Origin of the sequence: Gordonia humi, assembly GCF_014197435.1 — a bacterium.
GTDB lineage: Bacteria > Actinomycetota > Actinomycetes > Mycobacteriales > Mycobacteriaceae > Gordonia > Gordonia humi.
On record NZ_JACIFP010000001.1, the window covers coordinates 230,686 to 288,356 of the forward strand.

Genomic DNA, 57,671 nt, shown 5'->3' on the forward strand with positions numbered 1-57,671 from the left:
GTCCTGCGCACCGTCGGCGGCGCCGTCGGCAGTGCGATCGTCGGCTCGGTGCTCGCCGCGAGTCCCGGCGAGCACGGCATCAGCGTCGCCCTCGGCGTCGCCGCGGTGACCGCGACCATCGTGTTCGCGGCCCTGTTGATCAACCAGGTCGCCGCCGGACGGACCGCCGAGAAGACGTGAGCGGTAGCAAGGCGGCGGACGACGCGTGGGCGCTCAGGCCGTGTCCGCTACCCGGTCGCCCGACGTCCGATCACCCGGCGGGCGTTCCTCGCCACCGCCTCGTCGACCAGTCGTCCGCCTGCGTCGACGACAGCCGCGCCCTCCGCGTCGTCGAAGAGCGCAAGAACACCTTCGGCCTCGGCGACCTCCGCATCGGACGGCGCCAATACGTCACGGACAGTCGTGAGCTGCGCTGGATGAATGCACGCGCGCCCCTCGAAACCGAGCCGGGCGATGCGTTCGGTGTCCCGCGCGAACGCGTCCACGTCACGGATCTCCGGTGACACCGGCCCGAGTGGCGGCGCGATCCCGGCGGCGACCGACGCCGCGACCACTCGGGATCGAGCCCACGACAGCTCGGACCCGTCGACGCTCGGACGGACACCGAGATCCGCGGCGAGATCGACCTCGCCCAACTGAACGAACGCCACCCGCGGCGCACCGCAGATCTCGCGCACGTTCCACAGACCGACGGCGGTCTCGATGAGCGGCGACACGCGAATCCGTCCGTCGTCGCCGAATCCGTTCAGGAGTTCGTCGAGGTGACAGACGTCCGCGGCACTCGCACACTTGGGCAGCCAGACACCGTTCGGCGCTCCCAGGACCACGGCGTCGAGATCCGCGATGAGATCCTCACCGGAGTTCACACGCACCCACACCGGGACGGCGGAGCGGTCACGACCCCTGAGCCACTGTGCCGCCGCGGTGCGTGCGCCCGACTTCTCCCGGAGCGGGACGGCGTCTTCGAGGTCGATGACGATCGCATCCGCCCCGGCGGTCGCGGCCTTGTCGAACCGTTCCGGCCGGTTGCCCGGCACGTACAGGACGGTGATCGGGCTCGACGTCGTCATCCGATGCTCAACGAACCGCCGACGAGAGCCTTCGCGATCACCGTCCGCATGATGTCGTTCGTGCCCTCGCCGATCGACATGAGCGGAGCGTCTCGGTAGTAGCGCTCGACGTCGAACTCGGTGGAGTATCCGTAGCCGCCGTGGACCCGCATCGACTCCAGCGACGCGGTGATGGCCGTCTCGGACGCGAAGTACTTGGCCATGCCCGCCTCGCCGTCGATGCGTTCTCCCGAATCCGCCTTGGCCGCCGCCCAGTACGTCATCAGCCGGGCGGCCTGGGTCTGCGTCGCGATGTCGGCGAGTTTGAGCTGGATCGCCTGGAAGTCGGCGATCGGGCGCCCGAACGCCTCACGCTCCTTCGCGTACTTCAAAGCGGCGTCGTACGACGCCTGCGCGATGCCGACACTGCGTCCGGCGATGTTCAACCGGCCGATCTCCAGCCCGGAGAGCGCCTGCTGCATGCCGCGGCCCTCGACCCCTCCGAGCAGCGCCGACCGCGGAACCCGCACGTCGTCGAAGAAGAGCTCGCACGATTCGGTGCCCTTGTAGCCGAGCTTGCCGAGGTCACGCGAGACCTCGAAACCGTCACTCGCGGTGTCGATCAGGAGCAGGCTCATCCCGTGGTGCGCCGGTGACGTCGTCGGGTCCGTCTTCACCAGGACCGGCAGGACGTCGGCGTGGCGGGCGTTGGTGATCCAGGTCTTGGTGCCCCGGACGATGTAGTCGTCGCCGTCCCTCGTGGCGGTGGTCCGGATGCCCTGCAGGTCGGTGCCCGCGCCCGGCTCGGTCAAGCCGATGCCGGTACGGCACTCACCGGTCGCCAGTCGCGGGAGCCACTGCTCCTTCTGTTCGTCGGTGCCGTGGTGGGCGATGATCCAGCACGACAGATTGTGACTGCCCAGGATCCCCGCGATGCCCATCCACCCGCGCGCGATCTCCTCGAAGACCAGGGTGAACGACACCTTGTCGAGGTCGAGGCCGCCGTACTCCTCCGGAGTCGTGATTCCGAACAGGCCCATCTCGCGCATCGCCGCGACGATCTCCGTCGGATAGCGACCCGAGTGCTCCCACTCGTTGGCGACCGGACGGATCTCGCGGTCGACGAGGGACCGCAGAGCGTCGCGGAAGGCGAGTTGTTCGTCGGAGAAGGTGAAGTCCATGAGTGCTCCCAGCAGTGTGTGTGATCGTGAAGGGCGGATCAGCCGTTGACGAGGTCGGCGGCGGCCGACAGGATCGCCGACACCGACTCGGCTGCCGCGAGATGCATGACGGCTTCCGCCAGCGCGGTGGTCTCGACGCTCGTCCCGCAGTTGCCCGCGAACTTGACGAGGACGTCGTCGGTCGACATCGGTCGTCCGCGCGAACCTCGGCTGGCGTCGACGACGCCGTCATGGGTCGAGCCGTCCGCCAGTGTCACCCGGACGGTCGCACCGACGTCGGCCGCGGGGCGATCGTCGTCGACGGTGAACACGTGAACCGACGCCGCCGTGGCGGCGACCTCCGGTCGCGCGATCGACTCGGGCGTATAGGTCGCCACCGTCACCCCGCCGTCGTGCAGGGCGGCAGCGACACTCCACGGCAGGTCGAACTTGGCGTCGTAAGTCGTACGCGGCGGGCGTCTCCCGGTCTCCGGTCCCGCGACGATCCCCAGACTGTCCGGGTGGATTCCGACGGACACATCGGTGATCTCGCCGCCGGCGCCGCCACCGACCAGGGCACGAACGGTCGCATCGAGCGCCGAATGCATGAGCTGGCAACTGGGATAGGGCTTGATGCCGATCGACTCGGTCTCCCACCGCGTGCCCAGATCGCCGACGACGGTCGGCAGATCGGGGTCGCGATCGGCGAACGCGCGGTAGACGCCGCGGGGGCCTTCCAGTGCGGACACCGGACCGTCGGCTCCCTCGACCGCCAGACGCGCGGCGATCACACCGTTCAACGACGCGCTGCCCGGATGGATGACCTTCGTGTCCGACCCCGTCTCCAGGAACTCCAGGATTCCCGCGGACGACGATGCGGCGATTCCGATCGCGTCGGCGATGGTGGACGAGTCCGCGCCGTACAGTTTCGCCGCGGTCACCGCGGCGGCCAGCGGGCCGATCACCCCCGTCGCATGCAGTCCTCGACCGTGGAATCCGTGCGGCGTGCCCGCACCGAGTCGACAGGCCGTCTCGAGTCCGGCGACGATCGCGACGAGCGTCGCCGCGCCGTCCGCCCCGGTCTCCTGCGCGACGGCGAACGCCGCGGGGATCACGACCGCCGTCGGGTGAACGAGTGCCAGCGCGTGTGTGTCGTCGAAGTCCAACGCGTGGACGAGAACACCGTTCGCGAACGCCGCCGCAGCGGCGCCGATCCGGTCCACGTCGCCGATCGGCTGCGCCTGCGGCGGCCCGCCCAGTCCTCGCGCCACGGTCAGACCCGGCGTGCCGTGCCCGAGCCTGCGCGCGGCGACGGCGTTTCCCACGCCGTCCAGCACATGGTCGAGCGCTGCGGTGCGGACCCGTTCGGGGATGTCGGCGAGCGCCAGATCCGCGGCCCAGGCGGCCAGATCGGACGCGATCACCGCACGCTCCCGGGCATCGGATCACCGAAGGCGCCGTCGTCGACGAGGTCCTGTATCCGCTGCGGGCTGTACCCCAGGCGTTCGACGACCTCGTCGAAGTTCTCGTTCCGGCGCGGCGCGCGCCGATACACCGGCTGCTCCTCGCCGAACCGGACCGGCGACACCACCTGCGACACCTGCCCCCAGTGCTCGTGCTCCGTGGTGGCGATGAGACCGCGCGCCAGCGTGTGCTCCTCGGTGAGCGCCTGCTCGACGCTGTTGATCGGTCCGGTCGGGACACCGGCCGCCCGCAGATCGTCCACCCATTCGACGGCGGTGCGCTGCGCGAACCGCTCCTCGAGCACGGGGAGGAGATCGTCGCGATGCTCACCGCGCGCGGTGAAGTCGGCGAACCGCGGATCGTCGAGCAGGTCGGCCAAGCCCATCGTCTCCACGAGGCGGACCCAGAACTTCTCTTTCGCGCATCCGACGATGAACCAGTCGTCCGACGCGCGGAAGGCCTGGAACGGTACGAGCGAGGGATGCGCCGAGTTCTTGGTCCGGCTCGGCTCGTATCCGGCGTTGAGGTGCCAGGCGGCCGGGTACGTCAGCATCCCGATCGCGGTGTCGTACAACGACACGTCGCAGTCGCCGCCGACACCGTCGCGGCGCGCGGCGTGCAGACCCGCCATCAAGCTCAGCGCCGCGACGTAGCCACCGGTGAAGTCGACCAACGACAGTCCCGACTTGGTGGGAGGACCGTCCGGATCGCCGGTCAGGCTCATCCAGCCGGCGAGCCCCTGCAGGATGTAGTCGTATCCCGGTTCCTTCGCCCGCGGTCCGGTCATCCCGAACCCGGTGAGGCTGCAGCAGACGATTCTCGGGTTCAGATGCTTCAGATCGTCGTAGGTGATCCCGATCTTCGCCGGGACGTCGCCGCGCAGGTTCGAGTAGACCGCGTCGGCATCGCGCACCAGGTCCTCGAACACCGCTCGTCCGCCGGCCGTCGACAGGTCCAGCGACAGGCTCGACTTGTTCCTGTTGAACGTCTCATAGAACAGCGAGTCCTCGCCGTCTCGGTACGGCGGCACATACCGTCCGACGTCGCCGCCGGACGAGGGCTCCTCGATCTTGAGGACGTCCGCGCCCAGATCGGCGAGGTGCACCGAGCCGAACGGCCCCGCCCCGTACTGCTCCAGGGAGATGATCCGCACATCTTCGAGAGGACGCATCAGGCGACTCCTCCCCCGACGGCCAGCTCCGCCAGCGGATCGCCCTTCACCTGCGGAAAGTAGTTCTGTCCGATCCCGCTGTCTCGTGTGGCGACCATGACCGAGCGCTTCCATTGCACGACGACGTCGCCGTGCTGGTTGACGCCCCGCGTGATCATCGAGACTATCCCGGCGTACGGCCGCGAGTTGGACTTCCGCAGCGCGGTGCAGACACTCTCGGCGTAGATGGTGTCTCCCACATACAGCGGATGCGTGAGCGCGACGTCGGTGAACTCGAGGTTGGCGACGGCGTTCTGGCTCATGTCGAGCACCGAGAGGCCGAGTACCATCGCGACGGTGAGTCCCGAGTTGACGAGAATCTTCCCCTCGGTGATCGGGTTCTGTTGCGCCAGGTGGGAATTGAAGTGATTCTGATTCGTGTTCAGAGTCAGATTCGTGATCCACGTGTTGTCGGTCTCGGTGATCGTGCGCCCGAGCGGATGCTGATAGACGTCGCCCACGGCGTAGTCCTCGAAGAATCGTCCCAGAGTTGCGGGATGAGTGGTCACGACGGGCTCCTTGGGTCGGGTACAGGCACGGTACAGGCGGCCCACGGCGGCCGCTGGAGATGCACATCACTGTAAACATATGATCTTTGGTTGGCAACATCTCCTCAGATTCCCATGAATCCAGGATTGTTTTCCATGGGGCTAGCGAAAACATCTGATGTATTGCATGATGTTGAGGACGCTCACATGACCCAGATCACGTCGATGGCGCGACGGGCAGACGAAGTAGGAAAGCGAGTTACTCTTCGATGAAAAGACTTGGCGTAGACGTCGGCGGAACCTTCACCGACCTCATCCTGTGGGACGACGACGGCTCGGTGACCGTTCACAAGACGCCGTCGACGAACCACGATCCGTCGATCGGGTCGATGGACGGCATCGCGGTCCTGGCCGACCGCGCGGGCGTCGCTCCCGCCGACATCGACATGTTCTTCCACGGCACGACCGTCGCCACGAACATCGTGCTCGAGCACAACGGCAGCGACGTCGGCATGATCACCACCCACGGATTCCGCGATCTACTCCACATCGCTCGCAAGAAGCGCCCGCTGAACTACTCGAACTACCAGGATCTGCCCTGGCAGAAGTGGCAGCTCGTGCCGCGTCGCAACCGCCGCACCGTCGCCGAACGGATCGACGCGGCCGGCGAGGTCCTGACGCCCCTGGACGAGGGCGACGTCCGCCGCGAGGTCCGCCTGCTCAAGGAGCGCGGAGTCGAGGCCATCGCCGTCGCCTTCCTGCACGCGTACCGCAACCCCACGCACGAACAGCGCGTCCGCGAGATCATCGAAGAAGAGTTCCCCGGCGTGTTCGTGTCCCTGTCGAGCGACGTCGCCCCGCAGTACCGCGAGTACGAACGATTCTCGACGACGGCGCTCAACGCCTTCGTCGGCCCGAAGACCTCCAACTACATCGATCGTCTCGCGGGCAAGGCCAAACAGGCCCAGATCGGCGAGGACGTTCACCTGATGACCTCGGCCGGCGGCCTGGTGACCTCCCGCAGCGCCAGCCACACGCCCGTGTCATTGCTGACCAGCGGCGTCATCGCCGGCCTGCTCGGCGGCTGCGCGATCGGCAAGGCCTCCGGCTACCCGAGCGTCATCACCCTCGACGTGGGCGGCACGTCCGCCGACATCGGCGTGGCGCCCGACGGCAGGCTCCGCATGAAGCATCTCCTCGACACCCGGATCGGCGACTACCACGCCATGGTCCCCATGGCCGAGGTCGACACCATCGGCGCGGGCGGCGGCTCGATCGCGACGATCGACAGCGGCGGCATGTTCCGCGTCGGACCACGCAGCGCCGGAGCCGTACCGGGACCCGCCTGCTACGACAACGGCGGCACCGAGCCGACGTCGACCGACGCGATGGTCGTCATGGGCTGGCTCGACGCCGACAGCTTCCTGTCCGGCAGCATGGAGGTCAAGCCGGAACTCGCGAACGAAGTGGTACAGCAGATCGCCGACCGACTCGGGTCGGACGTCGAGCACGCCGCGATGGGAATCTTCTCGATCCTCGCGCACTCGATGACCGAGGCGATCAGCCTGCACTCGGTCCGTAAAGGGTACGACCCACGCGAGTTCTCCCTGGTCGCCGAGGGTGGCGCCGGCCCCCTGTTCGCCTGGCAGATCGCCGAGCAACTCGGTGTTCCGCGCGTCATCATCCCCGCGCACCCCGGCATCACATCGGCGCTCGGCCTGCTGACGACGGACATCCGCTACGAGGTCCCGACCACTGTGTGGACCTCGTCCGCCGAGCCGAACCTCGAACTCGTCGCGGCCCAGATGGATCGGCTGTCGAGCGAGGCGACGTCGCAGCTGGAGGCCGACGGCATCGACGCCTCTCGGATCTCGCTCGAACGCAGCGTCGACTGCCGCTATGTCGGCCAGGGCTACGAGCTCCGCGTGCCCGCGCCCGACGGCGACATCACGCCGGAATGGATCGAACAGGTCGCGGCGGCCTTCCACGAGGCGCACGGTCGGACCTACTCGCAGCGATTCGACGACAAGCCGGTCCAGCTGGTCAACATCCGCGTGACGGGGGTCGGCGCCGTCGACTACATCCGCATCGCGCCGATCGAGTCCGGTGGCGCCGATGCTTCGGCGGCCCTGACCTCCACGACCAAGGCGCTGTTCTGGAAGGACGAGACCGCCGACCCGGAGTGGGTCGACACCCCCGTCTACGACCGCGCACTGCTCAAGGCGGGCAACGCCTTCGCCGGTCCGGCGATCGTCCGCCAGTTCGACTCCACCACCATCGTCGGCGTCGGACAGACCGCCACGGTCGACCACGTCGGCCACATCATCATCGAGAGGAACTCCTGATCATGGCGAAGACCCTGATGCCCCGCGAGGGTGTGTCTCTCGCGGCGCAGGCGCACAAGACCTGGAACGACGTCGAGGTCGACCCCATCACCCTCAAGGTGATCGGCGGATCGTTGAACTCGATGGCCAAGGAGATGGCGCAGGTCCTCTACCGCATGGCGTACTCGAGCCTCATCCGCGAATCCGAGGATCTCGGTGCGGGAATCTTCGACGTGAACGGCCGCGAGCTGTGCGAGTCGGACTCCACCCCGATGCACTGCGGTTCGATTCCGGCGTACATCCGCGGCATCAACCGCCGCCTGGCGGGCACCTACAAGCCGGGCGACGTGATCCTGCACAACCACCCGTACCACGGTGCCGCACACTCGCCGGACTACGGCGTCGTGATCCCGATCTTCTGGGAGGGCGAGCACATCGGGTTCGCCGGCTGCACCGGTCACGTCTCCGACATCGGCGGCAACTTCCCCGGACTGTGCATGGACGTCGTCGACGTCTGGGCCGAGGGCAAGCTCATGGACTCGATGAAGATCTACGACGGCGGCGTCCGCAACGACATGCTGATCCAACACATCCTCGACAACGTCCGAACCCCCGAGCAGAACCGCGGTGACCTCGAGGCCCTGATCGCGTGTTCACGCATCGGTGAGAAGCGGTTCACCGAACTGCTCGAGAAGTACGGTCTGGACACTGTGATGAGCGCGTCCGAGGCCTGGATGGACTACTCCGAACACATGCTGCGCGAGCGGATCCGGGCCCTGCCCAACGGCAGTTACGAGGCTCCGGTCGGCTATCTCGACGACGACGGCAAGAACCGCGGCGTCCCGGTGAAGGTCGCGGTCCGCGTGCAGGTCGAGGACGAGGACGTCCTCATCGATCTCACCGGGTCCAACGACCAGGTGCCGACCGCGTTCAACGTCCCCTTCGAGGGCTCGGTGCTTCCGGTCGCGGTCAGCGCGATCCGCACCATCCTGCTCGACGAGTACGTGACCGAGGAGTTCGTGCCGCAGAACGACGGCTGCTTCCGTCCGGTGCGGGCATACGCTCCGGAGGGAACGATCTTCAATCCCGACTTCCCGGCGTCGTGCTTCGCACGGTTCTCCCAGGTGAACCGCATCTTCGACTCGATCAACCTGGCGTTGGCCCCGGTTCTGCCGGATCACGCCGTCGCAGGCTCGTCGGCCGCGTTGTGCGCCATCGCCTACTCCGGCGTCGCCGAGGACGGCGAGTCGTACTGGGTGTACATCGAGATCAACGAGGGCTCGTACGGTGCCCGCAACGGCAAGGACGGCATGGACGCCGTCGACGCGCTGATGGCGAACACGCGTAACAACCCGATCGAGGAGCTCGAACTCAACCACGCGATGCGCGCCGAACGGTACGAGCTGCGCGACGAGTCTCCCGCGCCGGGCCAGTGGCGCGGCGGCATCGGCAGCGTGCGCACCTGGCTGATGCAGACCGACACGTTCCTGGGCTCGGAGGCGGACAACCGCAACGATCCGCCCGCCGGCGTCCTCGGCGGCGCGGACGGGGTCTCCGGAGCCTTTGTCCGCAACGCCGGCCGCGACGACGAGGAGATCCTGTTCTCGAAGGTCACCCAGGAGATGGTCCGCGAAGGCGAGACGCTCGAGATCCGCATGCCGTCGGGCGGCGGTTTCGGCGACCCGTTCGAACGCGAGCCGCAGGCCGTTCTGATGGACGTCTGGGACGAGTACCTCAGCGCAGAGGAGGCACGCCGCGACTACGGTGTGGTCGTGAACACGAGCGACTGGACCGTCGACGTCGAGGGCACGCGGGCACTGCGGTCCGCGCGAGCGGCGTCTTGAGCGACGCGTTCAACGCGATCGTCGCCCCGGTCCCCCTCGCCCGGCAGGGAGGACCGGGGCGCGGTGTGCTGTCCGGACTGCGCATCGGAGTCAAGGACAACATCGCCGTCGCCGGTGTCCGGTCGACCTGCGCGTCGGCCTTCTTCGTCGACGACCATCCCGCCGACCGCGACGCCGACGTCGTCGCCGCGCTCAAACGCGCGGGCGCCCGCATCACCGGCACGCTCAACATGGCCGAGTTCGCGGTGGGCGTCACCTCCCAGAACTCGGTGTTCGGCGGTCCGATCAACCCCTGGAACGCCGCGCGCGTGCCGGGCGGATCCAGCGGAGGCTCCGGAGTCGCCGTGGCGGCGGGTCTGGTCGACGCGGCGCTCGGCACCGACACCGGCGGTTCCATCCGGCTCCCCGCATCGTGTTGCGGCGTGGTGGGGCTTCGACCGACCGCGGGTTCGGTGAGCGGTGTCGGCGTGTTCCCGGTGAGCCCCGACTTCGACACCGTCGGACCGCTGGCGCGCACCGTCGACGACGTACGCCGAGTGTTCGAGGTGCTTGCCGGCGTCGACGCGACACCGGAGCGCGCCCGCCGCATCGCCGCGCCGTCACCGTTCGTCACCGCCGACGTCGACCCGGCGATCGCGGCCGCGCTGGGCGACGTGGTCCGCCTGCTCGGCGAGATCGGATACGAGATCGGCGACTCTCCCGTCCCCCTCGCCGACACCGCGCAGGACGTCGTCTACACGCTGATCTACTCCGACCTCGCACGGATCCACGCCGATCGGCTCGCCGAGGCCCCGGAGAGATTCCACGGTGCGACGTTCGAGCGCATCTCGCTGGGTCGGGCGATCACCGCCGATCAGCGCGCCGCGGCGATCGGCGACCGAGATCGGTTCCGGGCCGCGATGGACGACTACTTCGCCGCGGTCGACGTGGTCCTGACCCCGACGATGCCCGTCGACGTCCCCGTCGTCTCGGACGATCCGTCGGTACTGCCGATCTCGCGACGCATGGGGCAGCTGTCGTATCCGTGGTCGCTGCACGCCGGCCCGACGCTGTCGGTGCCGGTCGGCTTCCATCCGGAGTCGGGTATGCCGATCGGGGCCCAGCTGACCGCCGCGCCCGGCCGCGAAGCGTTGCTGTTCGACGTCGCCGGTGCGATCCAGTCGCGCACCGACTGGCACTTACGACGTCCGCCCGGCGTCGCGTGACGGCCTCGGTCAGCTCGGTCGACGCAACAGGTCCATCTGCTTGTAGATGTCTCCGAGCTGATCGAGGTGTCGGCGCATGAGGTTCATCGCGGTGATCGAGTCGCGCGCGGCGATCGCGTCGTAGATGCCGATGTGGTCGGCATCCACTCCCGGCCACACCCCGCGAGGAGCCATGTCCCTGCTGAATCTGCTGCTCAGCACCTTGAACACGGGCACCGTGACCAGGTCGAGCAGAGGGTTGCCCGCGGCGTGCAGAACGATCCGGTGGAACTCCTGGTGGGCGAGATGCATCTCCTCGCTCACCTCGGTCGTCGGCTCGTACATCGTCGCCCGGAGCTCGGCGAGCTGCTCGTCGGTACGTCGGAACGCGGCGGCCCCGGCCGCGGGAACCTCGGTCAGCTGCCGGACCTCCATGAGCTGATCGACGGTGACCGCCTCCGCGGACGCCAGCAGCGTGACCCCGGCCTCCACATGCGCAGTGATGTGCCCGAAGCTCGGTTCGGCCACGAACGTCCCCCCGGTCGCGCCGCGCACGGTGCGCACCAGATTCTCACTGGCGAGCGTGCGGATGGCTTCACGGACCGTGCTCTGACCGACCCCGAACTCGGCACGCAGGTCGGCGTCGACCGGCAACCGAGTGCCCGGCTTCAGATCACCGGCCAGGATCCGATCGCGCAGACCGTCCGCGACGACCGCGTACGCGGGCCGACGATCGGCCGAATCTGATTCCGCCACAGGCAAATACACCTCTTTTCCCTGGTCAGGTTAGCATGTTGACGGTTTCGGGCGGTTGCTCTGGCGTCAAATGCCGGAGCCGAATCCCCACCACGAAACTAGAACGTGTTCTACCCTGGCAGTCATGCGATTCACGTACGCCGAGGCGATGACCGATATCAGCTACTACGCTCCGCTCGCTCAGGCCGCCGAAGCCGCCGGGTTCGACGGCATGACGATTCCGGACTCCGTCGCCTATCCGGAAGAGTCCGACGCGACGTATCCGTACACCCCGGACGGAAACCGCGAGTTCCTCGAGGACAAGGACTTCATCGAGACCTTCATCCAGGCCGCGGCCCTCGGTGCGGTGACGACGACCCTGCGGTTCCTGCCGTTCGTGCTGAAACTGCCGATCCGTCCGCCTGTGCTCGTCGCCAAGCAGGCGTCGTCGGTCGCGGCGCTGACGAACAACCGGCTCTCGCTCGGCGTCGGGACCAGCCCGTGGCCCGAGGACTACGACATGATGGGCGTCGACTTCGCCCGCCGCGGCAAGCGGATGGACGAGTGCATGGACATCATCCGCGGCCTCACCTCCGGCGGGTACTTCGAGTTCCACGGCGAGTTCTACGACGTCCCGCGCATCAAGATGTCGCCGACACCGACCGAGCCGGTGCCTCTCCTCGTCGGCGGCCATGCCGATCGCGCGCTCCGTCGCGCGGTGATCCGCGGCGACGGCTGGATGCACGGCGGCGGGCCCGGCGAAGAGCTCGACGCCCTGCTCGACAAGATCGGCGCGATCCGCAAAGCCGAGGGCAAGGAGAACGATCCGTTCGAGATCCACGTGATCTCCATGGACGCGTACACGGTCGACGGCTGTAAACGGCTGGAAGACAAGGGGATCACCGACGTCATCGTCGGTTTCCGGCTGCCGTACATCATCGGGACCGACACCGAGCCGTTGGAGAAGAAGATCGAGCACCTCACCTGGTACGGCGAGAACGTGATCGCGAAGGTCAAGGAGTAGCGGTCCACTCAGCCGGCATATCGCGACAACACCGACGCCAATAGTGAGCCAGAACGCATCCACGTGGTATTTCGGTCTTTTACCGGCCGGTAGACTAGCGTCCCATGACGAGTAGTGGAACCGAGCGCACCCAGGCCATCGAAACAATGATCGGCAAGGTGTACACGACCCAGGACTACTACGAAGTCGGCCGTGAGAAGATCCGAGAGTTCGCTCACGCGTTGCACGACGACAATCCCGTTCACTGGGACGAGGCGAAGTCGGCGGAGGCCGGTCACGATCGCCTGCTGGCGCCGCTCACGATCGTCGTGCTCGACGGCACCAAGGCGCAGGCCCAGCTGTTCGAGATGATTCCCGGCAACCCGCTGAAGTCCGGTGTGCTGCAAGTGGAGCAGCGGTTCATCTTTCACAAGCCGGTGACCGCGGGCGACCGGCTCAAGTCCGATGTCTCGCTGGACTCCTACAAGTCGGCGGCCGGCGCCGATCTGTTCACCGGCAAGACCGTGATCCGCGACCTCGACAAGGGCGTGATGCAGGAGTCCTGGACGACGCTGGCCGGCCCCGGTGAGACCGGCGACGGCCTCACCGACGAGTTCGAGCGCATGGTCGACGACGTGATGTTCTCCCCGACCGCGTCTCACGTCCTGCCGCTGGTCCCCGCCGAGGCCGCCGAGATCCCCGACGACGAGCCACGCGCATTCGGTGCGATCCCGTTCGACTCGTTGAGCGAGGGCCAGGAGATCCCGTCCCGCACGCAGCGGTTCACCCGCGGCGACCTGGTCAACTACGTCGGCGTCGCAGGCGATCCGAACCCGATCCATCACAGCGACGAACTGGCCGCCGCCGCCAAGCTCGACACCGTCGTCGCCCAAGGCATGCTGACCCTGGGCACCGCCGCCGGTTACCTGTCGGACTTCGTCGGTGATCCGGCCGCGTTCCGCGAACTGTCGGCCCGCTTCTCCAGCGCCGTCTACGTGCCGCCGACCGAGGCAGCCGTGGTCGAGTACACCGCGAAGATCAAGACCCTGTACCCGGAGACCAAGCGCGGCCTGATCACCTTCGGCGCCACGGTCAACGGCAAGCGCGTGTTCGGAAAGTGCACCGCGCTGGTTCAGTTCTCCTGACCCGTCCGTCGCCTGAACGAACGGCCCACCGGAAACGCGCCGTCCGCCAGTAGATTCGACGCATGTTCGGACTGCTTCAGCCGTGTCGGCACGTGCTCGACGACGATCTGCACGATCAGTGGCGCGCCCACCTGTGCGGTCTGTGCCTGTCGTTGCGCGACGGGCACGGACAGGCCGCACGACTGACGACCAACACCGACGCGGTGATGGTGTCCGTCCTGACCGCGGCGCAACGCGGACCGACAGCGCGGACCCGAGAGGCCGGGCCGTGTCCGCTGCGCGGCATGCGGCGAGCCGACGTCGTCGTGGGATCCGACCCCGGGGTGCGGCTCGCCGCCGCGACGTCGCTGGCGTTGGCCGCGGCCAAGGCCCGCGACACCGTCACCGAACAGCGGTACGCGCTGGCGGCTCCCGCGCCGGTCCGATCCCGGATGTCGGCGGCCGCCGCCCGCGCGTTGACCCGCCGATCCACTCGAAGCGCCGGGCTGCTCGACGTCGATGCGATCCTGTCGACGCTCGACGCGCAGGCCGCGATCGAAGTGTCCGCACGCGATCTGGACGCACTGACCGAACCGACCGCCTCCGCATGCGCGACCGTGTTCGCCTCCAGCGCCGATCTCGCGGGCTCCCCGCGAAACCGCGACCCGCTCACCGACATCGGCACCGATTTCGGCCGTCTCGCGCACTTGCTCGACGCCGTCGACGACCGCGCGGCCGACGACGCCGACGGCTCCTTCAATCCGCTCACCGCGACACAGACCAGCGATGGGCGGGCGCTCGACCGCGCGGATCTGCTGGCCGACCGGATCGCCACCCGATACCGCGACCTCGCCCTCCACGACGATCGCCTGTTGAAGGCGCTGCTGGTCGACGGTGTCGCGCGGGCCGTGCGACGCCGTCGACGGGAGGGCGACCGGCGGACGATCACCGCGATCGGTGCGGGTCTGCGCACCTGGCCGGACCAACGGCCCGTCGACTGGCCGAGGAATGCACCGTATCCGCCGCCGTTCCCACCGAACCGTTCCTGGTATGAACGGATCCTGCCGTTCGCCGGCGTCTCACTGTGCGGTCCGGCGATGTTCACCGATCACTGGAATCACTGCTCGGACAGATACAAGTCGTCGGTGTGCTCCGAATGCGACGGATGCGAGAACTGCGACGACTGCTGCGATTGCGACTGCTGCGATTGCAGCTGCCCGTGAGCAGTCACAGCACCCCGCCCGCGAGCAGCCCGGTGACGACCGCCGCGACCAGGCCCCGCAGCTGTGCAGCGAACAGGGCCGGCTGAAAGGCGGCTCCGGTCATCACCGAGTCGATGGCGACGGGTGCGTCGAACGGCAGCGGCGGCCGCGTCGCACGGCGCAGGACCGCTACCGTGCAGCCGAGGAGCATCACGGCACCGCCAAGCGGTCCCGGTCCGGCCGCGACGACGGCGATCAACGCCGACGCCACCGTCGCACCGGCCGGAATCACACAGTGCCACAACGTGATCTGCCGATCATCGACGCCGAAGGCGCGACGCAGCGTCGGATCGGTCGCTGCCGCCAAGCCACCGCTCGCCGCCGTCCCGGCCAGCCATACGGCCAGGGCCGGAATCAGCATCGGCACCCGGTGGAAGTGCAGCAGCAGCGGGCAGACGACGGCGACCGCGGTCCAGCACGCCCACCGCATGATCATCTCCGGGTGGCGAGTCAGCCGTCGCGCGTCCATGCCGATGAACGCCGTGGCCGCGGTGGTTCGGACACGCCGTCGACAAGCCGACGATCTGCGTTGCCAGCGCGTGATGCGCGCATCGGCGATCCAACTCGCGTCCATCATGCTGACCGCGAGCCCGACCGCACCGGCGAACCCGTCCCGTGGCGCGAAACTCATGCGATGCAGTCGGCCAGGTGAGATTCCGGCCCGACCGTTTCCCCGGCCACGATCCCGGACGAGCTGTGCGGCATAGGCGACCGCGATCGCGACCGCCGCGGAACCGACCCCGGCCACCAGGACCGTCACCGCGGTGTCGGACACCAGCAGCGCGAGAGCACCGTGCAGGAGCATCGTCGCAGCGAGGACGCATCCGGCGGCGACGCCGAGCCTGCCGGCGAGCGGTCGCGTCCGCGACGCCGGTCCGGACATCGTCCAACGCACGGTCTCCCGGTCGACGCGCACCGGCCCCCATGTGGCCGCGAACCGCCCCGCGATCACCGTGACGGCACAGGCGAACAGCGCGATCACCACGCTCTGGTGCACCGCGAACCACGACGACGGTTCGACGACGACCGCCACATGTGTCGGGGACAGCAGCCATGACGCGAGCCCGCCGCCCACACCGATGATCAACACCAGGTCGACCACGGAGACGTTGTTGCGGCGCATCCAGTTCTGGCGCCGCCTCATCGGCTCAGGTCCACGACGAGGTCAGCGCACGCATCGACCAGCGACGGACTGTGTGTAGCCATCACGACGGCGGCGCCGTCGCCGGTCGACCGGCGGATCGACGCGGCGACCCACTCCTGCCCCTCGGTGTCGAGGCCACGTTCGGGCTCGTCGAGCACGATCAGCCCGGCGGGCCGACCGAATGCCGCGACCAGCGCGAACCGTTGCCGCTGCCCGGTCGACAGGGTGTGGGGAAAGCGATCGCGCAGGGCTCCGATACCCGCATCGTCGAGCATGGCGTCGATGTCCGGGTCGACGCCGTGCGAGGCCGCGATCAGCGCGAGGTGCTCGCCGACGGTGGCGTCGTAGAAGACGGCCTGGTCGCCGAGTTCGGCGGAGACGAGTCGGCGGAAGTCCGGAGATCGATCGTCGGGCGGAAGACCGTCGACGAGGACGGCGCCCTCGTCGAGGAGATCGTCGTCGACGATGACGCGGAGCAGTGAACTCTTGCCGACCCCGTTGGGGCCGACGATCGCGGCGCACTCACCGCGCGCGACGGTGAAGGTGAGATCGGTGAACAGGGTCTGGGCGTCGATGCGACGCGTGGCGTCCGTGACGGACAGCATGGTGGGTCCTTCGAGGTGGAGTGGGGGTCTCGACTCCGCTCGACGGCAGGAAGGGGCTCGACCGGCAGGAAGGGGCTCGACCAGCGGAACGGAGTCGCGGGCGTGAACTACGCCCGCACTCCGGGCGCCCGCGGACCCGCGAGCAGGACCGCCTCCACACGACGGCAGGGATCGGCCAGACCTGGCGGTCGCCGATCGGGTGGCCGCCGCCGTATCGGGACGGCGGAGAGCAGCACGACGAGCGCCGCACAGACCGCGCGCAGTAGCGCGAGGCCGCGGCTCATCGCGAGATGTCCGACGGCGACGGCCAGCACTGCGGCCGGAACGAACAGCGCGGAAGCACCGGGCACCGTGACCGCGACGTCGGCGATCACCGCCGCCACCGATGCGGCGATCGCCAGCAGGTAGTACGCGATCAGCGACCGAGGTACTCCTCGGTCGTCGCGTAACACCTGGTCGAGAATCATTTGATCCGGAAGATGACCACTCGTTGGACCACGAAGTTGATGACGGTCGCCACGCCCTGAGCGATCACGAAGGCGAGCAGTGTCCAGATGAAGCCGTCGCTCCACTCGTGCATCAGAAGGCTGTAGAGCCCGATGTTGACGAAGAAGGTGACCGCGTAGAGCAGCACGACGGCGATGAAACGTGCGGTGCTCGGCTCGGCTCGGAACGTCCAGCGGCGGTTGATCAGATAGGCGATCGTGGTGCCCAGGATGAAGCCGCACGCCTTGGCCAGCCAGTACGGAGCTCCGACGACGTCCTGCAGGAACAGGGTGAGCCCGAAGTCGAAGACCGCCGACAGCACACCGGTCGCGATGAACCGAACCATCTGGGTCTTGAGATCTACGCTGGTCGAGGCCTCTTCATCGTCGAGCGGCAGCTCGATCGGCATCGGCGCATGCCGAGTCGCGAAGTCCTCGTGCGCGGGGTGGACCGGGAACGGGGTGCTGGGGGCGTCGTCGGGTGTGGGGTCTGGCACGTGGACAGCCTATCGGTCCGCAACGCTTTCTCTCGGTACCTGAAGCAGTGCCGGACGGGGAAAAATCCGGGCCGGATACGAGCCGTCGAGGGCGATCTTCCCCTTGACCTGCGTCTCGCGCCCGAATTTCTGGATCGAACGGCTAGAGTCCACTGCTATGAGTCCTGCCACCCGACTGCCCCGCCGTCTCGCCGTTGCCGCCCTCGCCTGTGTGGCCGCGGTCGGGATGTCGATCGCGCCTCCCCTCGCCCACGCCGACGACACCACGGCCGCACCGGTCTGGTCCGGGCTCGACGCGCGGAACTACGACGGCCCGATCGGCAAGCCGGGCACGCTGATCGCGAAGGTGCCGCTGAATCCGGCGGTGTCGTTGCCCGCGGCCGGCAGCGCGTACCGCATCCTCTACGCGACCACCGACGTCCACGGAAAGCCCGCCGTGAGTACGGCCGCGGTCTTCCTGCCGAAACGGTCGGCACCGGCCGGCGGCTACAAGATGATCGCGTGGGCGCACGGCACCGTCGGACTCGGCGACGACTGCGCGCCGTCGGCACAGCCTCGCAGCGACCGCGACACCGAGTACCTCGACCACTGGCTGAACCAGGGCTATGCGATCGTCGCCACCGACTACGTCGGCCTCGGCACACCGGGCCTCATGAGTTATCTGAGCGGTAAGGTCTCGGCGACGTCGACGGTCGACTCGGTGATCGCGGCACGCCAGATGGGACTCCCGCTGAGCCGGACGTGGGCGATCGTCGGACAGTCGCAGGGCGCGGGTGCCGCGCTGAACGCCGCGCATCGTGCGACTGCCCTCGGCAAGAAGGCCGGCCTCGACTACCGCGGCGTGGTCGCGACGGGCACCCCCGCCAACATCGAACACATCGTGTGGCAGGCGGGCCCGCAGTTCCCGCCGGTCGTGCTGCCCGCGGGTCTGACGACGTACGCCGCGTACATCGTCGCGGGGTTCTCCGACGCTCGCCCCGATCTGCATCCGGACCGAGTCCTCACCGCCGAGGGGCGTCGCGTCGTGAAGCTCGCCGAGACACTCTGCTACCCCGAGCTGCACGCCGAACTCGACGGCGCGAAGATCAACAGCTGGTTCTCCCGACCCCTCACGTCGATACCCGGAGTGCAGGCCGCGCTCGTCGACTACATGGCGACGCCCTACTCCGGCTACGACCGCCCGATCTTCCTGGGCCAGGGCCTGCTCGACATGGATGTCCCCGCACCGTCGGCTCTCACCCTGTACGCGCAGATGCTGGCCGCCGGTCAGCCCGTCGACTTCCACGTCTACCCGAACCAGGACCACTCCGGAACGGTGCTGGCGTCCATGAAGGACTCGACGCCGTTCGTGAAACGGATCATGCGGTAGGAGTCCCGACTCCGCGCGACCGGCGGAGCGAGCACGACCAGTGGAAGGGCGGAGGGCTCGAGCAGAGCGTTCGGGCCCTACTCCTCCACCTTCGGCGCGCGCTCCGGCTTCACGACCAGCACCGGCTTCGAGCATTCGATGAGCAGGAACTGAGAGGTGCTGCCGAGCAGGAGTTTGCCGACCTGGGTACGACGCCGCATGCCGATGATCAGCAGCTCCGCGTCGGGGTGGTCCATGGCGCGCAGGAGTTCCTCGGACGGATCGGCGCCGATCTGCTGTTTGATCTCGAATCGCACGCCGGACCGCTGCAATCGGTCCTGGACTTGCGCGATCTCCTCGGCGTCCACCACGCGGTGGCCGCGGGAGGATCCGCTGCGGGCGTTGTCGGACACGGCGTTGATCACCAGGAGATCGGTGTCGCGGACGGCGGCTTCGGCGATGCCCTGTTCGAGACAGGACCGCCCGTGAGAACCGCCCGCATAGCCGACCACGATCATGGAATTCCTTCCCAAGACTCTCCTATGAATGTAGACGACGCCGATCACATCGCCGGTGCTCGCATGCGACCAGCGGGTAACCTTTGACGCGATGAGTAACGCAGAACTTCTCCCGATCGAGACCCGGACCCTGATGGGTTGGGGCCGGACCATGCCGACCCAGGGGCATGTGCTGAGCACACCGTATCCCGAGGTGATCGCCGACGCCGTCGCACGCGTCGCCGACCAGAACGCGGACAAGCCGTCGTACCTGCAGCGCGGTGTGATCGCGCGCGGGCTCGGTCGTTCGTACGGCGAGAACGCGCAGAACTCGGGCGGTCTGACGATCGACATGACGCAGCTCACGCGCATCTACGACATCGACGTCGAGACCGCGATCGTCGACGTCGACGCCGGTGTCGACCTCGACACCCTGATGCGTGTCGCCCTGCCGTACGGCCTGTGGGTCCCGGTGCTGCCGGGCACCCGCCAGGTGACCGTCGGCGGCGCCATCGGCTGCGACATCCACGGCAAGAACCACCACAGCGCGGGCAGCTTCGGCAATCACGTCGTCGAGATCACCCTGCTCGTCGCGTCGGGCGAGATCCTCACCCTGACCCCCGAGGGCGGCGCCGACGATCCGGACGCCTCCATCTTCTGGGCGACGGTCGGCGGCATCGGACTCACCGGGATCATCTTGCGCGCCAAGATCAAGATGACGCGCACCGAGACCGCGTACTTCATCGCCGACGGCACCGTCACGAAGAGCCTCGACGAGACGATCGCCCTGCACCAGGACGGCTCCGAGGAGAACTACACCTACTCGTCGGGCTGGTTCGACGCGATCAGCAAGCCGCCCCGCCTGGGCCGCGGCACGTTCTCCCGCGGCTCGCTGGCCACCCTCGACCAGCTGCCGGACAAGCTCGCTCAGGACCCGCTCAAGTTCGACGCACCGACTCTGGTCAACTTCCCCGACGTCTTCCCCAACGGGCTCGCCAACAAGTTGAACTTCTCGATGGTGGGCGAGGCGTACTACCGGATGGGCGGCGACTACCAGGGCAAGATCCAGAATCTGACGCAGTTCTACCACCCGCTCGACCTGTTCGGGAACTGGAACCGCGCCTACGGTTCGAAGGGCTTCCTGCAGTACCAGTTCATCGTGCCTCCCGAGGCCGTCGAGGAGTTCAAGGGCATCATCTACGACATCCAGGCGTCCGGGCACGTCAGTTTCCTCAACGTGTTCAAGCTGTTCGGCGAGGGCAACCAGGCCCCGCTGAGCTTCCCGATGCCCGGGTGGAACATCTGCGTCGACTTCCCGATTAAGCGCGGCCTGCACGAGTTCGTCTCCGAACTGGACCGTCGCGTCATGGAGATCGGCGGCCGTCTCTACACGGCGAAGGACTCGCGGACCACCGCCGAGACCTTCCACGCCATGTACCCGAAGGTCGACGACTGGATCGCGACGCGTCGCCGCGTGGATCCGAACCAGGTGTTCATGTCCGATATGGGCCGTCGTCTCGAACTGGTCTGACGCAGACCGACCACCGACTTCAACGAAAGCAGTCTCACATGTTCAACGCCGTCGGCGTTCCACAGTCCATCCTGATCCTGGGCGGTTCATCGGAGATCGGCCTGGCCATCGCGGCCGAATACCTCACCAAGGGCCCGATGCGCGTCGTCCTGGCCACCGTCCCCGGTGATCCCACCGCCGAGGCCGCCGTCGCCAAGATGAACGACGCGGGCGCCTCGTCGGTCGAGCAGATCGACTTCGACGCCCTCGCCACCGACACCCACCGCGACGTGATCGAGAAGGCGTTCTCGGGTGGCGACATCGACGTCGCCATCGTCGCCTTCGGCATCCAGGGCGACGACGAGCAGGCCTGGCAGGACCAGAAGCTCGCCGTCCTCGAGGCCAACATCAACTACACCGCGGCCGTCTCGGTCGGCGTCCTGCTCGGCGAGAAGATGCGCGAGCAGGGCCACGGTCAGATCATCGCGATGAGTTCGGTGGCCGGCGAGCGCGTCCGCCGCTCCAACTTCGTGTACGGCTCCACCAAGGCCGGCCTCGACGGCTTCTATCTGGGCCTGGGCGATGCCCTGCGGCCCGAGGGCATCGGCGTCCTGGTGATCCGCCCCGGCCAGGTCCGCACCCGCCTTTCGGCGCACGTCGCCGAGGCCCCACTGACCGTCAACAAGGAGGACGTCGCACGCCTGGCCGTCGCCGCGGTCGCCAAGGGCAAGGAGATCGTCTGGGTTCCGGGCCCGTTCCGGTACATCATGATGGCGCTGCGTCATGTGCCGCGTCCGGTCTTCCGCAAGCTGCCCATCTGATCGACGTGCAGTCCACCGCCGAGACCTCACCGGCAGCCCCGCGCCGGATCCTGCACAACGCGCGGCTGCGCGACGTCGTCGAACTGGGCGGCGCCGTCGTCCTGTCGGCGATCGTCGCTCTCGCAGCGTTGAAGGTGATCGGCGCGATCTCCTGGCCCGCCTACAACACGTCGAATGTGACTCGAGCGCTGACGACGCTCGGCCAGGTCGTGATCGTGGTGATCGGTGCGATCGCCGTCGTCGCCTACCGATCCGGGCGATCGCGCACATGGACGTCGTGGTTGTCGTCCCTGGCGTCGGCCGGACTGGTGACGGTGACGCTCGGCATGCCGCTGGGCGCCACCAAGCTGTACCTGTTCGGGCTGTCGGCCGACCAGCAGTTCCGCACCGAGTACCTGACGCGTCTGACCGACAGCCCGCACCTGGCGGACATGACCTACGACGGACTGGCCCCCTACTATCCGGCGGGCTGGTTCTGGTTCGGCGGACGGTTCGCGAGCCTCCTCGGCATGCCCGGGTGGGAGGCGTACAAGCTGTGGGCCATCGTCTCGATCGCCGTCGCCGCGGCACTGGGCACCGCCCTGTGGAATCGGATGGTCGGAGTCGGGATCGGTACCGCGATCGGTCTGGCTACCACCGCGGTCACCCTGGTCTACACGTCGCCGGAGCCCTACGCTGCCGTCCTGATCCTCCCCGGTGTGCCGATGCTCGTCGTCGTGGCCTCCGCGTTGCGCGGACGACGACGCCTGGCCGAAGGACCCACCACTCTCAGCGGCACCAACTGGCTCGCCGTGGCCGCCGGAGGCCTGTTCATCGGCGTGTCCGCGGCCACGTACACGCTGTACACGGGACTGTTCGCGGGTACGGCCGTCCTCATGGCACTGGGGTATCTGGTCCAGGCGTGGATGCAGAACCGCAACGCCGCCGTCGACCGAGCCCCCCTGCGACGCGCCACCTATCTCGCCGTGATCGTCCGCCTCGTGGTGATGGGCGTCGTCGCCGTTCTCGTCGCCCTGCTCGCGTGGACGCCGTACCTGGCGGCCCGGTCGTCGTCGATCGCGGCGCCGTCGGGCAGCGCCGAACACTATCTGCCGGAGAACGGTGCGATCGTCGGCCTGCCGATGTTCCAACTGAACCTCGTCGGACTCCTCACACTGATCGGACTGATCTGGGTGGTGGTGCGCGCGCGGCGACGGACCATCGCGGCGGCCTTCGCGTGGACGCTCGTCGGCGTCCTCGGCATCACCTGCCTGTCCCTGGCACTGACCGCCGTCGGCACCACGCTGCTCTCGTTCCGCCTCGAAGGCGTGACCGCGGTCGTGCTGGCCGCCGCGGGCGTGTTCGGCGTCGTCGAATGCTCGCGCGCGGTGGTGGCCCGGTTCGGCGACGTCCGCACGGTGATCGGCGTGCTGGCCGGTGTCGCCGCGATCGGACTCGCGCAGACCATTCCGAGCCATCTGTCGTCGGAGATCACCACCGCGTACACCGACACCGACGGCTACGGTCAGCGCGCCGACCAGCATCCGGCGGGCGCCGAGTCGTATTACCCGGAACTGCACCGCCTGATCGGTGAGCAGACCGGTGCGCCCGCCGACCAGAGCGTCGTGTTGACCGCCGACTACGGTTTCCTCTCGCTGTACCCGTACTGGGGTTTCCAGGGACTCACCTCGCACTACGCGAATCCGCTCGCCGAGTTCGATAAGCGGGCGCAGGCGATCGAGACGTGGTCGAAATCGGAGACGACCGAGGATCTCGTGGCTGCGATGGCGGCGACGCCGTGGCGCAGCCCGAACGTCTTCCTGTTCCGCTACAGCGCCGACGGCTATACGCTGCGGCTGGCCGAGGACGTGTTCCCCAACGATCCGAACGTCCGCCGCTACACCGTCACCTTCTCGCCCAGTGGGTTCGACGATCCGATGTTCACCGTGACCGAACTCGGACCCTTCGTCCTCGTCGTCAAGAAAGGCTGACCGGCATGGCTGAGCTGACTGTCACGACCATCTCTCACGGCGACGCGAAGACGCACTTCGTGTCGACGTCGACGGTCAACTGGGTGATTCTGCAGGACCGGTCCGGCGTCACGCTGGTCGACGGCGGCTATCCGGGGCACGCGGGCGCCGTCGTCGAGTCCCTGCGCCGGATCGGCAGCGCACCCGAGGAGGTCCGCGCGGCACTGCTCACCCACGCGCACGTCGACCATCTCGGCGGCCTGGCCCGACTGCGTCGCGAGCACACGTTCGACGTGTTCGCCGAACCCGAGGAGGTGGGACACGCACGGCGTGACTACCTGCAACAGGCGGACGCGTCGACGATCGGCCCCATCGCGTACCGCCCCGCCGTGATCCGCTGGCTCGGCACCGTGCTCCGACTCGGCGCACTCGACAAGACGGGTCTGCCCGACACGCAGGCCTTCGACGGTCTGTCGGAGCTGCCCGGCTCCCCCGTCGCGGTGCCGACGCACGGCCACACCCGCGGTCACAGCGCGTTCACCGTCGGCGACGGCGAAGTCCTGATCTCCGGAGACGCCCTGATCAGCGGGCATCCGATCGCCAAGCACGCCGGCCCGCAATGCCTCGGTCACGTCTTCACGCACGACGTCGCCGCCAACGAGGCCGCCGTCGCCTCCCTCGCCGACCTGGACGCGGTGATCGTCATGCCGGGCCACGGCCCTCTCCTCGCCGGTGCGGTCGGGACCTTCGTCGAACAGGCCCTGACGCGGTCCGGCGACTGAGCATCGGCGCGTCGGCCGCCGAGCGTCGCGGAGACCATGGGGACGCGTGTCTAGGGAATCCAGATCCATTCCCGTGACAGCGCCGTCTCGCCGGAGCATCGGATCAGCGTCCCGGCCCCGTCGACGGCGAACAGGCGATCGGCGGGCCTGGACGCGGGGCGGCACGGGTCGCTCGTCACCGTGACCGCGGGTGCGGTGCGGTCGGTGCCGCTCCCCGGGATCGGTGCGCCCACATAGGTGAGCGGCGTCGCCTGCCGCACGCCGCCGACGTCCTGCGGTTCGTCGTACGGGGCGACGACGGCCAGCGAGTCCCCGACGCGCGTCCAGTCGTCGCGTGTCGGATCCGAGCGAGCACCTGTGCGGACGACGACGGTCTTGGCCTGCGCCGGGGTGGCGTAGAGGACCGCGCCGTGCCCGTCGGTGTCGACCGCGGTGACGGTCCACTCGTCGCGGCCGCGCGCGATCAGCCCGGTCACGGTCCATCCGTCTGGAACGTCCGCGATCTGCCGCGCACCCTCCGAGGAGGCGAATCGCGTGGTGAGGACGCCGTTGCCGGACACCATGATCGCGGCGACGCCCCGATCCCCGGCGACGACGCGCACGCTCTCGTCCACCGACGCTCCGAGGTCGGCTCCGCCGTAGATCCTCCGCTCCCCCGTCCTGCTGTACACGGCGAACCTGTCCGGGCGGCCCGCGCAGACGAGCGGCACCGCGAACTCGTCGCCGATCACGTCGAAGCGGTCCGGACGGCGGCAGTCGTCGTCGACGTCGAGGTCGGCGATCCGATCCACCGTGCCGTCGGATCTGCGGACTCGCACGAGGGCGGACTCGTCGTCGGTCAGGGCGACGGCGCCGTCCGCGGACACCCGGACGGCCTCGGCACCGTCGAGCGCGTCGGTGCGCCACCGGATCGTCCCGTCCCGGCCGTCGACGCCGTAGGTGAGCAGCCCCACCGGAGCCGGATACTCGACCTGGACCAGCAGCCACGATTCGTCGCGGGTGGCGGAGGGAGCGCCCCACGCACCGACGACCCGCGCGTCGAAGTCGAGTCGCCAGTTCTGTCGGCCGTCGGCGTACGCGGTGACCGACGTCGCGCCCGGCAGGGCGAATCCGCCCGCGACGGGTGCCGGGATCGATGCCTCCCAGGCCTGCGCGTCCGGGGCCGGTTCGTCCCAGTCGATGCGGACCGGTGCATCGCCGCTCGCTTGTCTACCGTCAGGGCCGTCGAGCCGCGGCGACGGGCCCGCAGGCCAGGCCACGAACACCGCGACGGTCGCCAGGATCGCCGACGAGCACACCGCGGCGGTCGCGAATCTGCGTGCGGCACGGCGACGTCCGCGCTGCGGGACGCGTACCACGCGGGACAGGAGATCGCCGACACCGATCGCGATTCCCAGAATCGCCACGTAGACGACGATGCTCGGACGGTCGATCACGCCCGGTGCCGCCTGGAGGCCCGCCGCGTCGTCGCGCGCACCCGCGGACACCGCCAGGAGCACGACGATCGCGGCGACGCCGAGTACCGAGACTCCGATGTCGGCCCGATCCCAGCGACGGCTCCGCCGGGGCCTCGCCACGAAGTGGACGAGAGCCGGGACCACCGCGGCGCACGCGACGACAGGAGTGATCCACCGCAGATCCGATCCGGGCAGCGGGTCAGAGCCCCGGTGCCATGCGGGCACCGCCCTGATCTCCGCGAACACCGTCAAGCCGATCACGACGAGGATCGCGCCGACGACCACGCCGGTCCAGATCGCGTGCGGTCTGCGGACCTGTGACGACGGCGGGGAGTCCCCTTCTCGGCTCATGTCGACGAGGAAACCAGCCGTGATCGGCGATGGTTTCAAATGAGAGCAACCCGTTACCGGACCGAGCCAAGCTCATCCGTTCGGACGATACGACCGCACGTGCGGCGGCCTCTCGCGCGAGAGCCGAAAGCTGCGCGGCCCGTTGACGATCCATCGGTCTCGACGACCGCTCGCGGAAACCGAACCCGCCCGGTTCGGCCCCTCCGCAGTCGTCCATCGCGACTCCGTGGATGTCGTCTCGCCTATGAACTCGTCACCGCGGCGGTCGATTACACGACGTCCCGGACTCTGATCTCCACGGTCCCCGCCGCACCGCGACGCAGACGAGACCCGAGAACCGTCAACCGCCCGAGCACTCCGTACTTCTTGACTATCAGGTCGGCTGCGCGGGCCCCGTCGTCGTTCACGATGCCGATGCCGGCGGCCTGATCCCCGAGGGTCTTCGATCCACGCGCGTCGCACTTCTGGACGAGGACCCGGTTGTCGCGACGTAGCCGCTTGACCTTCCACGAGTCGGCGACCGTCCACATGACGAGGTCGGCCCCGTCACGCACCGCCCACAGCGGAGAGGCCACGGCCTCGCCGGTCTTGCGATAGGTCGTCAGCATGACGTACTTGGCTTCGGCGATCTCCCCGACGGTGGTCATGGCGCCAGCCTACCGTCGACGGCGGTCGACGCACGTCAACGCATGAATCGATAACCCATACCGGCCTCGGTGATCAAGTGCGCGGGCCGGGACGGATCGTCTTCGAGCTTGCGTCGCAGACTCGCGAGGTACACCCGCAGATAGTTGGTCTGCGTCACGTAGGCCGGACCCCACACGGCTCCGAGGATCTCGCGTTGGCTCACCAGGTTCCCGTCGGCGCGGACCAGCAGTTCCAGGATCCCCCACTCGGTGGGCGTCAATCGGACCGGGCCGCCGTCGCGCAGCACCCGGGTCGCCGCGAGATCCACCTCGATCGATCCGGCGCGGACGACCGGACTCGGGGTCGGTCCGGCGACGACCGCCCCGCGGCGGATCGCGGCGCGCAGCCGCGCGAGCAGCTCCTCCATGCCGAACGGTTTGGTCACGTAGTCGTCGGCACCCGCGTCGAGGGCGGTCACCTTGTCGGCGGCGTCCGTGCGCGCCGACAAGACGATCACCGGGACGGTGCTCCACCCGCGCAGACCGTGCAGCACGGTGACGCCGTCCATATCGGGCAGTCCGAGGTCGAGGACCACCACGTCCGGAGAGTGCCTCGCCGCAGCGGCGAGGGCGCTCGCACCGTCGGCGGCGGTGATCACCTCGAATCCGCGCGCCCGCAGATTGATCCGGAGTGCTCGCAACAGCTGCGGTTCGTCGTCGACGACCAGGACACGGCCTCGATCGGATGCCATCACACACCTCCCTCACCGACCGGCAGGTCGATCACCATGGTGGTCCCGCCCCCGGGGGTCGGCGCCGCGACGAGCGTGCCGCCGACGGCCGAGACGAAACCGTTCGCGACCGACAGCCCGAGCCCGACGCCTGAGGTGACACGGTTCTGATCTCCGTACTGGTGGAACGGCACGAACAGGCGCGGCAGTTCGTCGTCGCCGATGCCTTCGCCGTGGTCGACGACGCTGATCCGGCAGCGCGGTCCGTCGTCGTCGACGAGTTCCGTGCGGACCTGCACATCGCGGGAACCGTGCCGCAGCGCATTGTCGACGAGGTTGGCCATGGCCCGCTCGAGGAGCCCTCCGTCGGTGACGGCCCACGGTTCGTCGATCGTCACGACGATGTCGGCCGCCGCGGGATCGCGGAGGGCGACGGCCGCTGTGGCGCGGTGGATCACTTCGGCGAGGAAGGTGGGTCGCAGCTGCGGTCGGACGACGCCCGCGGCCAGGCGCGACGAATCCAGGAGGTTCCCCACCAGCGACGACAGTTGGTCGACCGACTCCTCCACCGTGGCGAGCAGTTCGGCGGTGTCCTCCGCGCTGAACGTGACGTCATCACTGCGCAGACTCGATGCGGCGGCTTTGGCCGCCGCGAGCGGAGTGCGCAGGTCATGGCTCACCGCCGCGAGCAACGCACGGCGCAGTTCGTCGGTCCGGGCCACCTCGTCGGCGACCGCGGCCTCGGCGGCGAGCCGGTCGCGTTCGGCCGCCGAGGCGACCTGATTGGCGACGGCGGTCAGCACGCGTCGGTCGCCGGCCGCGATCGGCGGCCCCACCGTCTCCAATCGATAGGCGCCGTCGTAGGCCGGGCAGACGGTGTCCGGCTCCCCGTCCCACACTCCCGCCGCGGTCGCGGTGTCGCCCGCCGCGTCGATGACCCTCACCCCGGTCTGCTGGTAGGTGGTCCGCACCCGTTCCAAGAGGTCGGCGGCGCCCGCCCCGTCGAGCACCGCGCCGGAGAACAGGGCGAGCAGTTCGGCTTCTCGCACCGCGCGCTGCGCCTGCACGCGGCGGACTGTCGCCGAGTCGACGAGCGCCGCGACGGCGATCGCGATCAGGAGCATCACCGCGAGCGTCACCGCGTTGTCGGGTTCGGCGATGGTGAGGGTGAAGCGCGGGTCGGCGAAGAAGTAGTTGAGCGCCAGTCCGGACGCCACCGCCGACACCGCGGCCGGGGCGACGCCGCCGAGCATCGCGACGGCAAGGACGCCGACGAAGTACATCGACGATTCACTCGCGAAACCCAGCCAGCGGTCCAAGCCCGCGATGAGACCGGAGACGATCGCCGGGACGACGATCGCGAACACCCAGCTGAGCGGACGGTGGAATCGCGTCTGCCGGAGGTCGAGCGGGTTGGGCCGACGTGCCTGCTCGTGCGTCACCATGTGCACGTCGATGCGCCCGCTGTCGCGGACCACTCGCGCGCCGACGCCCTCGTCGACCATCCGCTGCCACCGCGAGCGCCGGGACGTGCCGACCACCAGCTGGGTGGCGTTCATTCCGCGGGCGAAGTCGAGAAGCGCGGTGGGGACGTCGTCGCCGACCACCGTGTACACGCCGGCGCCGAGGTCGTCGGCGAGCGACCGCACCGCGGTGAGATCGGCCGATCCGACATCGGCCAGCCCGTCCCCGCGCACCACGTGCAGCACACTCAGTTCGGCGCTCGACCGCGACGCGATCCGGCTCGCGCGCCGGATCAGCGTCGCCGTCTCCGGTCCGCCGGTCACCGCGACGACGACCCGCTCACGCGCCTCCCAGGTGTCGGTGATCGCATTCGCCGACCGGTAGTCGGCGAGCTTGTCGTCGACGCGGTCGGCCAGCCACAGGAGCGCGAGTTCGCGCAGCGCGGTGAGATTGCCCTGTCGAAAGAAGTTCGCGAGCGCCTCGTCGATCCGAGACGGCTCGTACACTCGTCCCGCCGACAACCGTTGTCGCAACGCCGCGGGCTCGATGTCGACGAGTTCTATCTGGTCGGCGCCGCGGACCGCCGCGTCGGGCACCGTCTCTCGCTGGGTCGCTCCGGTGATCTGCGCGACGACGTCGTTGAGGCTCTCCAGGTGCTGGATGTTGACGGTCGAGAGCACGTCGATCCCCGCGTCGCGCAGCACGTCGACGTCCTGCCACCGCTTGGCGTTCGCCGATCCGGGAGCGTTCGTGTGGGCCAGTTCGTCGACGAGGACCACGCGGGGTCGGCGCGCGAGGACGGCGTCGAGGTCCATGTCGTCGAGCACGGCTCCCCGGTGGTCGACGCGCCGCCGCGGGACCGTCTCGAGTCCGTCGATCATCGCCGCCGTCGCCGCCCGACCGTGCGTCTCGACGACGCCGACCACGACGTCGACGCCGTCGTCGCGCAGCATGTGCGCCTGCGCCAGCATCTCGTACGTCTTGCCGACTCCGGGCGCACAACCGAGGAACACCTCCAGCTGTCCCCGCCGCGTCCGGCCGTCTGCCGTCATAGCGGAATTCTATCGGCAGCCGGGACCGACGAGCCCCAGCGCGACGTTGACGCCGATCACGTTCACGGTCGGTTCGCCCAGGAAGCCGAGCTGTCGGCCCGTCGTGTTCTCGGCGATGATCGCGCGAACCCTCGCCTGAGAGAGTCCGGTGACCCGTGCGATCCGCGGGACCTGCAGACCCGCGTAGGTCGGTGAGATGTCCGGGTCGATTCCGGATCCCGATCCGGTGACCGCGTCGGCGGGGACTCGCGACGGCGGGACGTTCTCGCGCGCGGCGACGACGGCACGTCGCTCCTGCACGATCCGACGCAGGTCGTCGCTGCTGCGGCCGAGATTGCTCGCTCCGGACCGGGACGGGTCACCGGGCGCCATCGGATCGCCGACACCGCCGGCGACCCTGGCGTGCAGGTACGGGTCCGGATGCCCGGCCGGAGCCCGCTGGTCGACGCCGACGAGTCGGGATCCGACTGTGCAGCCGGTGCGGTCGGTGACCGGCGATCCCTCCGCGCTCGTGGCGTCGATGCGGGAGAACGCCCACACGGCGACCGGATACGCGCCGCCGACCACGACGGTGAGCGCGACGACGGCGGCGAGACCGACGACGAATTGACGGACGAAGCCGATGACTGTGGTCTTCACAGCGGTCACCCCATTCCGGGCAGGAGACGGACGACGAGGTCGATGAGCCAGATCCCGACGAACGGGGTCACCACTCCACCGACGCCGAAGACGAGCAGGTTGCGTCGCAGCAGCCGCGACACGCTCATCGCGCGGTAGGGCACGCCGCGCAGCGACAGCGGGATCAGTGCGACGATGGTCAGCGCGTTGAACACGACGGCCGAGACGATCGCCGACTGCGCGGAGTGCAGATGCATGATGTTGAGCGCGCCGAGCTGAGGGAAGACGGTGGAGAACAACGCGGGCAGGATGGCGAAGTACTTCGCGAGGTCGTTCGCCAGGGAGAACGTCGTGAGCGCGCCGCGCGTGATAAGCAGCTGTTTGCCGATGCCGACCACTTCGATGAGCTTGGTGGGATCCGAGTCGAGGTCGACCATGTTGCCTGCCTCCTTCGCGGCCGACGTCCCCGTGTTCATCGCGAGCCCGACGTCGGCCTGGGCGAGCGCCGGGGCGTCGTTGGTTCCGTCGCCGGTCATCGCGACGAGCCGACCGGATGCCTGCTCGCGCCGGATCAGCGCGAGTTTGTCCTCCGGAGTGGCCTCCGCGACGAAGTCGTCGACGCCTGCCCGCGCGGCGATCGCCGCGGCGGTGAGCGGGTTGTCGCCGGTCACCATCACGGTGCGGATGCCCATGGCCCGCAGTTGAACGAAACGTTCGGCCATACCCGGTTTGACCACATCTGACAGTTCGACGACGCCGAGCACCCGCGCGGACGGGATCGGGCCAGAGGTCCGTTCGGCGACGACGAGCGGGGTGCCCCCACGTCGCCCGATCGCGTCGACGGCATCGTCGACGTCGACCGGGAGCTCGCCGATCCAGGCCCGGACCGAGTCGGCTGCGCCCTTGCGCCACGACACGTCGTCGGCGTCGACGCCGCTCATACGCGTCTGCGCCGTGAACGGCACCACCGTCCCGACCGGCCCGTCGTCGACGGTGTACGCGCTGTGCACCAGGTCGACGATGCTGCGTCCCTCCGGTGTCTCGTCGGCGAGGCTGCACCGGTAGGAGACCTCGGCGAGCTCGGCGTCCGGTACGCCGCGGGCGGCGATCAGTGCGGTGGCTCGCCGGTTGCCGAAGGTGATGGTGCCGGTCTTGTCCATGAGGAGGGTGTCGACGTCGCCCGCGGCTTCGACGGCCCGACCCGACATGGCGAGCACGTTGCGCTGCACCAGTCGATCCATGCCCGCGATGCCGATGGAGGAGACCAGGGCGCCGATCGTCGTCGGTATCAGGCACACCAGCAACGCGATCAGCTTGACCGGATCCGCGGCCTGCCCGGCGAACTGCTGCAGCGGCCCGACGGCGACCACCGCGAGGAGGAAGACGATCGTGAGCGAGGAGAGGAGGATGTCGAGGGCGATCTCGTTGGGCGTCTTCTGCCGCGCGGCACCCTCGACGAGGGCGATCATCCGGTCGACGAAGGTGTGTCCGGGTTCGGTGGTGATACGGACGACGATGCGGTCCGACAGGACCACCGTGCCGCCGGTCACCGCACTCCGGTCCCCGCCGGACTCACGGACGACGGGTGCGGACTCGCCGGTGATCGCCGACTCGTCGACAGTCGCGATGCCCTCGATCACGTCGCCGTCGCCCGCGATCACCTCCCCCGCCTCGACGACGATGATGTCGCCGACGTGCAGATCCGCGCCGGAGACGCGGGTGGTCTCGCCGTCGTCGTCGAGACGGCGCGCCTGCGTGTCGCTCTTCACCGCGCGCAGGCTGTCGGCCTGCGCGCGGCCGCGGCCTTCGGCGACGGCCTCGGCCAGGCCCGCGAAGAGGACGGTGAACCACAGCCAGGCGACGACGGTCCAGGCGAAAACGGACGGATGCCAGATCGACAGGAGGGTCGTGACCACGGCGCCGACGAAGACCACGAACATCACCGGGTGACGAGCCTGCTCGCGCGGGTCGAGTTTGCCCGCGGCCCGGGGAAGCGTCGAGATCAGCTGCCGTGGATCGAATGCACCGCTGCGCACCATGTCGGGGGCCTGGTGAACGGTCATGCGAGCGCCTCCGCGATCGGTCCCAGCGCCATCGCCGGGAAGAAGGTCAGTCCGGCGACGAGCAGTGTCGTCCCGAGGAGCAGTGCGCCGTAGACGACGCCGTGGGTCGGCAGTGCGGAGCCGCGTGTCTCGGCAGACGAGTCGCGCGGGGTCTGCGTGGCGAGTCGCCCGGCGAGGGCCAGCACGAGGACGATCGGCAACAGTCGACCCAGGAGCATCGCGAGTCCGAGGGACATCTGGAACCAGTCGTCGGTCACCGTGAGTCCGCCGAACGCGCTGCCGTTGTTGTTGGCCGCGGACGCGTACGCGTACAGGATCTCGCTGAATCCGTGGATCGCGTTCGGGCTGCCGGGTGCGCCGTCGTTGCCGAGTGAGTCACGCGTCGAGCCGAGCAGGGCCGAGATCGAGACTCCGGTCAGGACGAGAGCGGGCATCACCAGCACGTACAGTGCGGCGAGGGTGATCTCGTGGCGGCCGATCCGTTTGCCGAGGAACTCCGGGGACCGGCCCACCAGGAGCCCGCCGACGAACACGGTGACCATCGCGAGGACCAGCAGTCCGTACAGGCCGGAACCGACACCGCCCGGTGCGACCTCACCGAGCAGCATGTTCCAGATCAGTCCGCCGCCGCCCGCCGCGGAGAAGCTGTCGTGCGCGGAGTTCACCGCTCCCGTCGACGTGCCGGTGGTGGCGACCGCGAACAGACTCGATCCGGGTACGCCGAACCGGGTCTCCTTGCCCTCCATGGTGGCGCCCGCCACCCCGGACGCGTGTGCCTCGAACGCCCAGACGGCCACGGTCACCGCGAGCCAGACGGTCGCCATGACGCCGAGGAGCGTGTAGCCCTGCCTGCGGTCGCCGACCATGGTGCCGTAGGTCCTGGTCAGCGATACGGGAATCAACAGCACGGCGATGATCTCGACGAGGTTCGCCAGCGGCGTCGGCACCGAGAACGGGTGCGCCGAGTTCGCGGCGTAGGTGCCGCCGCCGTTGGTGCCGAGGACCTTGATCGCCTCCTGCGAGGCGAACGGCCCCACTGGTACGTGTGCACGGCTCCCGTCGAGCATCGTCACATCGACTCCCGTGCGCCACGACTGGACGGCGCCCGCGGTCACCAGGATCGCGGCGATCACGAAGGCGAGCGGCAACAGGATCCGCAGGGTGCCGCGGACCAGGTCGACCCAGAAATTGCCGAGGTCGCCGCCCCGTCGTGCGGCGATTCCGCGGATGAGCGCGACGGCCACCGCCATGCCGACGGCGGCGGACAGGAAGTTCTGCACGGCCAGGCCCAGCATCTGGGTGAGGTTGCTGACCGTCGCCTCCGGCGAGTACGACTGCCAGTCGGTGTTGGTGACGAACGAGACGGCCGTGTTGAACGCCATCGTCGGCGGGACGGCGGGCTTGCCGTCGGACCACGGCGCGACGCTCTGCAACCGCTGCAGCAGGTACAGGACCACCAGCGACGCTGCGGAGAATCCGAGGACGCTCATCGCGTAGGCGCGCCAGGTCTGACCCGCGCGGGGGTCGACGCGCGCGAGGCGGTAGATCAGCCGTTCCACGCGCAGATCGCGGGTGCTGCGGTACGTCTTCGCCAGGTAGTCGCCGAGCGGTGCGTGGGCGACGGCCAGCACCGTGACCACGGCCGCGACGGTCAGAACGCCCGACCAGGTGTCGTCCACGCGTCAGAACCTCTCGGGGAACAAGAGGGCGACGAAGAGGTAGCCGAGCACCGCGAGCGCCACCACCGCGAGGATCACGTTCACCGTGCCGCCGCTCATCGGGAGCTCCGACGGTCCAGCGCATGCACCACCAGGACGAGCGCCGTGATCGCGCCGCCTCCGACGAGAACCATCACCGCATCGGCCATGACCGCTCCTTCTCGTGTCCACAACTCACGAGATCCACGGTCGACCCAGATCCGGCGCACCGCCAGAGGCTTTAGCGCGATCCATACGCCGTCCCAGCGAATCTTGACGAGATCTGAGCGCCGCGACGGAATGCACCGCACGCGGAGGGAGCGTCACCGCATGTTGACCGGAAGCATCACCACGCGTCGACCGGGAGCGTCACCGCATGCAGATCGAGCGGAGTCGAGATCTCGACTCCGCTCGATCAATGGGGGGGCAGGTCCGCTACGCCTCGATCTCGGTGCGGTCACCGCTCCACAGGGTGTGGAACGAGCCGTCCTTATCGATGCGACGGTAGGTGTGGGCGCCGAAGAAGTCGCGCTGTCCCTGGATCAGAGCGGCCGGGAGACGCTCGGCGCGCAGACCGTCGTAGTACGAGAGCGACGACGCGAACGCCGGAACCGGGATGCCCATCAGGGTCGCGGTCGAGACCACGCGACGCCAGCTGTCGACCGCGTTCTCGACGGCTTCCCGGAAGTACGGGGCCAGCAGGAGGCTCGGCAGTTCCGGGTTCTCGGCGTAGGCCTCGCGGATGCGGTTGAGGAACTTGGCGCGGATGATGCAGCCGCCACGCCAGATGGTGGCGAGATCACCCGGCTTGACGTCCCATCCGTATTCGATGCTGCCGGCCTTGATCTGGTCGAAACCCTGCGCGTAGGCGACGACCTTCGACGCGTACAGGGCGTTCTTGATGTCCTCGACGAACGCCTGCTTGTCGGTCGGTGCACCGGCGAGCTCGCCGGAGGCCAGTCCCTGCGCCTGCTTGCGCTGGTCGGCGGCGCTGGAGAGAGCACGTGCGAAGACGGCTTCGCCGATCCCGGTGACCGGGATGCCCAGGTCCAGTGCGCTCTTGACGGTCCAGCGGCCGGTGCCCTTCTGACCCGCCTGGTCGACGATCACGTCGACCAGCGGCTTACCGGTCGCGGCGTCGACCTGTCCGAGGACCTCGGCGGTGATCTCGATCAGGTACGAGTCCAGGTCGCCGGTGTTCCACTGGCGGTAGACGTCGGCGATCTCGGAGACCGGCAGGTCCAGGGCCTTGCGCATGAGGTCGTACGCCTCACCGATGAGCTGCATGTCGGCGTACTCGATGCCGTTGTGCACCATCTTGACGAAGTGGCCGGAGCCGTCCGCACCGATGTGGGTGCAGCACGGCTCGCCGTCGACCTGCGCTGCGATCGACTCGAGCATCGGGCCGAGCGACTCGTACGATTCCGCCGGTCCGCCCGGCATGATCGACGGGCCGTTGAGCGCGCCCTCCTCGCCGCCCGAGATACCCGCGCCGACGAAGTTCAGACCGCGCTCACTCATCGCCTTCTCGCGGCGGATGGTGTCGGTGTAGAGGGAGTTGCCGCCGTCGATGATGATGTCGCCCGGCTCCATCAGATCCGCCAGGTTCTCGATCACCGAGTCGGTCGCCGCACCGGCCTGCACCATGATCAACACGCGACGCGGGCGCTCCAGGGAGGCGACGAACTCCTCCATGCTCTCGGTGCGGATGAAGTCGCCGTCGCCGCCGTGCTCGGCGATCACGGCGTCTGTTTTGGCGATGCTGCGGTTGTGCAGCGCGACGGTGTAACCGTGACGCGCGAAGTTACGGGCGATGTTCGAGCCCATGACGGCCAGTCCAGTGACTCCGATCTGGGCGCGTGCGGTCGCTTGGTCAGCCATGTGTGTCTCCATCGATAGACGTCTCGCGGTTACCTTCTATATTGCAATGCCGGTCGGGGACGTGGTGGGCGAGCCGACGACGCGACCGGTGTGCCGTGCGACACAAGGGTCGGTGGATCGGCCGATTGAGCGAGCCCTGGGCCCGCTGCCGGTCGAGGCCTTCGACTCCGCTCAGGAGAACCGCAGTCCCTCGCCGGTCGAGCGCAGTCGAGCCACCTGACCTGCGACATGTAAAGAAACCTTCGATTTCTTTACATGTCTTCGAGTCGATGTAAAGTTTCTTTCACTCGACGGCTCCGTTGCAGGTCAGGACACCTTGTTCTCGCTCACAGCTCCCACAGCGACGCGATCGGCAGTCCGACGAGGTTCGCACCGAATTGCACCCCGTGATCGGCGGTGCCGAGGACCACGCCGCCGGCGAACCGGTCTCCCAGCCGCTCGCTGAGACGTTGGAGTCCACGGAAGTGCTCGGGCCGATACGTCTGACTCGCCTTCACCTCCACACCGATCACCCTGTCGTCGTCGAGTTCGATGATGACATCGACCTCGATGCCGGATGTCTCCCGATAGTGGAAGAGGGAGAACCCCGTCTCACTCCACGTTCGCTGTTTGCCGAGTTCAGACACCACCAGCCCTTCGAGAAGCGGCCCGAGCAGTTCACCGCCGGTGACGAGATCGGTCGCGCACCCGGAGGTCACCCCGGCCAGATGCATAGCCGACGCAGAGTCTGCGACGACCGCCTTGGCCTTGCCCGCTTGTCGAGTGCGAAGACTGTTCGCCAACGGAGGGATCGTCTCGACGAGATAGAGCGTCTCGACCAGGTCGAGATACGCCGTCATCGTGGTATCCGGAATATCCGCGTCTCGCGCCAGCTTGGCTCGAACCACTTCGCCCGATTGATTCGATGCGAGTAGCTTCAGCACGGTGGCAAGCCGCCGAGGATCGACCACCCGGCGAACGTCACGCGCGTCCCGTTGAACGATTCGGTCGACATAACCGTCGAACCATGCCGAGCGGAGGCGAGACCCCCCGCCGGAAGGCATCGGGATAGCCGCCTGCAGCGAGCAGGTCCGCGTAGTCTCTTCGCGCACAGGAGCTCCGGAACTCGACCGGATCGACGCCCCCCGACGAGGCGGGTCACGAAATCATCGACCCGGCCGTTGATCTCTCCCTGACTCAGGTCCTTGATGTTCAAAGTGGCAATACATCAGTTCTACCGTCGAGGGTAGAAGTTTGTGCTGAACTCGCGGCCCCGCGCAACCCGAACCTCTGCGCGTCGCCGACGGCTATACGAGGTCGGCGCCGCGTATTCGGTCCAATTCCGCGACAGACGGAAAGGTCCCGCTTCCCCGATCGGGGAAGCGGGACCTCTGATCTGGGCCGGATCAGCCGACGCTCAACGACTCTCCGTCGCCTGCCACGTCCACCGCCACGACGTCGCCGTCGCGGACGTCACCGGCCAGCAGCGCCTTGGCGAGCCGGTCGCCGATGGCCTGCTGCACCAGACGGCGCAGCGGGCGCGCACCGTACAGCGGATCGAATCCGCGCTCGGCCAACCACTCCTTGGCCTTCGGTGTCACCTGCAGATCCAGGCGACGCTGGGCCAGCCGCTTGCCGAGCTGCGCGAGCTGAATGTCGACGATCGACACCAGTTCCTCCGGGCTCAGCGCGTCGAAGATCACGACGTCGTCGAGACGGTTGATGAACTCCGGCTTGAACGCCGCGCGGACGGCCGCCATCACCTGGTCCTTGTCACCCCCGGCGCCCAGATTGGACGTCAGGATGAGGATGGTGTTGCGGAAGTCCACCGTGCGCCCCTGACCGTCGGTCAGACGGCCTTCGTCGAGGACCTGCAACAGCACGTCGAACACGTCCGGGTGCGCCTTCTCGACCTCGTCGAACAGGACCACCGAGTACGGCCGACGGCGCACGGCTTCGGTCAGCTGACCACCCGCCTCGTAGCCGACGTACCCGGGAGGGGCACCGACCAGGCGAGCGACGCTGTGCTTCTCGCCGTACTCGCTCATGTCGATCCGAATGATCGCGCGCTCGTCGTCGAACAGGAACTCGCCGAGTGCCTTCGCCAGCTCCGTCTTGCCGACACCGGTCGGTCCGAGGAACAGGAACGAACCGAGCGGCCGGTTCGGATCGGCGACGCCGGCCCGAGCACGACGCACGGCGTCCGACACCGCGGCCACGGGAGCCCTCTGACCGATGACGCGCTTGCCGAGCTCGTCCTCCATGCGCAGCAGCTTCGCGGTCTCACCCTCGAGCATCTTGCCCGCGGGCACACCGGTCCACGCCGACACGACCTCGGCGACGTCGTCGGGTCCGACCTCCTCCTGCAGCATCACGTCCTGGTCGGGGTCGCCGCCGGTCTTCTCGATGGCGGCTTCCAGTTCCTTCTCCAGACCCGGGATGCGGCCGTAGCGCAGCTCGGCGGCCTGCCCCAGATCTCCGTCGCGCTCGGCACGATCGGCTTCGCCGCGGAGCCGCTCCAGCTCTTCCTTGACGTCGCGGATCGCGTCGATCGCGGTCTTCTCGCCCTGCCAGCGCGCGAGCAGCTCGTTGAGCTTCTCGCGGTGGTCGGCCAATTCGACGCGCAGCTTCTCCAGACGGTCCTTCGACGCGGCGTCGGTCTCCTTCTCCAGGGCGACCTCCTCCACCTCGAGGCGTCGGACGATTCGCTCGACCTCGTCGATCTCGACGGGACGCGAGTCGATCTCCATGCGCAGTCGCGACGCGGCCTCGTCGACCAGGTCGATTGCCTTGTCCGGCAGGAAACGCGAGGTGATGTAGCGGTCCGAGAGCGTCGCGGCCGACACCAGCGCGGAGTCGGTGATGCGCACGCCGTGGTGCACCTCGTACCGGTCCTTGAGTCCGCGCAGGATGCCGATGGTGTCCTCCACCGACGGCTCCCCGACGTAGACCTGCTGGAAGCGGCGTTCGAGGGCGGCGTCCTTCTCGATGTACTGGCGGTACTCCTCGAGAGTCGTCGCACCGACCAGCCTCAGCTCACCGCGGGCGAGCATCGGCTTGATCATGTTGCCCGCGTCCATCGCCGACTCGCCGGTGGCACCGGCGCCGACGATGGTGTGCAGCTCGTCGATGAACGTGATGATCTGTCCGTCCGAGCCCTTGATCTCGTCGAGGACGGCCTTCAAGCGCTCTTCGAACTCGCCACGGTACTTGGCACCGGCGACCATCGATCCGAGGTCGAGCGAGATGACGGTCTTCCCGCGCAGCGACTCCGGCACATCGCCCGCGACCACGCGCTGGGCGAGTCCTTCGACGATGGCCGTCTTGCCGACGCCCGGCTCGCCGATGAGCACCGGATTGTTCTTGGTACGACGGGACAGGACCTGCACCACGCGACGGATCTCGCTGTCGCGGCCGATCACCGGGTCGAGGTCGCCTTCGCGGGCTCGTTTGGTGAGGTCGGTCGAGTACTTCTCGAGTGCCTGATACGTCGACTCGGGATCTTCGCTCGTCACACGTCCGGTGCCGCGGACCGACACGAACGCCTCGCGCAGCGCCTCGGGCGACGCTCCCGCGTTGGTGAGCAGTTTCGCGACGTCGGAGTCGCCGGTGGCGAGGCCGACCATCAGGTGTTCGGTGGAGACGTAATCGTCGCCCATCTCGGTCGCAAGGTTCTGCGCGGCGGTGACCACGGCGATCGCCTCACGAGAGAGCGTCGGCTGCCCGCTGTTGCTGGCCACTGTCGGAGCACGTCCGACAAGAGCGTTCGCCTCGGCACGCATATGCGCAGGGTCGACGCCGACCGCCTTGAGCAGCGGCGACGCGATGCCATCGGTCTGTTCGAGCAGCGCGGCGAGAATGTGTGCGGGGCGCACGTCGGGGTTGTTCGACGCCGCGGCGTCCTGGACAGCAGCCTGCAGCGCAGCCTGCGTCTTGGTCGTGGGAGTGAAGCTGTCCACTGGGTTGCCTTTCCGTAGATCGGAGTCCGGAACCTTCTTCCAGACTTAAGTCTATACGGCTCATGTTTGCCGTTCGATCAGTTCAACTCAGTCAGGGTTGAGTCTGTTCCGCTTAAGTTTGGCCATGTCGGTGATATGCATCACCCACCATGTTGCCGCAGACGCTCGGAGTCTGTGCTGACGGACCACAGTCTGGTTTCTGGACTCTCACGCCACATCTGCCCATTCGTTGGAAAATCCGGAATGAGGAAGTGCCATGATCGATGCCCGAACCGCTTCGGATGCATTCCCGAGCCGCTCGGGCCTGCCGACTTCAAGAAGCGTATCGGTGCTGAGCGCGATGCGCTGACGGTCCAGAGACTTCGCTGTTTGCCCTGTCACCTGTTACAGATCGTCAGGCATCATCGCAGTTCACGGTCGTCTGCGCGCCGAGTCCAGACCCTCACTCAAGGTTCCGGTCGAGACTTTCGCAGTCGACGCAGGTCCCGTGTCCAGGCTGAGGCACCAGAGTTGCCGCGCCGCCAATGCCGAGCGTGTGACCACGAGCGGGGGACGACCTTCGGCGCAGCGCGTCGACCGGCCGTATGCCCTTACTCAGTTGCGTTCGCGCGCCAAGTACCGAGTTCCCGCGTCGAGCACGAATCCTAGTACGCCGATCACGACGATGACCGCCATCACCTGGTCGTACGCCAGCTGGTCACGCGCGTTGAGGATCTGGTAGCCGAGCCCGGATCGCACGCCAAGCATCTCCGCTGGAACCAGCACGACCCATGCGATACCCAATGCCACCCGCACTCCGGTCTGCACGTGCCCTCTGATGGCCGGCACCACCACATGAATCACCAGCTCCGATCGGCTGGCGTCGAAGCTGCGTGCGACCGCCAAGAACCCCGGGTCGATCGCGGCGACTCCTGCCGCGGTGTTGATGACGATCGGCCAGACGGCGGCGATGGCGATCAGGAAGATCACCGGTTGATTACCGATGCCGAAGACCATGACCGCGATGGGCGCCCACGACAGCGGTGAGATCATTCGCAGGAACGATACGAGCGGGCTGACTGCCCGCTCGAGCGTGGTGCTGAGTCCGACAAGAAGGCCGATGGGGATTCCTACGACGATGGCGATCAGCAACCCGACCACCAATCGCCACAGGCTCAGTCCGATATCGGGCAGCAGCACACCACGGGAGAACATGTCGACCAGCGCCGGACCCACGTTCTGGGGCGCGAACTGACGGGTGAGTGAGTCGGCGGCCGGCACCACAGAAGTCCCGATCCACCACAGAACGATCGCCACCGCGACGGTGAGCGCGGGCGACCACAGCCGTGAACCGATCGCGCTTCGCGTCGACTCCGCAGGCTCCGACGAAACAACGTTCGACGTGGTCATGGTTGCACCTGTTCGATTCTGGTGAGGGATGCAGGCAGTCCGAGTGCGACCGGACCGCCCGACCTGTCGATGGCGGATCGGACGAAGCGATCATCGACGAGATCGGCATGGACCGACGCCGCATCGAGGCGGTCGAGGAATCTCCGGTCACCGTCGACGACGGTGTTCTGCATCTCGGTGACGAGACGTTCGCTGAAGCCGGCGTACGGGAACGCCTCGAACCCCAGCTGCTGCGGTTGCCAGTCGGGGTGTCGCACCTGATATTCGGACTGCCGATAGGTCAGCGCCTTCGCGATCGCGGGTTCCGCCTGCGGCAAGTACTTTCCGGTCGACAGATCAACCGCTGCCCGCGCACGGCCGTGCCCGATCAGGCGTTGCGCGTCGACGACTGCATTCATCAGACTCTGCACCGCCTGGGGTCGTTCGTCGATCGCCCGCTGATGCACGAGCAGCGCACAACACGCATGCCGGCGCCACACACCCCGAGGAAGGTGTGGATGCGACCGATTCCCAGGCTCTCGGCGACCGCGTTGAACGGATCAGCCACCACGTAGCCTGCGATCGATCCGTTCGCGAGTGCGGGAACCATGTCGGCCGGGCTCATCACAATCAGTTCGACAGTCCGTGCGGACTTGGACGCCGACTGCCGAACGACAGGACGTAGTCCCCGATCCCGAAACATCCGCTGCAGAATGATGTTGTGGATCGACCACCAGAACGGGATCGCGACCTGCCTGCCCGCCAACTGCTCCAGGTCGACGATGTCGGGCGATACGGTCAACGCCGAGCCGTTTGTGTGATTCCACCCCACGACGCGGACGGAACTGCCGAGCGAGTAGCGGATCTGAACAGCCATCGGCATGAGGAGATGGACGACGTCGACCTGACGAGTCACGAAGGCTTCTGCGAGCGACGCCCAACTCCGGAACAGAGTCGGCCTCGCCTCACTCACCGAGGTTCCCGCGTACAGCCCGGCCGCATGGGCGATGAGCAGCGGCGCGGCATCGGTTATCGGCAGATACCCCACCCGCAACTGTCGTGAGCCGTCCGCCGGACCGGCCAGCGCCGTGCGCCCGAGATCGGCGACGCCCGCGATGCCGCCCGCGACTGCGAGTCCGCCGATCCCGGACAGCAGAGTCCTGCGTGACACGCCGGTCATGACCGCTCGCCGACGGGGTCGCGGTAGCTGTCGAATATCGCCGAACGCAGCACCGGGTCGACGCGGTCGGCGGACTCCAGGCACCACTGCCCTCGGATCGTGCCATTGTCCCCGAGCAAGACGATCCGATCGGCGAGTTCGAGCGCTTCTTCGACATCGTGCGTCACGAGGACCACCGTCATGCCCAGCTCGTCCGCGAGCTCGGCCAACCAGCCGCGCAGGTCTCCACGAACGGCCGGATCGAGCGCGCTGAACGGTTCGTCGAGCAGTAGCAGGCGGGGCGCGACCGCGGCCGCACGAATGATCGCCACTCGCTGCGCCTGCCCACCCGACAATTGAGCGGGTCGACGCTGAGCAAGAGCGTCCAGGCCGAACCGACTCAACAGATCACGGGCGCGGTTGCCATCGATTCGATCCCGTTGGGATGCGAAGCGCTGCCCGAACTCGACGTTCTCCAGCACGGTGAGCCACGGCATCAACAGCGGCTGCTGGAAGACGACGCCGGTGTGTGAGCGCGTGGCGGACTCACTGCCGGACCATTCGACGATCCCGGAGTCGAGCGTGTCGAGCCCGGCGAGCACTCGCAGCAGCGTCGACTTGCCGCTGCCACTCTTGCCCAGGACTGCGACGAACTCGCGATCGCCAATCGTCAGATCGACGCCTGAGAGCGCCACGTGGCCACGGAACTCCTTGCCGCCATTGACTATTCGAACTGCGCTAGTTCCCACCGCAATTGCCCTTCCGACGGTGACTGAATTGGCAGGAACGCGATCTCGCGAAAGCGCCTGTTCACCGCGGTTCCGCTCGCGTATCCGGCGCCGCCGCACAGTGTCGCCTCCAGTCGCGCGCCGGTCACCGCGAGCCGCCCGGCGTCGAGCCGCAGTCGGAGAAGGTCGGCGGGCGTCACCGAGTCGGGAGCCTGCGCGAACCGGTACAACCGATTCCGCACCGAGTCACGGTCTGACTCGAGGGCCGACGCCTCGTCAGCGAACACGTGGTTGATCCCAGTCAGCTTCCTTCGACAACCGTCGATCGTGGCCGACGCCGCCCCGCTGCAGAACGCGAACTGCAGCAGGAGGAAGGTGGGGCGAATCGCCCCGACGAAGCCGGCCAGGTCGTCGGTCACCACATCCGCCGCGGCGACAGCGACTCCATTCAGTTCCAGCGAGGTCGACGCCGTCGAACCGAGTGCCATGAGTGCGGGCTCCGGATTGATCCGAACGCCGGGAGCATCAGACCGGACGACGACGACAGACGAGCCCCCGTGCTCGTCCCGAACCGGGAGGACGATCAGCGAATCGGCGAACACGTTGGACGCCCAGTGGATCGGACCGTCCACGAGGACTCCGCCGTCGACGTGCCGAGATGTGGTGGCCACCTGTCCCAATCCGACGACCTGTTTGAGGCCCGCGGCCATCGCGGTCACTCCGATGCGAGTCCCGGAGAGCAGCGAGTCCAGATGCGTGTCACGCAGACCCTGTGGCGCGCGCGACGTACTCCGCCGTCATCCGCTGGGCCCACAGCGAGAACCCCACCGACAGGCTGGCGATCGACGTACTCTCGATGATCTCGACCATCGTGGACAGATCACCGCCGTCGATGCCGTGGTGAAGAAGTCCCGCCGCCCCCGCCGATGCGATGTCGGCGCGAGTATCGGCCACACCCATGTCCAGGTCGGCGGCTCGCTCGGCCACGGAATCACCGAAAGCGACGAGCCCCTCCCGGCACAGCGGGGTGGAGAATGCGGACACGGCGGTCATCCCTGAAGTCGGTGGAGGCGATCCACAGGCGTGGAGACCGCATCACGGGCCCGGAGTACGGCTGCCTCGTCGGGGGCGTCGTAGAAGCACAGGCATTTGTCCGTGTCCTCCCGGACGTACGTACGCAGGAAGCTCACCTCCGGGACGTCGGCGTACTTCGGCGCGTTCGCCTTCTTCCGCGCGAAGTAGGTGTCCATGTCGATCTCGGCGGGGATGTCCCACTCCACCAAGTAGCCCGCCGTGGGGCGCGCCGCTTTCACCTGATCGAGCTCGGCGCCGACGAGCCGCACCTCATCGGGCCCGACGACGGCTGTCGCCTCGAGCGTCGCGAGATCGGCAGTGTTCGCGGCCTGAGAGTCGCTGAATTCGGTGATCACGAACAGCTTCGCGGCGCCCTCGGTCACTTGCGTCTCGATCAGGCTGCCGCCTGCGTCACGTACTACGGTGTCGACACTCTTGATCAGAGCTTCGACCTCTCCCGGCTCGCGTACGGCAGGAGTGATCTCGTGGAGGTAGAGGGCCATGGTGGACGCCTTTCGTCGAAGTTGTTGGAACGGACCCCGCTCACACGCGGAACGTGGCGGCGAGGGCGGTGAGTCTTGTGGCGGCTCAGGCGAACTCCGAGCCGCCGACTCACATGGCGACAATACCCAGACAGACAGGTCTGTCTAGATGCTGTGGAGGCGTATACCCTCGGAGTCATGAGCACCACATCCCACCCCGAGGGCGCCACCGAGGCCGCCATCGAAGCAACCGCACCAGCCGATCGACTCTTGGCTGCTGCTTCGAAATTGTTTGCCGCACAGGGGATTAGAGCATCTGGCATCGATACGATCTTGCGTGATGCCGGGGTGGCGAAGGCGAGTCTCTACAGCACTTTCGGCTCCAAAGACGCGCTCATTCTGGCCTACCTCCAGTATCTAGATCAGACTGATCGCAATCGCTGGCAGAGCGCGACCGACGCCCTCACCGAGCCTCATGCCAAGGTGCTGGCGTTCTTCGACCTGGCAATCGCCGGCGCCCCGGACCGCAATTTCCGCGGCTGCCAGTACGCGAATGCGGCAACCGAGTTCCCCGACACCGAGCTGCCGCCCATCACCGAGCACCGTCGATGGTTCGTCGACACGGTTGCCGCCCTCCTGGCCGACATCGGTGTCGCCGACCCCGACAGCACCACACAGCGGATCCAGGTGATCTACGACGGCGCACTGTCCGGCTCCAAATTGGCCCGCTCTGTCGAACCGATCCGCATCGCCAGGGAGATGGCGAGGGACCTCATGGGCACATCGACCCGACGTCGACAGGCGCAGTGACGACTGCGAGTTCACAGCACGTCTCCGATCGCGAGGACATGAGTCGGCGATCGATCACGGACAGCGAGTCTCGGGTCCGTCCTCGGGCAGATCACTCACCGTCGAGCCGACCGCGCTCGTTCACACCGCCGGCCGACGGTCGACACGGCACGAAGAGCGACTCGAGGGATACGCTACAATAATTTAAAGTAGATTATATTTATTGGCTGTCGCTCACCGAGCGAACGTCTTGACGGGAGAAGCACTGATGACCCGTACCGACCCGATAGCGGCCGAACAGGTGGCCGACGGACTGTTCCGGATTCCGCTTCCTCTGCCCATGCCGGATCTGACCGAGATCAACTCGTATGCGCTCGTCGATGACGACTCGCTGGTCCTGGTCGATCCCGGCTGGCGTGACGAGGAGAGCGAGCAGATCCTCCGTACCGCATTGGCGCAGATCGACCGGACGCCTACCGACGTCAGCAGGATGCTGATCACGCACAGTCACTGGGATCACTACACTCGTGCCCTCGACTGGCAACAGCGCTATTCGATACCGGTCCACCTCGGTCGCGAGGAACGCCACACGATCGAGAACTTCGACCTGCGCGACGGGTCGCATCCCGAGCAGGTGCGACTGCTGCGGGTGTCGGGAGCCGGCGAACTCGCCGACTCGATCGACAGTCTCCCGCTCGAGGCGTACGAACGCGATCACCTGTTCGGTCCACCCGATCACTGGGTCCATGACGGTCAGGTGCTCGACGGCGGAGCCCAGAGCATCGTCGCCCACGCCACCCCGGGCCATACCCGGGGTCACGTCGTCTACGAACTGCCCGGAGCCGGCGTGATGTTCACCGGCGACCACCTCCTCCCCCGCATCACTCCGTCCATCGGTTTCGAGCGCGCACCGGAGACGTCGCCGCTGACCTCCTACTTGCAGTCGCTGCGGGTCTCGGCCGAGGCCCCCGCTCGTCGGATGCTGCCCGCGCACGGCGCCCTCACCGCGATGACCGACGCGCGCGCCCGCGAGCTGATCGCCCATCACGAGGCCCGCCTCACCGAGATCCGGTCGGCCATAGCGGCGGGCGCGACCACCGCCACCGATATCGCCGAGGGCATGCGGTGGACCAGGAGGAATCGCGCACTGCACGAACTCTCACCCGTCCACGCGATGACCGCGATCCTCGAGGTTCGAGCGCACCTGCTGCATCTCGTGCGGCAGGGACGGCTCCGGGTCACCACGGGTGCGGTCGAAGCCTTTCGGATCTGAAGCACCGCCCCGGACACGGTCCAGAAGAGTTCGGATCCGCGACTCCAGGCGAGGGAGTCGCGGATCCGAATCAGGTCGTACAGTCGGCGAGCCGCCGCATCATCGATGAGGGGTCGGCCCTCACGAGGCGGCCGACGGCGGGGTGCTGAGCACCGCCTGCCACAGCTTCTCTTCGCGCGGCGCGCCGTCGTCGAACGATATCGCCTTCTCCTGCGTGTACTCGTCCAATGCGTTCGGCCCCATCTCCCGACCGAAACCGCTCTGCTTGAATCCGCCGAACGGAAGCTGCCCGGACAGCACATGCCAGTCGTTGATCCATACCGTGCCCGCGTCGAGACGACGCGCGATGTCGAGCGCCCGGTCGTTGTCGGTGCTCCAGACTCCGGCGGACAACCCGTACTCGGTGTCGTTGGCGATCGAGATCGCCTCCTCGACCGTCGAATACTTTAGGACCGACACCACGGGGCCGAAGATCTCCTCGGCGGCCACTTTCATGTCGTTGGTGACGTCGGTCAGCACCGTGGGATGGATCCAGTACCCTGTCTCGTACTGGGGGCCGCTCAGCGTGCCGCCATAGGCGACGGTCGCCCCCTCCTTCTCCGCGATCTCCAGGTAGTGGCTGATCCGATCACGTTGGCGCGCATTGACCACCGGCCCCAGGTCGGTCGCAGGATCGGACGAGTCGCCGATCGTGAGAGTCTTCATCCTCGCGATCATCCGGTCGACGAACTCGTCGTGGATCGACTCCGGAAGGAGCAATCGGGTGCCGGACTCACAGGCCTGTCCCGCGTTGACCAGGAACGCCCAGAGCGAGCCGTCGACGGCCCTGTCCAGATCGGCGTCCTCGAGAACGATGTTCGCGCCCTTGCCGCCGAGTTCGAGAGTCAACGCCTTGACGTTCTCCGCGGCGTGGCGCATCACGGTGCGGCCGGTCGGAGTCGACCCGGTGTACGAGACCTTTCGGATCCCCGGATGCGCCGAGATGTGGTTGCCCACTTCCTCCGCGTCGCCGGTGACGATGTTCAACACACCGGGAGGCAGCCCCTCGGCGGTGAGTGCCTCGGCGAGTGCGAGTTCGGTGATCGGCGTCTTCTCATCCACCTTGAGGATCACCGAGTTGCCGGTGGCGATCGCCGGAATGACCTTCCATGTCCCGACCACGAGAGGCACGTTCCACGGGACGATGCCCGCCACCACGCCGAACGGCTCCTTGCGGACCAGTCCGGCTTCGCCGACCGGGGCCTCCCATTCGAAGCTCCGCGCCATCTCCGCGAAGTGCTGTGCGTGCATGATCGGCATCCCGATCAGCAGTCCGGCGGCCAGCCGCACCGGCACGCCGTTCTCCTGTGCCGCCAGCGCCGACAACTCGTCGAGACGGTCGGCGAGCCGGGCCGCTGCACGATCGATGAGATCGGCTCGGTCAGCCATCGGCGTGTCCCGCCATCCGCTGGACTCGAAGGCACGCTGCGCCGCCTCGACAGCCGCGTCGACGTGCTCGGTGGTGCCCTTCGCGACGGTCGCCCAGACCTCGCCGGTGGACGGGTTCACCATGTCGAAGGATTCGTCTGTGTCGACGTGTTCTCCGTCGATGAACATGCGGTAGTGCGGCATCGTGTTCTCCTTGTGTTCGCGGCGCGGGAGACTTCGATCCAGAACGGCCCGATTCTCACTGTGACGCCGGTCATATCAACCTCGTGCAAGTCCATTATCGAGAGCACGAGTGCGGTCGGCTTGTACGGGACGGCCAGGTCCTGGCCCGTCCCGGCCAGGTCGGCGCCGAGCCGAGTCGCAGCGCTGCTCGACGCCCGATCCTGTCGATATCGGCCGATGTCGACGAGGAGATCATTGTGCTCAAGACCGTTCACCGCACGTCCCAGGTCCTGTCCCTGTTCACTCCGGACGCTCCCGAGTGGGGCGTCTCCGAAGTCGCGCGCCGCCTCTCAGTACCGAAGTCCAACACCCACGACGTCATGTCGAGTCTGACGGAGGTCGGGTTCCTACAGCGGACGTCGGCGGGACGGTACCGGCTGGGCTGGCGGTTGCTGTCCATGAGTCGGAGTCTGCTGGACAGTTCCGAGTTCGAGGTGCGCGCCGCACAGATCCTCCGGAAGCTGGCGACGGGCACCGGCCTTCCCGTGACCGTCGGGGTGTGGGATGGGCGCCGCGTGGTCAGCGTCGCCGGCGCCGGGCCGTCGCCCGGAACGGTGCTGCCCGCATTCTCGTCCGCACTGGGCAAGGCACTGCTGGCCCATCAGCCGTGGGACGACGTGCGTGCCGCGCTCGCGTCCACGACCGGGTCGGCACCTGTCTCGGCGGCCGACCTCTCCCGGCAGTTGGCCGAGGTGCGGCGGACCGCGGTCTCGCTCGACGACGAGGAGACCGTGGCCGGACACTCCTGCGTCGGGACGGTGATCCGCAACGCAGGCGGCGAGGTGACGGCCGCGCTGTCGGTGTGCATGCCCGCCGAACGCATGAGGGCGCGGCGGCAGGACTACTCGTCACTGCTCCGTGGCGCGGCCGACGCGCTCTCGGTCACCCTGCGCCGCTCCGCCGTCCCGGCAGCGGTGCGGCCCACCGGCTGAACGGTGAGCCGCACCGGGCATGTCAGAACCGGATCATTCCGCGGATGTTCTTGGCGGCCAGCATGTCGTCGTAGCCCGTGTTCACGTCTTTCAGCGCGTACTCGCGAGTCACCATCTCGTCGAGCTTGAGCTGGCCCTCCTGGTAGAGCCGCAGCAGACGCGGGATGTCGGCGCGCGGGTTGCACTCGCCGAACAGCGAGCCCACCAACTTCTTCTGGAACATGGTCAGGACGAACAGCGACAGCTTCACATCGATGTCGCCGGCAGGCGAGATCGCGGTGGCCACGCCGGTACCGCCCTTGCGGACGAGATCCATCGCGGGGGCGATCATCTCGCCTCTCAGCACGCCGGGTGTGAGGATCGCCGAATCGGCTCCGACACCTCGGGTGAGGTCACCGACGAGGGCCTGCGCCTCCTCGATGCCGGTGACGAAATGGGTGGCGCCCATGACCTTCATCGCGTCGTTCTTGGACTCCGCCGGATCGACCGCCACGATGTGCTCGGCTCCGGCGAGCCGGGCGCCTTGAATGGCCCCGGTTCCGATGCCGCCGCAGCCGATCACCACGACCGTGTCGCCGGGACCGACCTTCGCCGAATTCACCGCGGAGCCCCACCCCGTCGTCACACCGCAGCCGACCAGCGCGGCCATGTCGAGCGGGATGTCGTCGTCGATCTTCACCAGGGACGCCTCGAGGACCGTCGCGTACTCGGAGAAGGTACCCAGCAGCGCCAGCGCGCCGACGTCCCTGCCACGGGCGCGGCGACGGTACGTGCCGTCGGGCATCGAACCCGCCATGATGAACGCGCCGAGATCGCAGAGATTCGACTGTCCGTTGGCGCACCAGCGACACCGTCCGCACGCCGGGATGAAGGCCGCGACCACGTGGTCGCCGGGCTTGAGAGTCGTCACGCCGGGACCCACCTCTTCGACGACACCCGCTCCCTCGTGTCCGCCGACGGTGGGTGCGGTGGCCGGGATGTCTCCCGTCCGGCAGTGATCGTCGGAGTGGCACAGTCCGCTGGCCGCATAGCGGACCAGGACCTCCCCTTCACGCGGCGGAGCCAGCTCGATCTCCTCCACCGACCACTTCTCTCCGACACCCCACAGGATCGCGGCATCAGTCTTCATCAGTTTCTCCTCAGCGGCTCATGAACTCGTAGACTCGGTTCTGCGACGGCCCATCCATGCGACCGACCGCATACGATCACCATCACCGCCGCGGTATTCGAAGTCACGCCTCGTTCGGATATCCCGAACACGGCCGTCGCCGGGTGATCCGCAGCGCCTCCATCGGGCACGAAGACATCGCACCGACTGCGATCCACGTCGCTCCTCACGGCGCAACTCGACATCCCGTCGGCGTGCCGGGTTCGCCGGACCCGTGCGAGGATCGTCCCGGCGGGCACTCGTTGTCGGCGAGCCCGGAGCGGGAATCGAGTCGGCGGGAAGGACTGTCGAGCGGATAGGTGTCGTGGAGGCGACGGCGACTCACGCCGCGGAGATGCCCCCGTTGACGCTGATGGCTTGGCCGGTGAGTTTCGCGGCGGCCGGACCGGCCAGGAACACCACCAGCGCCGCGATGTCCGCCGGTTCCACCACGCCCAGGTGCGCTTGTCTGGCCGCACCGGCGAAGAGCTTGGCGCTGAATCCCTCTCGCGTGATCCGCTCGGTGGTCGGGGTGCCTTGGATCAACGACGGCGTGATCGCGTTGACCCGCACACCGCTCCGCTTGGCCTCCAACGCCAGCGCCCGGGTGAACATGACGATCCCCGCCATGCCCGCACCGAGCACCGTCTCCCCCGGAGTGGCCACCTTCGCCGCATCCGAAGCGATGTTGATGATCGACCCGGACTCCCGCGCATACATCCCCGGCAACACCAGGCGACTCGTGATCAGCGGTGCCAGCAGTTGCCCGCGCAGAGTCTGCGCGAACGACGCCGGATCCAGCTCGTGGAGCAGGTCCGGTACCCCGCTGCCCGCCACCGAGTTCACCAAGACGTCGATACCGTGCATCTCGGACTCCGCCTCGGCGATGGCCGCGGTGATCTGTGGCAGATCGGCCGCGTCCGCGGAGACGGTGTGCACCGTCACCCGACCGGCGCTGTCGCGGACCTGGTCGGCGACGGCCGCCAATCGGTCGGGCGACCGGGCGATCAATGTCATCCGCGGCACACCGGCTTCGGCCAGTTGGATGGCAGTCTGCACCCCGACTCCGGTCGATCCGCCGACGATCACGGCGCTGGACTCGTCGCACCGCTTCGCTGTCATCGGACCGCCCCGTTCGCCGCGCCCGCACTCGACATCTCGCCGAGGTCCCGATCGAGGCTCTCGTGGCGATGGATCGGTGCGGGTCCGTTCCTACCGACGATCCGCTCGGGATGCGTCGCCTGACGTCGTGCATCGTCTGCGCTGGTAGTGGCCTCGGCGTCGCGTAGCGCGAACAACCGTGTGAGTGATGCCACCCGATCTGAATGATCCATGACCGCCTCCATTTTTAATCTATATTTCAAATATCGATCGTATTACTCTCTGCCGGCGATGACCGCCGGGCCGGCAGACCGCCGCGACCGACTCGCCCCGCCACCCCGGCGTCGAGAGCGACGCCGTCCCTGGCGACGGCCCGCACCTCGCTGGGCGACTGCCCGTACTCCTCGGTGAAGCGCCGGGTGAAGTGGCTGGCGTCGGCGAAACGCCATCGGTGGGCGATCGTCGAGATCGGATCGTCGGACGCGAGCAGTTGGCTGCGCGCACGGTCGAGCCGCAGGCGCCGGACATGGCGGGCGAACGAGTCGCCGTCGGCTCGATACAAGCGACTGAGGGTGCGCACCGATACGGCGTGGAACTTCGCCGCCACGGCAGGAGCGAGGTCGGCCTCGAGATTCCTCCGCACCCACTGGTCGATCTGGGCACGCAGTTCCCGAGACGGCGTCGGCCCACTTCCTGCACTGGTGCGCAGCACCGAGGTGAGCAACTCGAGCACGGCGTTTCGCGCCGCGGACACTTCCTGCGGGGCCATCGCAGGCAGCTCGTCCCACAACTGGGTCAGCAGGCCGCCGAGCAGCCACAGGGACGGAGTGCGCGGCAACGCCCTCGCCTCCATCTCGAAGGTGCGAACACCGATCGTCGCCAACAGCTCGCGTGGGATCAACAGGTTGCGCTTGCGCATGGGCCCGTGCACCGTGAAGGCGCTGCCCGACCGGGGCTCCCACAGTGCCGCCTGGCCACCGGACAGACGGATCGTGTGGTCGCCGGAGGTGAATGACTCCTCACCCCGACCGACGAGGACGAGTGCCACGCAGTCGTCACCGGAGTCCCCCTGCCGGTGACGGCGACGAACGGTGCAGGAGGTGGTCGACAGGTCGATCAGACTCACATCGTCGAGTTCCCGCCGCGCAAGAAAGTTGGACTGGGTGAGGACCGGTTGGTCGGCGGGGCGCACGTCGACGTCCACGTAGCTCTGGGCCATCGCAGTTCGCCACCGATCGGCGCGCTCGGCCGTGTCCGGCACCGACATGTCATGAAAGTCCGTCTTAAGCACCAAGCCTCCGTACAACGTTGCCGGGTCGTTCCGACTCGACACAGTCCTCATGCGATGCACATCACCATGCCCCATGGGGACAGGCCCTGACCTCGCTTGTCCGGCACTGCCGGACAAGCAGGGTGGCAACCGGTCGCCGGTGCCACTATCTGCTCATGAACTTCAGCCAAATGTTGCAGAAATCGGCGCGCCAGTACACCGATCACCCCGCCGTCTGGTGCGACGGCCGCGAGCAGACCCACGGCGAGCTCTATCAGCGCGCCAGCAGAATCGCGAACGCGTTGTACGACTTGGGACTCGAGAAGGGAGATCGGGTCGCGCTGCTGTCGAACAATGCGTTCGAGACCGTCGAGCTGATCGCGGGCTGCGCGGTCGGCGGCTTCGTGCGAGCCGGCCTGTACGCCCACGAGAGCGGAGAGGTCAACGCATACCTCACCGAACTCGTCGACGCGCGAGCGATGTTCGTCAACGCCGCACTCTTCCCGGTGATCGTCGAATACCTCCCGGGTCTGGAGAAGTTGGAGCATGTCATCGTCTTCGACGGCGACGCCCCGGACGGGACGTTGGCGTACGAATCCGTGCTCGCCGCCGCGTCTCCCGAGGCCCCGACCGTGGAGCACCACCCCGATGATCTCCACGTGATCCGATTCTCGGCCGGTACCACCGGGCGTCCGAAGGGCATCGTGCACACCATCGCCCAGTGGATGAACAACAACGACGAGTACCGCTGGGTCACCCCTCAACTCGACTCACGAGACGCCTACCTGGCGGCCGGACAGTTGACCCACGCCGCGTCGTTGTGGCTCTGGCCCCTGCTGCAGGTCGGTGGCCGGATCGTCGTCATGACCTCCTTCGACGCCGGACACGCCCTGGAGCTCATCGAGACGCAGCGGGCCACCTGCACCCTGGTCGTCCCGACGATGATCACCGCGCTCCTCGCCCACCCGGACATCGACACCCGGGACCTGTCGAGCATGCGCTGCCTCAACTACGCCGCCTCACCGATCGCCGAGCGCACGCTTCAACGCGCACTCGACAAGTTCGGACCGGTGCTCTACCAGCTCTACGCGCAGAGCGAATGCATCACGATCACGATGATGCAGCCCCATGAGCACTCCGGGAAGTATCTCCGGTCGGTCGGTCGCCCGACGCCCAACGCCCTCATCACGATCGTGGGCCCCGACGGGGAGGAGCTGCCCGTCGGAGAGGTCGGCGAGATCGCCGTCTCCGCGCCGGGACAGATGAACGGACTGTGGAAGAATCCGCAGTCCAACGCCGAGCGGCACCTTCCCGACGGCCGTCTCCTGACCCGCGACATGGGCTACCTCGATGCCGACGGATACCTGTTCCTCTCCGACCGCAAGGAGGACATGATCATCTCCGGCGGCTACAACATCTGGCCCGCCGAGTTGGAGAACGCCATCGCCTCGCACGAAGCGGTCCGCGAAGTGTGCGTGGTCGGTGTGCCGCACGAGAAGTGGGGAGAGACGCCGATGGCGTTCGTCGTGCTCGAACCCGACGTCGAGGTGACCGAGAGCGAGATCATCGAGGTCACCCGATCCGCGGTCGGCTCGGTGAAGAAGGTGACGTCGGTGAGTTTCGTCGACGCGCTGCCGAAATCCGGTGTCGGCAAGATCCTGCGTCGCGAGGTCAAGCGGCCGTACTGGGAGGACCGCGACCGATCGATCAACTGATCGCTCGACCGACAGCCGGGGCCGCCGAACCCGATCAGTTCGTCGGCGGCCCCGTGTCGGCGGGTCGCGACGCCCCGAGCGACTCGCTCAGCAACCGCGCGATTCCGCGGGCGGCCGCGCCGAACTCCTCGCGACGGACCGCGAATCGTTCCTCCGGCGCGGCGACGGAGACGGCGGCGACCAGATCGGATCGGTGATACACACCGGTCGCGACGCAGTCGTACCCGGGCACGTACTCGGAGTGCTCATAGGCCATCCCGGTGCCCCGGATCGCCTCCAGCTGCCGCTCGAAGAACGGGACGTCGTCCACCGTCTCCGCGGTGAGCTTCGGCATGCCGAAGCGTGCGACGATGTCCTCCGTCGCGTCATCGGGCAGGCCCGCCATGAGCAGTTTGCCCAGAGCGGTGGCGTGGCCGGGCAGGATGCTTCCCGCCCGACAGTCGAGGGCTCCGCCGTGGGGGCCGGCGCACGCCACACAGACCACGTGCAGCCCGTCCCATGCGCCGACCGTGATGATCTCGCCGACGTGCGCGGAGAACCGGTGAACCAGGTGCTCGGCCTTCGCTTCCAGTCCCGAACCGCTGAGCAGATCGGAGCTCATGGTCAGCAGTCGCCAACCGAGTCGATACCGCCCGGCCGCGGTCCGGCGCAGCAGCCCGATCCGGGCCATGCTGGCCATGAGTTCGTGGGTGTTCGACTTCGGGAGACCGAGAATCTCGGCGGCTTCCCGCACACCCCACTCGGGACGATCCGAAGTGAACAGGTTCAGCACCCGCCCAGTGCGAGCGACGGTGGAAAGCACCGTGACCGCCTCTCCGCGGCCTGGGGAACATCCACGTGATCGGGCCGCGAAACGATTCGGGTGGGATGCGAGTCTAGCTCTTCTTCGCCGATCGGCTCGCAGAATCGACCGGATCGGCGTTCGGCGCCCCGTCCTGCGGCTGCGTCAGTGCGCTCGCCACGAATGCCTGCGCGGTCCGCACCACGTCGTCCACGCTGCCCCGCCGCGGACTCCACCACTCGGCTGCCCAGTTGAGTGTGCCCATGATCAGCATCTGAAGCATGTACAGGTCCAGGTCGCGGCGGATTGTGCCGTCGTCATAGGCCCGCTTGATCAGTTCCCGCCAGATCCGCCCGTAGTCGCCCTCTTCGGCGAGTTGGCGGGTGCGGATGTGCTCGGGCACCTGCCCCGAGTTACGGATCGACGCCGTCGTATACGAGGAGATCTGCAGTTCGTGCCGGAGATGCGCGTCGACCGCAGCCATTATCCGTGCCAACGACTCGGTGTCCGCGGGCAGAGCCTCCAACACATCGCTGAGGTGTGCTCGCATATCGGCGATCCCGACCCACATGACCTCCTCGATCAAGGCCTCGCGGGAGTCGAAGTAGTAGTAGATCGCCGGCGCCTGCAACTCGGCGACCTTCGCGACGTCCGTCAAGCGCATTCCCGCGTATCCCTTGGAGCTCAGCACTTCGGCGGCGGCGTCCAGGATCCGCGAACGGGTGCGCGCCGACTTGGTGCCGGAGCCCTCCTCGGCGCGGGCGGCCGTGCGCGGCGTGCTCTGTTGGGTCATGCGCGAGATTCTAATCGCCACTTGACAACGGCCGGGCATCGCCCGGGGGTAGCGGACCTGTGATTATGCACGAGCCGCCGCCTTCTCGGCCATCCTGGCCTTCCTCGCCTCCGCGAAGGCCAGAGCCTCGTCCCACGAGGTCCCCTTCGTGATCATCACTCGGTATTTCATGATCACCGCCTGCCCGTTGAGAGTCAGCGCACCGATGAGTCGGTCACCGCGGCGATACAACGCGACCCATTTGTCGCCCGTCTCCGGATCACCGTCGACCACGCGCACCTCATCGGCATCGGGCGAGCCGACGAACTGGATCCGGACGTCGTACCAGTCCGACCAGAAGTACGGCACCGTCCCGTACGGTCTGGCGTTCGCCGGGTCGATGGCGTTTCGGGCGGCCGCGGCCCCCTGCTCTGCCGCCGCCGTCCAGTTCTCCATGCGTTGGCGCTCGCCGAGGACCGGATTGAACCAGTTGGCGACGTCACCGGCCGCGTACACCCCGGGAACCCCGGTCCAGAGGTTCTCATCGCACAGGATGCCGTTGTCCACCTGCACCCCGCTGCCGGCGAGCCAGTCGGTCGCCGGCACCACGCCGATGCCAACCACCACCAGATCCGCGTCGAGCACCGAACCGTCCGCGAGCACCACCCGCTCCACCCGGTCGTCGCCTTCTATCGCCGAAACCCCGACACCGCAACGCAATCGCGTGCCGTTCCGCTCGTGGAGCGAGGCGATGGCATGCCCCATCGCCTCGCCGGTCGCTCGCACCAAGGGGGTCGGCAAGGCTTCGACCACCGTCACCGGAACCCCGCGCTTGTTGGCGCCGGAAGCGACCTCGGAGCCGATGAACCCGGCCCCGATCACAACGGTGCGGGCGCCTTCGGTCAGCGCCTGCCGAACCGCGACGGCGTCGTCGAGGGTGCGCAGCGTGTGCACGCCGGACAGGCGTTCGGTGCCGGGCAGCAGCCGCGGCGTCGAGCCGGTCGCGATCACGAGCGCGTCGTAATCGACCCGTCGCTCGCCGACCAGCACCTGGCGGTTCTCGGTGT

Annotated in this window: 49 protein-coding genes and 2 pseudogenes (2 of these 51 only partly in view); 16 read left to right on the top strand and 35 right to left on the bottom strand. The window is 67.8% G+C overall.

Going from position 1 to position 57,671, the window contains the following annotated elements; genetic code table 11:
- Window positions 1–180: the end of an MFS transporter gene (locus BKA16_RS01025; protein WP_183372815.1), read on the top strand. The gene continues 1,164 nt to the left of window position 1, outside the view; only the last 180 of its 1,344 coding nucleotides appear in the window; its start codon lies off the left edge, out of view; it ends in the stop codon at window positions 178–180.
- Window positions 181–227: 47 nt separating this feature from the next.
- On the opposite strand, the gene BKA16_RS01030 is transcribed toward BKA16_RS01025, so the two are convergent.
- The 5 genes from BKA16_RS01030 to BKA16_RS01050 are packed head-to-tail and all read right to left on the bottom strand — an operon-like array spanning window position 228 to window position 5,392.
- Window positions 228–1,070 carry an HpcH/HpaI aldolase/citrate lyase family protein gene (locus BKA16_RS01030; protein WP_183368820.1) on the bottom strand — a complete coding sequence of 281 codons (843 nt, stop codon included), beginning with the start codon at window positions 1,068–1,070 and terminating at the stop codon, window positions 228–230.
- Window positions 1,067–2,230, bottom strand: coding sequence for an acyl-CoA dehydrogenase family protein (locus tag BKA16_RS01035; protein ID WP_183368821.1), 1,164 nt, complete (start codon window positions 2,228–2,230; stop codon window positions 1,067–1,069). Before BKA16_RS01035 ends, BKA16_RS01030 begins: the two co-directional genes overlap by 4 nt.
- Before the next feature lie 38 nt (window positions 2,231–2,268).
- Entirely contained in the window at window positions 2,269–3,633 is a 1,365-nt protein-coding gene (locus tag BKA16_RS01040) for an MmgE/PrpD family protein (RefSeq protein WP_183368822.1), read from the bottom strand.
- The gene (locus tag BKA16_RS01045) at window positions 3,630–4,844 is read right to left on the bottom strand and encodes a CaiB/BaiF CoA transferase family protein (RefSeq protein ID WP_183368823.1); all 1,215 of its coding nucleotides are present in this window, start codon (window positions 4,842–4,844) and stop codon (window positions 3,630–3,632) included. Before BKA16_RS01045 ends, BKA16_RS01040 begins: the two co-directional genes overlap by 4 nt.
- Window positions 4,844–5,392 carry a MaoC/PaaZ C-terminal domain-containing protein gene (locus BKA16_RS01050; protein WP_183368824.1) on the bottom strand — a complete coding sequence of 183 codons (549 nt, stop codon included), beginning with the start codon at window positions 5,390–5,392 and terminating at the stop codon, window positions 4,844–4,846. Before BKA16_RS01050 ends, BKA16_RS01045 begins: the two co-directional genes overlap by 1 nt.
- Window positions 5,393–5,640: 248 nt before the next feature.
- Between BKA16_RS01050 and BKA16_RS01055 the strand changes: the two genes are divergently transcribed.
- From BKA16_RS01055 to BKA16_RS01065, 3 genes are read left to right on the top strand one after another with little or no spacing between them, the layout of a single operon-like run.
- Window positions 5,641–7,716: a hydantoinase/oxoprolinase family protein gene (locus tag BKA16_RS01055; protein ID WP_183368825.1), complete on the top strand. Its 2,076-nt coding sequence runs from the start codon at window positions 5,641–5,643 to the stop codon at window positions 7,714–7,716.
- 2 nt (window positions 7,717–7,718) lie between these two features.
- Window positions 7,719–9,539: a hydantoinase B/oxoprolinase family protein gene (locus BKA16_RS01060; protein WP_183368826.1), complete on the top strand. Its 1,821-nt coding sequence runs from the start codon at window positions 7,719–7,721 to the stop codon at window positions 9,537–9,539.
- Window positions 9,536–10,744 carry an amidase gene (locus BKA16_RS01065; RefSeq protein WP_221246713.1) on the top strand — a complete coding sequence of 403 codons (1,209 nt, stop codon included), beginning with the start codon at window positions 9,536–9,538 and terminating at the stop codon, window positions 10,742–10,744. The genes BKA16_RS01060 and BKA16_RS01065 overlap by 4 nt, the downstream gene beginning before the upstream one ends.
- Before the next feature lie 9 nt (window positions 10,745–10,753).
- On the opposite strand, the gene BKA16_RS01070 is transcribed toward BKA16_RS01065, so the two are convergent.
- On the bottom strand, window positions 10,754–11,479 hold the full coding sequence (locus BKA16_RS01070; RefSeq protein ID WP_183368827.1) for an FCD domain-containing protein: 726 nt from the start codon (window positions 11,477–11,479) through the stop codon (window positions 10,754–10,756).
- 124 nt (window positions 11,480–11,603) lie between these two features.
- Here BKA16_RS01070 and BKA16_RS01075 point away from each other — a divergent pair, with 124 nt between their 5' ends.
- The 3 genes from BKA16_RS01075 (at window position 11,604) to BKA16_RS01085 (ending at window position 14,808) form a co-directional block, all read left to right on the top strand.
- On the top strand, window positions 11,604–12,482 hold the full coding sequence (locus BKA16_RS01075) for a TIGR03619 family F420-dependent LLM class oxidoreductase (RefSeq protein WP_183368828.1): 879 nt from the start codon (window positions 11,604–11,606) through the stop codon (window positions 12,480–12,482).
- Between the two features lie 104 nt (window positions 12,483–12,586).
- The gene (locus BKA16_RS01080) at window positions 12,587–13,606 is read left to right on the top strand and encodes a fused (3R)-hydroxyacyl-ACP dehydratase subunits HadA/HadB (RefSeq protein ID WP_183368829.1); all 1,020 of its coding nucleotides are present in this window, start codon (window positions 12,587–12,589) and stop codon (window positions 13,604–13,606) included.
- A gap of 62 nt (window positions 13,607–13,668) precedes the next feature.
- The gene (locus BKA16_RS01085; RefSeq protein ID WP_183368830.1) at window positions 13,669–14,808 is read left to right on the top strand and encodes a DUF5685 family protein; all 1,140 of its coding nucleotides are present in this window, start codon (window positions 13,669–13,671) and stop codon (window positions 14,806–14,808) included.
- Between the two features lie 4 nt (window positions 14,809–14,812).
- Here the strand turns inward: BKA16_RS01085 and BKA16_RS01090 are convergent, their stop codons facing one another.
- The 4 genes from BKA16_RS01090 to BKA16_RS01105 all read right to left on the bottom strand — a co-directional run bounded on the left by BKA16_RS01090 (window position 14,813) and on the right by BKA16_RS01105 (window position 17,578).
- Window positions 14,813–15,991, bottom strand: a complete 1,179-nt coding sequence (locus BKA16_RS01090) for a DUF6297 family protein (RefSeq protein WP_183368831.1) — start codon at window positions 15,989–15,991, stop codon at window positions 14,813–14,815.
- Window positions 15,988–16,596, bottom strand: coding sequence for an ABC transporter ATP-binding protein (locus tag BKA16_RS01095; RefSeq protein ID WP_183368832.1), 609 nt, complete (start codon window positions 16,594–16,596; stop codon window positions 15,988–15,990). Before BKA16_RS01095 ends, BKA16_RS01090 begins: the two co-directional genes overlap by 4 nt.
- Window positions 16,597–16,703: 107 nt before the next feature.
- The gene (locus BKA16_RS01100; RefSeq protein ID WP_183368833.1) at window positions 16,704–17,048 is read right to left on the bottom strand and encodes a hypothetical protein; all 345 of its coding nucleotides are present in this window, start codon (window positions 17,046–17,048) and stop codon (window positions 16,704–16,706) included.
- Window positions 17,049–17,059: 11 nt separating this feature from the next.
- Window positions 17,060–17,578 (bottom strand): GtrA family protein, encoded by a 519-nt coding sequence (locus BKA16_RS01105; protein ID WP_387995723.1) that lies wholly within the window; start codon window positions 17,576–17,578, stop codon window positions 17,060–17,062.
- A 157-nt stretch (window positions 17,579–17,735) separates the two neighbouring features.
- Between BKA16_RS01105 and BKA16_RS01110 the strand changes: the two genes are divergently transcribed.
- Window positions 17,736–18,947: a lipase family protein gene (locus BKA16_RS01110; RefSeq protein WP_183368834.1), complete on the top strand. Its 1,212-nt coding sequence runs from the start codon at window positions 17,736–17,738 to the stop codon at window positions 18,945–18,947.
- A gap of 77 nt (window positions 18,948–19,024) precedes the next feature.
- Here the strand turns inward: BKA16_RS01110 and BKA16_RS01115 are convergent, their stop codons facing one another.
- Window positions 19,025–19,444: a universal stress protein gene (locus BKA16_RS01115; RefSeq protein ID WP_183372818.1), complete on the bottom strand. Its 420-nt coding sequence runs from the start codon at window positions 19,442–19,444 to the stop codon at window positions 19,025–19,027.
- A 91-nt stretch (window positions 19,445–19,535) separates the two neighbouring features.
- Here BKA16_RS01115 and dprE1 point away from each other — a divergent pair, with 91 nt between their 5' ends.
- From dprE1 to BKA16_RS01135, 4 genes are read left to right on the top strand one after another with little or no spacing between them, the layout of a single operon-like run.
- Window positions 19,536–20,954: a decaprenylphosphoryl-beta-D-ribose oxidase gene (gene dprE1, locus BKA16_RS01120; RefSeq protein WP_183368835.1), complete on the top strand. Its 1,419-nt coding sequence runs from the start codon at window positions 19,536–19,538 to the stop codon at window positions 20,952–20,954.
- 38 nt (window positions 20,955–20,992) lie between these two features.
- On the top strand, window positions 20,993–21,754 hold the full coding sequence (dprE2, locus tag BKA16_RS01125) for a decaprenylphospho-beta-D-erythro-pentofuranosid-2-ulose 2-reductase (RefSeq protein ID WP_183368836.1): 762 nt from the start codon (window positions 20,993–20,995) through the stop codon (window positions 21,752–21,754).
- The gene (locus BKA16_RS01130) at window positions 21,751–23,724 is read left to right on the top strand and encodes an arabinofuranosyltransferase (RefSeq protein ID WP_183372819.1); all 1,974 of its coding nucleotides are present in this window, start codon (window positions 21,751–21,753) and stop codon (window positions 23,722–23,724) included. The genes dprE2 and BKA16_RS01130 overlap by 4 nt, the downstream gene beginning before the upstream one ends.
- 5 nt (window positions 23,725–23,729) lie before the next feature.
- A complete protein-coding gene (locus BKA16_RS01135) occupies window positions 23,730–24,485 on the top strand; it encodes an MBL fold metallo-hydrolase (protein WP_183368837.1) in 756 nt (251 codons plus the stop codon).
- Window positions 24,486–24,535: 50 nt separating this feature from the next.
- Here the strand turns inward: BKA16_RS01135 and BKA16_RS01140 are convergent, their stop codons facing one another.
- The 16 genes and pseudogenes from BKA16_RS01140 to BKA16_RS01215 form a co-directional block, all read right to left on the bottom strand.
- Window positions 24,536–26,293: a hypothetical protein gene (locus BKA16_RS01140; RefSeq protein ID WP_183368838.1), complete on the bottom strand. Its 1,758-nt coding sequence runs from the start codon at window positions 26,291–26,293 to the stop codon at window positions 24,536–24,538.
- A 269-nt stretch (window positions 26,294–26,562) separates the two neighbouring features.
- Window positions 26,563–26,940: a PPOX class F420-dependent oxidoreductase gene (locus tag BKA16_RS01145; RefSeq protein WP_183368839.1), complete on the bottom strand. Its 378-nt coding sequence runs from the start codon at window positions 26,938–26,940 to the stop codon at window positions 26,563–26,565.
- Between the two features lie 35 nt (window positions 26,941–26,975).
- Entirely contained in the window at window positions 26,976–27,671 is a 696-nt protein-coding gene (locus tag BKA16_RS01150) for a response regulator (RefSeq protein ID WP_183368840.1), read from the bottom strand.
- Window positions 27,671–30,166 carry a DUF4118 domain-containing protein gene (locus BKA16_RS01155; protein WP_183368841.1) on the bottom strand — a complete coding sequence of 832 codons (2,496 nt, stop codon included), beginning with the start codon at window positions 30,164–30,166 and terminating at the stop codon, window positions 27,671–27,673. The genes BKA16_RS01150 and BKA16_RS01155 overlap by 1 nt, the downstream gene beginning before the upstream one ends.
- A 9-nt stretch (window positions 30,167–30,175) precedes the next feature.
- Window positions 30,176–30,805, bottom strand: a complete 630-nt coding sequence (locus tag BKA16_RS01160; RefSeq protein ID WP_183368842.1) for a potassium-transporting ATPase subunit C — start codon at window positions 30,803–30,805, stop codon at window positions 30,176–30,178.
- A 5-nt stretch (window positions 30,806–30,810) separates the two neighbouring features.
- A complete protein-coding gene (gene kdpB / locus BKA16_RS01165) occupies window positions 30,811–32,847 on the bottom strand; it encodes a potassium-transporting ATPase subunit KdpB (protein WP_183368843.1) in 2,037 nt (678 codons plus the stop codon).
- Window positions 32,844–34,526: a potassium-transporting ATPase subunit KdpA gene (gene kdpA / locus BKA16_RS01170; protein WP_183368844.1), complete on the bottom strand. Its 1,683-nt coding sequence runs from the start codon at window positions 34,524–34,526 to the stop codon at window positions 32,844–32,846. The genes kdpB and kdpA overlap by 4 nt, the downstream gene beginning before the upstream one ends.
- Window positions 34,527–34,529: 3 nt before the next feature.
- Window positions 34,530–34,625, bottom strand: coding sequence for a K(+)-transporting ATPase subunit F (gene kdpF, locus BKA16_RS01175; RefSeq protein WP_183368845.1), 96 nt, complete (start codon window positions 34,623–34,625; stop codon window positions 34,530–34,532).
- Between the two features lie 354 nt (window positions 34,626–34,979).
- On the bottom strand, window positions 34,980–36,425 hold the full coding sequence (gene gndA / locus BKA16_RS01180; protein WP_183368846.1) for an NADP-dependent phosphogluconate dehydrogenase: 1,446 nt from the start codon (window positions 36,423–36,425) through the stop codon (window positions 34,980–34,982).
- 326 nt (window positions 36,426–36,751) lie between these two features.
- Window positions 36,752–37,468, bottom strand: coding sequence for a DUF4143 domain-containing protein (locus BKA16_RS01185; protein ID WP_246371888.1), 717 nt, complete (start codon window positions 37,466–37,468; stop codon window positions 36,752–36,754).
- Between the two features lie 342 nt (window positions 37,469–37,810).
- Window positions 37,811–40,363, bottom strand: a complete 2,553-nt coding sequence (clpB, locus tag BKA16_RS01190; RefSeq protein ID WP_183368848.1) for an ATP-dependent chaperone ClpB — start codon at window positions 40,361–40,363, stop codon at window positions 37,811–37,813.
- A 594-nt stretch (window positions 40,364–40,957) separates the two neighbouring features.
- Window positions 40,958–41,752 carry an ABC transporter permease gene (locus BKA16_RS01195; RefSeq protein ID WP_183368849.1) on the bottom strand — a complete coding sequence of 265 codons (795 nt, stop codon included), beginning with the start codon at window positions 41,750–41,752 and terminating at the stop codon, window positions 40,958–40,960.
- Window positions 41,749–42,911 (bottom strand): annotated as a pseudogene (locus BKA16_RS01200) (ABC transporter substrate-binding protein). Before BKA16_RS01200 ends, BKA16_RS01195 begins: the two are co-directional and overlap by 4 nt.
- Window positions 42,908–43,639 (bottom strand): ATP-binding cassette domain-containing protein, encoded by a 732-nt coding sequence (locus tag BKA16_RS01205; protein ID WP_183368850.1) that lies wholly within the window; start codon window positions 43,637–43,639, stop codon window positions 42,908–42,910. Before BKA16_RS01205 ends, BKA16_RS01200 begins: the two are co-directional and overlap by 4 nt.
- A pseudogene (locus BKA16_RS01210) lies at window positions 43,615–44,671 on the bottom strand (acyl-CoA dehydrogenase family protein). The gene BKA16_RS01205 and the pseudogene BKA16_RS01210 overlap by 25 nt, the downstream one beginning before the upstream one ends.
- A complete protein-coding gene (locus BKA16_RS01215) occupies window positions 44,668–45,195 on the bottom strand; it encodes a DUF4242 domain-containing protein (RefSeq protein WP_183368851.1) in 528 nt (175 codons plus the stop codon). Before BKA16_RS01215 ends, BKA16_RS01210 begins: the two are co-directional and overlap by 4 nt.
- Before the next feature lie 177 nt (window positions 45,196–45,372).
- On the opposite strand from BKA16_RS01215, the gene BKA16_RS01220 reads away from it, so the two are divergent.
- On the top strand, window positions 45,373–45,984 hold the full coding sequence (locus tag BKA16_RS01220; protein ID WP_183368852.1) for a TetR/AcrR family transcriptional regulator: 612 nt from the start codon (window positions 45,373–45,375) through the stop codon (window positions 45,982–45,984).
- Between the two features lie 247 nt (window positions 45,985–46,231).
- A complete protein-coding gene (locus BKA16_RS01225; RefSeq protein WP_183368853.1) occupies window positions 46,232–47,236 on the top strand; it encodes an MBL fold metallo-hydrolase in 1,005 nt (334 codons plus the stop codon).
- A 120-nt stretch (window positions 47,237–47,356) separates the two neighbouring features.
- On the opposite strand, the gene BKA16_RS01230 is transcribed toward BKA16_RS01225, so the two are convergent.
- On the bottom strand, window positions 47,357–48,847 hold the full coding sequence (locus BKA16_RS01230) for an aldehyde dehydrogenase family protein (protein WP_183368854.1): 1,491 nt from the start codon (window positions 48,845–48,847) through the stop codon (window positions 47,357–47,359).
- 83 nt (window positions 48,848–48,930) lie between these two features.
- On the opposite strand from BKA16_RS01230, the gene BKA16_RS01235 reads away from it, so the two are divergent.
- Window positions 48,931–49,818, top strand: coding sequence for an IclR family transcriptional regulator domain-containing protein (locus BKA16_RS01235; RefSeq protein WP_183368855.1), 888 nt, complete (start codon window positions 48,931–48,933; stop codon window positions 49,816–49,818).
- A gap of 22 nt (window positions 49,819–49,840) precedes the next feature.
- Here the strand turns inward: BKA16_RS01235 and BKA16_RS01240 are convergent, their stop codons facing one another.
- From BKA16_RS01240 to BKA16_RS01255, 4 genes are all read right to left on the bottom strand, one after another.
- Entirely contained in the window at window positions 49,841–50,947 is a 1,107-nt protein-coding gene (locus BKA16_RS01240; RefSeq protein WP_183368856.1) for an NDMA-dependent alcohol dehydrogenase, read from the bottom strand.
- A gap of 360 nt (window positions 50,948–51,307) precedes the next feature.
- Window positions 51,308–52,087 carry an SDR family NAD(P)-dependent oxidoreductase gene (locus BKA16_RS01245; RefSeq protein WP_183368857.1) on the bottom strand — a complete coding sequence of 260 codons (780 nt, stop codon included), beginning with the start codon at window positions 52,085–52,087 and terminating at the stop codon, window positions 51,308–51,310.
- A complete protein-coding gene (locus tag BKA16_RS01250) occupies window positions 52,084–52,299 on the bottom strand; it encodes a hypothetical protein (RefSeq protein ID WP_183368858.1) in 216 nt (71 codons plus the stop codon). The genes BKA16_RS01245 and BKA16_RS01250 overlap by 4 nt, the downstream gene beginning before the upstream one ends.
- Window positions 52,300–52,325: 26 nt before the next feature.
- Window positions 52,326–53,357, bottom strand: coding sequence for a helix-turn-helix domain-containing protein (locus BKA16_RS01255; protein ID WP_183368859.1), 1,032 nt, complete (start codon window positions 53,355–53,357; stop codon window positions 52,326–52,328).
- 155 nt (window positions 53,358–53,512) lie between these two features.
- Here BKA16_RS01255 and BKA16_RS01260 point away from each other — a divergent pair, with 155 nt between their 5' ends.
- Entirely contained in the window at window positions 53,513–55,051 is a 1,539-nt protein-coding gene (locus BKA16_RS01260; protein ID WP_183368860.1) for a class I adenylate-forming enzyme family protein, read from the top strand.
- Window positions 55,052–55,085: 34 nt separating this feature from the next.
- Here the strand turns inward: BKA16_RS01260 and BKA16_RS01265 are convergent, their stop codons facing one another.
- The 3 genes from BKA16_RS01265 to BKA16_RS01275 form a co-directional block, all read right to left on the bottom strand.
- Entirely contained in the window at window positions 55,086–55,853 is a 768-nt protein-coding gene (locus tag BKA16_RS01265; RefSeq protein ID WP_183368861.1) for an IclR family transcriptional regulator domain-containing protein, read from the bottom strand.
- 73 nt (window positions 55,854–55,926) lie between these two features.
- Complete coding sequence (locus BKA16_RS01270) at window positions 55,927–56,625, bottom strand: TetR/AcrR family transcriptional regulator (protein WP_183368862.1); 699 nt, start codon at window positions 56,623–56,625, stop codon at window positions 55,927–55,929.
- A gap of 63 nt (window positions 56,626–56,688) precedes the next feature.
- Window positions 56,689–57,671, bottom strand: partial view of an FAD-dependent oxidoreductase gene (locus BKA16_RS01275; RefSeq protein ID WP_183368863.1) — the 3' portion only. It continues 262 nt past the right edge of the window; 983 of the gene's 1,245 nt are visible here — the last part of the coding sequence; its start codon lies beyond the right edge, outside the window; its stop codon occupies window positions 56,689–56,691.

Coding starts and splice junctions, on each gene's coding strand:
- BKA16_RS01030 (WP_183368820.1), bottom strand. CDS start 1,070: ATGACGACGTCGAGCCCGATCACCGTCCTGTACGTGCCGGGCAACCGG.
- BKA16_RS01035 (WP_183368821.1), bottom strand. CDS start 2,230: ATGGACTTCACCTTCTCCGACGAACAACTCGCCTTCCGCGACGCTCTG.
- BKA16_RS01045 (WP_183368823.1), bottom strand. CDS start 4,844: ATGCGTCCTCTCGAAGATGTGCGGATCATCTCCCTGGAGCAGTACGGG.
- BKA16_RS01055 (WP_183368825.1), top strand. CDS start 5,641: ATGAAAAGACTTGGCGTAGACGTCGGCGGAACCTTCACCGACCTCATC.
- BKA16_RS01060 (WP_183368826.1), top strand. CDS start 7,719: ATGGCGAAGACCCTGATGCCCCGCGAGGGTGTGTCTCTCGCGGCGCAG.
- BKA16_RS01075 (WP_183368828.1), top strand. CDS start 11,604: ATGCGATTCACGTACGCCGAGGCGATGACCGATATCAGCTACTACGCT.
- BKA16_RS01080 (WP_183368829.1), top strand. CDS start 12,587: ATGACGAGTAGTGGAACCGAGCGCACCCAGGCCATCGAAACAATGATC.
- BKA16_RS01085 (WP_183368830.1), top strand. CDS start 13,669: ATGTTCGGACTGCTTCAGCCGTGTCGGCACGTGCTCGACGACGATCTG.
- BKA16_RS01090 (WP_183368831.1), bottom strand. CDS start 15,991: ATGAGGCGGCGCCAGAACTGGATGCGCCGCAACAACGTCTCCGTGGTC.
- BKA16_RS01095 (WP_183368832.1), bottom strand. CDS start 16,596: ATGCTGTCCGTCACGGACGCCACGCGTCGCATCGACGCCCAGACCCTG.
- BKA16_RS01110 (WP_183368834.1), top strand. CDS start 17,736: ATGAGTCCTGCCACCCGACTGCCCCGCCGTCTCGCCGTTGCCGCCCTC.
- BKA16_RS01115 (WP_183372818.1), bottom strand. CDS start 19,444: ATGATCGTGGTCGGCTATGCGGGCGGTTCTCACGGGCGGTCCTGTCTC.
- dprE1 (WP_183368835.1), top strand. CDS start 19,536: ATGAGTAACGCAGAACTTCTCCCGATCGAGACCCGGACCCTGATGGGT.
- dprE2 (WP_183368836.1), top strand. CDS start 20,993: ATGTTCAACGCCGTCGGCGTTCCACAGTCCATCCTGATCCTGGGCGGT.
- BKA16_RS01135 (WP_183368837.1), top strand. CDS start 23,730: ATGGCTGAGCTGACTGTCACGACCATCTCTCACGGCGACGCGAAGACG.
- BKA16_RS01140 (WP_183368838.1), bottom strand. CDS start 26,293: ATGAGCCGAGAAGGGGACTCCCCGCCGTCGTCACAGGTCCGCAGACCG.
- BKA16_RS01145 (WP_183368839.1), bottom strand. CDS start 26,940: ATGACCACCGTCGGGGAGATCGCCGAAGCCAAGTACGTCATGCTGACG.
- BKA16_RS01150 (WP_183368840.1), bottom strand. CDS start 27,671: ATGGCATCCGATCGAGGCCGTGTCCTGGTCGTCGACGACGAACCGCAG.
- BKA16_RS01155 (WP_183368841.1), bottom strand. CDS start 30,166: ATGACGGCAGACGGCCGGACGCGGCGGGGACAGCTGGAGGTGTTCCTC.
- kdpB (WP_183368843.1), bottom strand. CDS start 32,847: ATGACCGTTCACCAGGCCCCCGACATGGTGCGCAGCGGTGCATTCGAT.
- kdpF (WP_183368845.1), bottom strand. CDS start 34,625: ATGAGCGGCGGCACGGTGAACGTGATCCTCGCGGTGGTGGCGCTCGCG.
- gndA (WP_183368846.1), bottom strand. CDS start 36,425: ATGGCTGACCAAGCGACCGCACGCGCCCAGATCGGAGTCACTGGACTG.
- BKA16_RS01185 (WP_246371888.1), bottom strand. CDS start 37,468: ATGCCTTCCGGCGGGGGGTCTCGCCTCCGCTCGGCATGGTTCGACGGT.
- BKA16_RS01195 (WP_183368849.1), bottom strand. CDS start 41,752: ATGACCACGTCGAACGTTGTTTCGTCGGAGCCTGCGGAGTCGACGCGA.
- BKA16_RS01215 (WP_183368851.1), bottom strand. CDS start 45,195: ATGGCCCTCTACCTCCACGAGATCACTCCTGCCGTACGCGAGCCGGGA.
- BKA16_RS01220 (WP_183368852.1), top strand. CDS start 45,373: ATGAGCACCACATCCCACCCCGAGGGCGCCACCGAGGCCGCCATCGAA.
- BKA16_RS01225 (WP_183368853.1), top strand. CDS start 46,232: ATGACCCGTACCGACCCGATAGCGGCCGAACAGGTGGCCGACGGACTG.
- BKA16_RS01230 (WP_183368854.1), bottom strand. CDS start 48,847: ATGCCGCACTACCGCATGTTCATCGACGGAGAACACGTCGACACAGAC.
- BKA16_RS01240 (WP_183368856.1), bottom strand. CDS start 50,947: ATGAAGACTGATGCCGCGATCCTGTGGGGTGTCGGAGAGAAGTGGTCG.
- BKA16_RS01245 (WP_183368857.1), bottom strand. CDS start 52,087: ATGACAGCGAAGCGGTGCGACGAGTCCAGCGCCGTGATCGTCGGCGGA.
- BKA16_RS01250 (WP_183368858.1), bottom strand. CDS start 52,299: ATGGATCATTCAGATCGGGTGGCATCACTCACACGGTTGTTCGCGCTA.
- BKA16_RS01260 (WP_183368860.1), top strand. CDS start 53,513: ATGAACTTCAGCCAAATGTTGCAGAAATCGGCGCGCCAGTACACCGAT.
- BKA16_RS01270 (WP_183368862.1), bottom strand. CDS start 56,625: ATGACCCAACAGAGCACGCCGCGCACGGCCGCCCGCGCCGAGGAGGGC.